Raw genomic sequence first — 57,065 nt, forward strand, 5'->3', positions numbered from 1 at the left:
CGCCGCCAGCGTTCGTCCTGAGCCAGGATCAAACTCTCCAAACAATGCTTGAAAAGAAATCACTCTGGCCGACACCCCCCGGCTAAGGAAGGATGCCGTCAAAGGAATCCGTCACCGACACCACGAGGATGCCGCTATGACGGGGTCATGCATGATTCATGCACTGGCTTTTAGCACACTGTTGAGTTCTCAAGAAACGGACGCGACCACCATCACCCGAAACCCTCTGAAGAAGGTCCCACGCTCCGGGGCGTTTCACCGTTTGTTTTTCTTTTGTCTTGCTGGTCTTAATTCTTCCCGACCGGCTCTTCCGTGTCAAATCCGCCCCACCGGGACTTAATTTGACCCGAAACCCGCCGACCGACAGGAATTCGACCACCCCGTTTCCGGGGCAACCCCTCTAACTTACCCGAACCCCCAGCCCGACGCAAAACCACCGAACCAAGAAGATCGAAAAGCACGAGGAGTCGCCGGCAACCAGCCCGCACACACAAGACAACCACCGAAGTGATCGAAGAGGAGTGCGCCGAACCGCGCCGACACCACAAGATTACCAGGGCCTGCCGACGACTTGGCCCGGCTAAGCTCCAACGCAGCCGGCCGGGGACCTATTCCCGCAGGTCATCCACCGGATGGAAGTTCCGCACGGATCGAACGGCGTGAGGCCCGGCTTCATTCCCGTCACGACTCGCCCGCCCGGACAAGGGTAGGGGCCGGGGCGTGCTACGACTGATCCACCTTGCACAGCCTTTTCACCTGGAGAAGGGGTAGGAACGGGACGTGACTCGACAGGGGTTCCCTCGCGCCCTGATCGTGCTGGTCTGTACCGCTGCCGCGGTGATAACGCTCGCCGGCGTCCAGGCGGTGGGCTCGATCGTCGGCCCGGTCGTCCTGGCGCTGACCCTCGTCATCGCCGTCTCTCCGGTACGCGGCTGGCTGGCCCGCCACAACTCTCCCGTATGGCTGCAGGTGGCCGTCCCGCTCGCCGTGGTGCTGCTGGTCCTGCTCGGCATGGTCGCGGTGCTCAGCCTCGCCGCCGCGCAACTCGCGATCCTGGCTCCCACGTACGCGAACCAGTTCAACGCGATGGTGGCCGACCTCCAGCACTGGGCGGCGGGCCTCGGTTACGGGAGTGAACAGCTCAACAAAGCGCTGTCGTCGCTCGATTTCGGCAAGTTGATCGGCGTCGCCCAGAGCGTGTTGAGCAGCCTTCTGGGAGTGTTGTCGAGCCTGTTCCTGATCGTCGTGCTGCTGCTGGCCATGAGTCTCGACGCTCCCGTGTTCGCCCGGATCGTGGACGCCGCCTCGGCCGAACGGCCCGCCCTCGCCCGCGCGCTCAAGACCTTCACGAACAGGACGCGCCGCTACCTGATCGTCTCCACCGTCTTCGGCCTCATCTGCTCGGTCCTGGACGTGATCGCGCTGTACGTGCTGGGCGTGCCGCTCCCGCTGCTGTGGGGGGTGCTCGCCCTCATCACGAACTACATCCCGAACATCGGGTTCATCCTGGGCCTCATCCCACCAGCGCTGCTCGGGCTGCTGGAGGGCGGGCCCAAGACGATGCTGCTGGTGATCGTGGCGTACATCGCGATCAACGTGGTGATCCAGTCGTTCATCCAGCCGAAGTTCCTGGGTGACGCCGTGGGATTGTCCACCACGGCCACGTTCCTCTCGCTGATCGTCTGGGCGTGGGTGCTCGGTCCGCTCGGGGCGCTGCTGGCGATCCCGCTGAGCCTGCTCGTCCGTGCCCTGCTCGTCGACAGCGATCCGGACGGCTCCTGGGCCGCCGCGCTCATCTCCGGGCGGTTACCTGAACGCTCTCCGGCGTCCCACCCCGACCCGCGGCCGGAACAGCCCGACCCCCGGTGAGGCCATCCGCCCATCCCCTGCTCGGCCGTTCGGCTTCAGCCTCCGCAGCCGTCCGACACATTCCGGACGCAGTCATGGTCAGGGTCGTCGGACGGGCGCCGACACGGAGCGTCTGCGGGCTGCGCCGCCGTGCTCCGGCTTAGGGTCTGATCATGCGGCGATGGGACGACGACGAGCGCCTCACCGGAATCGCGGACGCCTCGGCGATGGAGCCACAGGTGTCCGCTTTGCTCGACGCGATGGCACGGGACGGTTGGGTGACGGAGGAACCCGAGGCGCATCTGCTCCCCCACCTGCGCCGTGCGTGCGGGTCGGAGTGGCTCCTGACCGGTGAGCGCCTGCTCGACGACGGCGTGTACGAGGTGACGGTCTCGCTGGCCGGCGACAGGGAGGGCGTCCACGTGCAGCGCGACGTGATCCGGCTGCTGTCGGCGATCGCCGAGACCGTCTTCTTCGTACGGCATGCCTCACCGGGCGTGTTCGAGTGCGTGACCGGAATGCTCGACGGTGACCCGCCCGGCTTCAAGAGCCATGGCCATATGGTCCGCCTCATCGTGACCTGAGACCGGCGGGACCCCCGTCTCAGGCGGCGGGGACGGTCTTCTTCTCCTCCGGCACCGGCATCGGCGTGGTCTCCGCGTACCTGCGCCGCCATGGGATGGCCGCGATCAGCACCGGGAACAGCACCAGCGAGCTGATCGCCCAGGGGGCGTGCAACTCGCCCCACTTGGACCCGTGGAACTGGGTGAGCACGATGTAGCCGATCGCGGCCCACAACGTGCTGCCGAGGATCGCCGGCCAGGCCCAGCGGGTGGGCCGGGCGACCAGGAACGGCATGAACCACAGCAGATACTGGGCGCCGAGGCGCGGCGTGAAGATCATGAAAGACAGCAGGATCGCGATCGTGACGTCGACCGGGTCGGCCTTGCGCCACCAGACGAGGCAGGCGACGATCGCGGCGTAGATGAGGTATTGGCCGATCCTGGCCGGGAGCGGGTCGAGGTTCCAGTTGCCGCCGCTGACCAGGGCGGTCCAGCCCCAGTCCCCCGTGATCGGACGGACGTCGCTGGGCCGCAGCCCGATGGTGTTGAGCACCTCGGGCAGCTGCCGCCACTCCGTCCAGCCGCCGATCGGGAGCGTCAGCAGGAAGAACACCGGCGAGACACCGGTCGCGACCAGCGAGACCAGGCGGCTGCGCAGCCCGGGCAGGAACATCAGCAGGGCCGGCACGAGGATCACCGGCCAACTCTTCGCGCAGAGCGCGAGCCCCATGAGCAGACCCGCCCATACGGCCCGGCCCGTCGCCGCGCGGTCCTCCTTCGACGGGTGGACGATGCGCCGCACGATCTCGCCCGGCGAAATCCAGGGCAGCGGCAGGTCGCGGTTCGCGAACCGCATGCGGGCCCACGGCAGGGGCTCGGGCCGCCGCCACTCGCCCGGACCGCGCGCCACGACGTACGCCGCGACCCCGAAGACCAGGGAGACCGGCTCGACCTGGCCGTGCACGGAGGCGACGAGGATCGCGAGGGGGTTGCAGGCGTACTGGAAGGCGCGCAGTTTCTCGGTCCGCGCCCCGGCCAGCTTGCCGACCAGCGGGATCAGCACGACATCGGCGACGACGGTGACGATGCGGCCGGCGTACTCCCATGGGATGCCCAGCCACAGCAGCAGGCCGTACATGTACGGGATCGTCGGGAGGAAGTGCCATCCGCCGTTGCTCTCGAGCACCGGATCGCGGTGGTCGAGGATCGCCACGCCGGCGGGCTGGAAGCTGTTGACGTAGTCGACCGGCTGCCACTGGGTGTCCCTGGCCGACAAGACCATGATCAGCACGCGTACGGCGATGCCGAGCGTGAGCGTGACGGCCAGGGACGGCCGCCAGCCCTTCCATTGGGCGACGAGCGCGAGCAGGACGCCGGCGACGAGGACGATGCTGGTGGGGATCGCGTATTCCATGACGATGCCAAGCCTGCCTGACGAATGGCAAAACAGGCGACTCGATCCTGGATTCGGCCATCCAGCCGTCGCGATCCGTCACGATTAGGGGTATTGTGACCACGGAGCGTTACATCCAGGAGACTTCATGAAAATTCGCCTGTGGATCACTCTTGCCGTGGCCGTGATCGTCGGGATGCTGATCGGCCTGCTCGCCCCCACGCACGGGGGCGACCGGCACGGCGGGTAGGGGGGTCGTCCCCGCCGGACCGGCCGCCTGCTCATGGGCGCCCGACTCGCATCGGTCCGCGCTCACATCGCGTGCGGGCGGCGAGGGATCCGGTCCGGCGGGCCGTGCCCGGATCCCTCTGGCCGTCGACAGGTGGACGGGTCAGAAGCCCGCGGTGATCCTGGTGAAGTCCCAGTCGTTCTGCGCGATGCCGCTGCAGTTCGACACCACGCCGCCGCCCGCGCAGCCGCGGTCGCGGTTGACCGCCCAGAAGGCGAGCCGGCCCAGGCCCTTGGACTTGGCCCAGTCGCGGATCTGGGTCCAGGTGGCCACGGAGGTGAGCTCCTGCTGGTCGGACAGGCCGTTCATGCCCGAGATGCCCATGTGCGCGTACGCCTGGGCGTCGGTCCAGCCCCACGCCGCCTTGAGCGCGTTCTTCAGGCCCTCGGCCGCGTTGACCGTGTTCTGGTACATGTTCGCGCCGCCGCCGAAGTCGAACGGCATGATCGTGTAGTTGTCGATGTTCACGCCCAGCGCCTTCGACTGGTTGATCAGCCGGGTGCCGTAGTAGGTCGGGCCTGTCGTGCTGGTGCCGAAGGTGACGACGACCTTGACGTTCGGGTTGTTCTGCTTGACGATCTTCAAACCGCCGAGGATACGGTCCTGGACGGCCTCGTTCTCGAACTCGTCGGTGTTCTCGATGTCGAAGTCGACCGCGGCCGGGTTGTAGGCGTTGACGACCTGCTGGACGGCCGAGGCGAAGGCGGACGAGCTGGAGCAGTTGGGACCGAGCTTGTTGCCCTGCCAGCCGCCGAAGGAGATCTGGACGTTGCCGCCCGCGGCCTTGATCTGCGAGATCGCGGTGGCGTCGGCGCTGCCCGACAGCGGGCGGGAGCCGTCCCACGCCGGGGTGCAGCCGCCGCCGGAGAGCATGAAGGCCATCGTGAACTGCCTGACCCCGGTGGCGTTCATGACCGTGGCCGGGTTCGGCGGGTTGCCCCAGCCCTCATACAGGTACGGCGCGCCGGGGAGCTTGCCACCGCTCGTGGGGCAGCCCGTGGTGGTGCCGGTCACCGACCCGCTCGCCGCGGACTCGCCGTTCGAGTTGTACGCCTTGACGGTGTACGTGTGGGTGGTGCAGGTGCCGAGGCCGGAGATCGTGGCGCTGGTGCCGCTGCCGGTCGCCTTGACCGAGGTGCCCTCGTAGACGCGGTAGCCGGTCACCGTGCCGCTCGACGCCGACCACGACAGCGAGATCGACGAGTTCGTGGTGCCGGTGACGGCCGGGTTGCCCGGCTTGCCCGGGGCGCCGGACGGAGGCGTCGGCGACGGGCTCGGGTTGCCTCCGCCGCTGACCTGCTTCCAGAGCGCCGGGACGATCGGCGGCTCCCAGCCGGTCAGGGACGTGTGCGCCTGGATGCACTCGTAGTCGACGCCGTTGTAGGTCACCCGGGCGCCGATGGCGTACCAGGTGTTCGGGGCCCATGCCGGGTAGGCCAGCATGACCACGCTGTTCGGGGCCGCCGAGGCGGACGCGGCCGTTCCCGCGACCAGTCCGGCGACGGCCAGGAGGAGGGAGGCAAGCAGGGCGAGGGCTGCCCTGGCGCGCCGGCCCGTACCGAAGCGAAGCTGCATTCTTCCTCGCAAGGGTTGGGGGGTGGGTGGGGGGGATCACTTCAGGGCGTCGAGATACGCCCTGTGGGAGCGGGAGAACTCGGAGCCGTTGTACTTGTCCCAGTTGACGGACCAGGCCATGAGGCCGCGCAGGCCGGGGAAGACGCCGTGCGGCCGGTAGGAACCGCAGCCCGTCCCCTTCGCCAGGCAGCCGAAGGCGCTCTGCACCTCGGCCGTGCTCGTGTAGCCGTTGCCGGCGTACGGCGCGGCCGGCAGGCCGATCGCGACCTGGTCGGGACGCAGCGGCGGGAAGGTCGCGCCACCGGCCACGGGGAAGCCGGTGAGCAGCATGTCGGTCATGGCGGCGTGGAAGTCGGCCACGCCCATCGTGTGGTACTGGTTGTCGAGGCCCATGATCGGCCCGGAGTTGTAGTCCTGGACGTGCAGCAGCGTGAGGTCGTCACGCAGCGCGTGGATCACGGGCAGGTACGCCCCGGAGCGGGCGTCGGCCGTCCCGTTCTGACCCGGGCCGTAGAACTGGTAGCCGAGCTGGACGAAGAACGTCTCGGGGGCCATGGTGAGCGTGAACTTCGCGCCATACCTGGCCTTGAGCGTCTTGATCGCGGAGATGAGGTTCACGACCACCGGGGTGGTCGGGTTGCGGAAGTCGGTGTCGCCGGGGTTCAGCGACAGCGAGTGGCCCTCGAAGTCGATGTCGAGGCCGTCCAGGCCGTACCTGTCGATGATCGCGGCGACGGACTGGACGAACTTGTCCCGGGCGGCGGTGGTGGTGAGCTGGACGATCCCGTTCTGGCCGCCGATCGAGATCAGCACCTTCTTGCCGGCCGCCTGTTTGGCGCGGATGGCCGCGACGAAGTCGGCGTCGCTCTCGACGCTCGGGCATTCCGTCGCCGGGCAGCGGGTGAACCGGATGTCGCCGGAGGTGGGCGAGGTCGGCTCGCCGAAGGCCAGGTCGATGATGTCCCACGCGTCGGGGACGTCGGCCATCCGCACGTAGCCGGAGCCGTTGGCGAACGAGGCGTGCAGGTAGCCGGCCAGCACCCGCTTCCCGCCCGGCGGCGGCGGGCTCGGTGAGGTCGACGGTGACGGGGACGGGGACGGGGAGGGTGACGGGGACGGGCTGATGGAGGGGGATGGGGAGGGCGAGGCCGGGGTGCCGGGACCGTCGAGGACGACGTCGTCGGCGTAGTAGGCGCCCTGGCCGTACCAGCCGTTGACGTAGATCGTCACACTCGTCGTGGACGACCCCGTGGTGAACGACGTCGACAGCTGCGACCACGACGATCCCGGCGACCCCCACGTCTGGGCGTTCACCCCCGTGCCGGTCGCCCCGAGGAACACGTAGTTGCCCTGGACCCACGCCGACAGCGCGTACGTCGTGGACGGCTTGACGCTGATCGTCTGCTGGCACCGCGCGTAGTCACTGCCCGCCGGTGTCGCCGACAACGCCTTCGACCCGCCGTGCACCGGACTCGGCACCACCTGCGCCGAGGACGCGCACGTCCACCCCGACAGACCCGACTCGAACCCCGGATTGGCCGTGATGTCAGCGGCACGGGCCGGGCCGGTGAACGTCGCCGTGAGCAGGCCGGCGAAGGCGAGGGACGCCGCCGCGCCCAGGCCGATGAGCTTGTTCATGTGCCTCACCCCGTGTACGAAGCGAAGATCTTGGAGAACTCGTAGGGCGACTGGGGGATGTTGGTGCAGGAGTAGAGCGCGCCGGTGCAGGCGTTGCGGTCGCGGGTCGTCTCCCAGAAGGCCAGCAGGCCGAGGTGCTTGTCCTTGGCGAAGGCGACGAGCTGGCGGGCGTCGTCCTGGTTGTAGATCCGGCCGTCGTCGTTCTGCCCGAGCATCGGCGTGACCCCGACCATCCGCCACACCTGGGCGTCGGACAGGCTGGGATACAGGCTCTTGAGCTGCGCGAAGGTGCTGTTCGCCGCCTGGATCGCCGCGTCGCCGTAGTCGACGGACTGGTAGTAGTCCATGGCCATGACGTTGACGGCATCGAGCCTGACCCCGGCGTCGCGGGCGGACCGCACCACGTTGAGGCCGTCGGCGGTCAGGCCGCTCGGCAGCACGGGCAGCGTCAGGGAGATCTTCAGGTCGGGGTGGGCCTGCTGAAGCCGGGCGAGCGCCTGCGACCGGCGGGCGATGGACGCGGGCTCGGCCGCCGCAGAACCCTCGATGTCGAGGTCGATGTATTTCAGGTCGTAGGCGGTGACGACCGCGTCGTATTCGCCGACCAGCGCGTTCACGTCCGTGCACGCCTGAGCGAGTTCGATGCCGGTCGCGCCGCCGAAGGACACCTTGACGTCACCGCCGCCTGCCCGGATCGCGTCGATCTGGTCCTTGGCCCACTGCTGCCGTGGGTCGTACGCGTTGAACCACATCGCCTTGCAGCCCGACGCGGTGACGAACGCGAGCGTGAAGCTCTTCAGGCCGGAGGCCGAGGCCATCGCGCTCAGGCTCGGGGTGGGCCAGGCGCCCATGTCCACGTACGGCGCGGTGCGCAGGGCACCGGGCGCGGGCGGCGGCGAACTCGGAGACGCGCTCGGAGACGCGCTGGGGGACGTGCTCGGTGAGGGGGACGGCGAGGTCGTCGCGCCGTCGCACGGGCCGCCGTTCAGGCGGCAGTTCGCCGGTTTGCCGGGTCCGCTGTTTACCCAGCCGAACGTCGTCGAGGCGCCGGCGGCCAGGCCGCCGTTGTACTCACGGTTCTTGAACGTGTAGTGGTCGCCGGAACGCGTCATCAGCGCGTCCCAGTAGGACCCGACCGTCGAGCCTGCGGGAAGGTCGAACTCGACCGTCCATCCGGAGATCGCGGCGGTCCCGGTGTTGGTGAGGGTGTAGCGGCCCTGGTAGCCGGAGCCCCAGTCGGAGTCGGCCGAGAAGACGGCCTTGACCGTGGCGGCCTCGGCGGGCAGCGCGACGAGAGCGAGCGCGAGTGCGGCCATCGCGGCGAGCGCACGCCAGACGTACCTGGTTTGCATGGACACAACCTCTGTGGGGGGTGAACGGGGAGGTCATGGGAATCCGTACGGCCGGCGCCTGACGGAGGCGGCCGATCGGAACAGCACCGGCCGTACGGCACTCAAGGGCGTCTGGTGACGGGACGCGAGAGGAAGACGCTAGGGGTGAGGAAGGGCCATTTTCGGCTCCCGAGCTCGTTCTTTTAGGAAAGTTTCCTAAGAGTTGTACGGATCGTAGCTTCGCGGTCGCTGGTTCACAAGACCCAATTCGACAGCGTTCCTAACGAACCTTGTCATCGCCGGTGGAGGCGCGGGACCGGGTTATGCGCGCGTTAAGGGCCGACTGCTCGTCCGTTAAGGCGAGCACGACTGAGGTGAGCACGACTGAGATGAGCACGGCTGAGGCGAGCACGCTGTGACCGCCGTGCGCCACCGGCCCACGACGGGCGAAGCGAGGTCAGCGCAGGATCGCACCCTCGCGGACGGCGTGCCGGCCGTCGCTCTGCACGTTGACGAAGTCGACGAGGCCGACCAGCTTCTCCAGGTCGAACCCGGCCTCGACGCGATCGTCGTCGGCGGGGAGGTAGACCGAGAGCGGATAGTGGCGGCCCGTGGCCGCACCGAGCGCGTCGAGTTGCGCGCGGAACTCGGCCAGCAGGGCCGTCAGGTTCCGCCTGTCGTCGACGCCGGTGTGATTGCCCAGGTGCCCCTCGCCGCCGGGCCACTCCCAGTCGATGTCGATGCCGTCGAAGACGCCCGCCGCGCTGCCCGGGCCACCCCTGCCCTCGACGCCCGGCAGGTCGCCCCTGATGTAGGCGTCGAGGCAGGACTTCACGAACCTCTGCCGGGTGGCGGCGGTCCGCGCGACGTCCGAGAAGTACTTGGAGTAGGTCCAGCCGCCGATCGAGATCAATGCCTTCAGGCCGGGGTGTCGGGCCTTGAGCTTCTTCAGCTGGTTGAAGTTGCCGGCGAGCGAGGCGTCCGGGGGGTCGGCCACGCCGTCCAGCGACTCGGCGGCCGTGAAACCGCGCTGGTAGTCGGCCCAGGCGTCGCCCGCGCCGTCGCCCTGGTCGGGGTCGTTCGGGTCGGGCGCGAGCGGCCGGGTGACCCCGGTGAGACAGGTCAGCGAGCCGGGGTCGATGTTCGCGAAGGCGTAGAGGACGTGGGTCAGCCTGCCCGCCAGCCCGCTGGTGTCGAGGTCGCGCACGGTGGACGTGGCGCCGTACGCGCCGCGCTGGGGGACGTAGCCCACTCTGATGCGGCCAGGCGAGGGGGACGGCGACGGCGTGACGGTCACGGTGACCGTCACCTCGGGCACGGGAGCGGCGGCCCGCGCGGGAACGGCCTGCACCGGTGCTGCTTGCGCCGGTGCTGCCTGTGCGGGGGCGGCTGCCTGCGCGGGAGCGACCGCGGCCCGCGCCGGTGCGACGGCGGCCCGCCGCACCACGACACGTGACCTGGCCTGCGTCTGGCTGACGGCCGTGGCGCCGGTCTCGGTGGCGCGGGCCGGGCCGTACCAGGCGACGAACAGCGAGGACAGCACGGCGCTCAGGACCACGACGGCGAAGGTGCCACGCGTGATCGCTCCCATGGTGGGCTCCGAACAAGGACGAGCCTCCGCTACGGGACGCGGAGGAGAGAAGAGGAATGTCGCGGGAGCGTAGTGGCGGCGCCGCCGGACGGACAAGGAGCGCAGGCTTAAGCCCGGATTATGCGCGGCTCATGTCGCAGGCGGGCACGTTCCAGTGGCGCCATCTGCGGTAATCCATGATGCCCCGCTTCTTTGCAAGTTTCACCCCCGCCGCCGTTCGCGGCAAGGCGGCCGGTGCCCTGCCGGCGACCCTGCCGGCACGGTGCCGACCGCCCTGCCAGCACGGTGCCAGCTCGGTGCCAGCTCGGTGCCAGCTCGGTGCCAGCTCCGTGCCAGCGCGGGCGGCGACCGTCGGAGCATGACGTACGCGATTGAGGCCCACGGCCTCGTGAAGAGATACGGCGACAAGGCCGCGCTGGCCGGGATCGACCTCGCCGCGCCGCCGGGCTCGGTGCTCGGCGTGCTCGGTCCCAACGGCGCGGGCAAGACCACCGCGGTCCGCATCCTCGCCACGCTCGTCTCCCCCGACGGCGGCCGGGCGGCGGTCGGCGGGCACGACGTAGTGAAGGCGCCGGCCGAGGTGCGGAAGCTGATCGGGCTGACCGGTCAGTACGCGTCGGTGGACGAGAAGCTGACCGGACGGCAGAACCTGGTGATGATCGGGCGGCTCCTCGGCATGAGCCGGGCCGAGGCCCGGGGCAGGGCGGCGGCGCTGCTCGCGGAGTTCGCGCTGGAGGACGCCGCAGACCGGGCGGCGGGTTCCTACTCGGGCGGCATGCGGCGGCGGCTCGACCTGGCCGTCAGCCTGGTCGGCCGGCCGTCGATCGTCTTCATGGACGAGCCGACGACCGGGCTCGATCCGCGCGCCAGGGCGGACCTGTGGCGGATCGTGCGCGAGCAGGTGGCGGGCGGGGCGACCGTGCTGCTCACGACGCAGTACCTGGAGGAGGCCGACCAGCTCGCCGACGAGATCGTGCTCATCGATCACGGCCTGGTGGCCGCGCGGGGCACGCCCCGCGAGCTGAAGGCCAGGGCGGGCGACCGGCGGCTGGAGATACGGCCGGAGCACGACGCGGAGAAGGCGGAACTGATCCTCGCCGAGGTCACCGGGCTGACTCCGCACCGCGGGGAGAACGGGCTGCTCAGCGTGCCGCTGCTGGACTCGGCGGTGAGCCCGGCCGTGTTCCGGCAGCTGGAGGAGGCCGGTGTCTCCCTCGCCGAGCACGCCGTCCGCAGGCCCACGCTCGACGAGGCGTTCCTCGCCCTTACAGACACCACGACCTCAGGGAGGACGCGATGACCGCCATAACGTCCACGAGCGGGCGCCGGGGCGTGCTCGCGCAGGGCATGACCCTCGCCTGGCGGAGCCTGGTGCCGCTGGGGAACGAGCCCGGTCGGCTCGTCCAGTTCCTGCTTCAGCCGATCTTCATGGTCGTGGTCTTCGTCCTGATGTTCGGGGCCATGTCGGGCGACCCCGAGCACGCCGCGCGCTATCTGATGCCCGGTGTGCTCGTGCAGGTGGCCCTCATCTCGACGAACACCACGGGCATGAACCTCGCCGAGGACATCGTGAACGGCGTGTTCGACCGGTTCCGGAGCATGCCGATCGCCCGCTCCGCCCCGCTGATCGGGCGGGTGACCGCGGACGCGCTGACGACCGCGGTCACCATCGCGGTGGCCCTGCTCGCCGGGATCGCGGCCGGGTTCCGGATCACGGCCTCGCCCCTGGACGCGCTGGCCGGCCTGGCCCTCCTGCTGCTGTTCACGCTGGCGCTGAGCTGGGTGTCGGCCTGGCTCGGGCTGAAGGCCAAGTCCGTCGCCTCGATGCAGGGCACGGCGACCGCCGTCCTGCTGCCGCTGACGTTCGGCAGCAGCGCGTTCATCCCCCCGGCCAACCTGCCGGGCGTGCTGCGCTGGTGGTCGTCGGTCAACCCGGTCTCGCACCTGGCCGACGCCGTCCGAGCGCTGCTCACCGGTGCTCCCGTGGGGGCGCACGTCTGGGTCACGCTGGCATGGGCCGCCGCCGTCACCGCGTGTTTCATCCCGCTCGCCGTGCGCGCCTACACCCGGAGGATCCGGTGAACGCCCCGATGAACGGCTCGCTCGCGCTCCCCCCGCCTCAATGGGCCGGTGCGCTCCCGGACGGCCGGGACGTGTGGACACCTCTGCGCGACGGCGTACGGCTCGCCGCGACCGTCTGGCTGCCCGAGCCCGGCGGGCGGTATCCCGTCCTGCTGGCCCGGACCCCGTACGGCAGGGGGCCCTACGGCCCGGGCCTGCGGCTCGACGTCGCCCGGCTGCTGTCGGCGGGCTACGCGGTCATGGTGCAGGACGTGCGCGGCACCGGCGAGTCGGAGGGCGACCTGCGGTTCCTCACGGGGGAGGCCGCCGACGGGCACGACACGGTGACCTGGGCCGCGCGCCAGCCGTGGTGCGACGGGCAGGTCGGCATGTTCGGCGACTCCTATCTCGGGATCGCCCAGCTTCTCGCCGCGAGCGAGCGGCCGGACGGGCTGCGGGCCGTGGCGCCCTCCGTCTTCCCCGCCGGGCTGCACGACGTGGTGTACGCCGGCGGCGTCCCCAGGCTGGGCATCGTCCTCCCGGTCCTGACGACCGTGCTCGCGCCCCTGCACCTGGCACGCCGCGCACGGCTCGGCCTGGCGGAACAGGGTCGTCCGCCCGCCCCGGCGGCCCGGCTCGGCGAGATGCTCCGGCGCCTGCCCGTCGAGGACCAGCCGGAGATCAACGGCCTCTTCCCCTTCTACGCCGACTGGCTCGCGCATCCCGACCCGTCCCACGAGCTGTGGCGGGACGCCGACCTGAAGGCGCGCTACGACAGGGTCGAGGTGCCGGTGCTGCTGTCGACCGGGTGGTACGACTACTTCCGCGACAGCACCATCAGCGCCTACCGGGCTCTGCCCGACAGGGCCCGCCTCGTCGTCGGTCCGTGGACTCACGCGTTCCGCGAGCGGACGCTGGCCGGGCGCGACCACGGCGAGGACGCGAGCGGGGAGGCCGTCGACTGGACGGGCCTCCACCTCGACTGGTTCGGCCACTGGATGCGCGGGACGCCGCTGAGGGACGACGCGAGGGTCCGGGTGTTCGTCACCGGCGCCTGCGCGTGGCGGGCGATGGCCGACTGGCCGCCGCAGGAGAGCGAGGCCGTCCGCTACCACCTGGGTGACGGCGGCACGCTCGGGCCCGAGGCGGCCCGCACGCTCGTGCCCGAGGCAACGCTGCGCGCCTGCTTCCTGTCCGACCCCGGCGATCCCGTCCCGACCATGGGCGGCGACGTGATCGAGTTCCTCCCGCCGGGGCCGGGCCCCGTGGACCAGCGGCCGCTCGCCGGCCGGGCCGACGTGCTGCGCTATACGACCGGACCGCTGCCGGCGCCGCTGGAGGTCATGGGGGCCGCCGAACTGGTGGTGACCGCCGAGTCCGACACGAGGTGTTTCACCGTCACGGGCAAACTTGTGGATGTGCGCCCGGACGGCCGGGAGGAGATCCTCGTGGACGGCGTCACTCGCGTCTCGGACGGTGTCGCCCGCGTCGCGGGCGACGGCGCGCAGCCGGAGAGGGCGCGCGTCCTCCTCGGCAATCTGGCCCACGTCTTCGGGGCGGGACACCGGGTGCGGGTGGAGGTCGCGGGGTCGAACTTCCCCAAGTACGCCCGGCAGTCCGGCGCGGCGCGGGTCACGATCAGCGCGCCGTCCTACCTGCTGCTTCCGGTGGCGGGCAGGCCGAGGTCCTCGTGCGGCGACGTTCGGCCGCGCTCGTAGGCGGCGGGGAAGCCGGGGCCCGCCGCCTCGCGCGCCGACTCCAGCGCCTCGGCGGCCTCGGCGTCCGCCCGCCAGCCCGCATGAGCCGCGTCGGCCGCGCCGAAGAGCGCCGCAGAACGCGTCGCGTCGCCCCCGGCCAGGGCGATCATGGCCAGCCCGGCCAGCACGGTCGCGAGGACGGGCGGGTCGGGGGTGGCGCCGAGGGTGCGCAACGCCTCGTGGTGACGCGCGAGCGCGCCGCCGAGGTCGCCCTTGGCCAGAAGCGCCCTGCCGTACTCGGCGTACGCCGACGCGAGTTGCTGCGGGACGGCGGGGTGGGCCTCCAGCACGGCCAGGACCTCCTCGTACGCCGCCACCGCGCCGTCGAGGTCGCCCCTGCTCCGCGCCACCTTCGCCTCGCCCATGCTCACCTGCACGAGCGCGTACGGCGAGACGCCGGCGGACACGTGGGAACGGGCGGCCGCCACGTCCGCCGCCGCGCCCTCGGCGTCGCCCGCCTGAAGGCGCAGCTCGGCCAGGCGGGTCAGCGTGGAGATCGTGTCGTCCTGGCTGACCCATCCGGCGGTCAGCCCGGCGATCTCGTCGATCAGGTCCGCCGTCGGCGCACCCCGGCGGGCGCGGAGTGTGGCCAGCGTGAGCAGGGCCTCGCTGAGCCCCCAGCGCTCTCCCAGCGCCCGGAACCTGCGCACCGCCTCCTCGACGTCCTGTTCGCTGTCGCCCGGCAGGCCGAGCGACCCGCCCCTGATCATCAGCGCCGAGCCGGCCAGCCAGGGATCGTCGGAGCCGGCGTACGCGTCGAGCATCCCGGCCGCCTCCTCCCTGCGTCCGGCCATCGCCGTGACGACCGCCCGCAGGATCGGCAGCATCGGATGCACCGGGCCCTCGCGCAGGGCCGTCTCGACGAGGTCGGCGAGTTCCCGGCGGATCTCCTCCAGCCGGTCGGGTTCCATCCAGATCGTGCCGAGCCGGGTGACCGTAACCGCGAACCGGCATCCGGTGTAGGCGCGCACCAGTCCGGCGGGCGGGCCCTCGGGGACGAGGTCGAGGACCTGCCCGGCCCAGACGGCCGCCTGGCCGCGATGCCCGCGCAGCCACCAATACCAGCTCAGCGTGCCGCACAGGCGCAGCGCGGTCTCCGTCTCCCGGGAGTCGACGGCCCAGCGCAGGGCGGCGTTCAGGTTGTCCTGCTCGGCGGTCAGCCTGTCCATCCACTCCAGCTGCCCGGCTCCGCGCAGGCACGGCTCGGCCTCCTCGGCGAGCCGCAGGAAGTGCGCCGCGTGCCGGCGCCGGTAGCGGTCGAGCTCACCGTTGGCCGTCAGTCGCCTCAGCGCGTACGCGCGGATCGTCTCCAGCATCCGGAACCGGCCGTCGCCCGGCGCCTCCAGCAGGGACTTGTCGACCAGGGACGGCAGCACCGCCACCACGTCGAGGCCGTCGCCCCCGCAGACCAGCTCCGCGTCGTCCAGCGTGGCACCGCCGGCGAACACCGCGAGCCGCTCCGCCAGCGTCCTCTCCTCGGGCGCGAGCAGGTCCCAGCTCCACTCGACCACCGCGCTCAGCGTCCGGTGTCGCGGCAGGGCCGTACGGCTCCCGCCGGTCAGCAGGCGGAACCGGTCGTCGAGGCGGGCCGCGAGCCGCTCGGGGCCGAGCGCCCTGATCCGCGCCGCGGCGAGTTCGATGGCGAGCGGCATCCCGTCGAGGCGGCGGCAGATCGTGACGACGTGCGGGGTCGTGTGCTCGTCGAGGGCGAAGCCGGGGCTCACCGCGCGGGCGCGGTCCACCAGGAGGCGTACGGCGGGGTACTCGCCCGCCTCGCCTGAGGTGACGCCCTCCGGGGGCAGGCCGAGGGGCGGAATCGGGGCGAGCGTCTCCCCCGGCACACCGAGCGGCTCGCGGCTGGTCGCCAGCACGCGCACTCCCGGGCAGCGGCGCAGTATCAACTCGGTCAGGCCCGCCGCGGCGTCGATCACGTGCTCGCAGTTGTCGAGGACGAGCAGCAGCTCACGCCCGGCGAGGGAGGCGACCAGGCGCTCGTCCGGATCCGGCGGGTCCTGCCGCCAGTCCCCGCCCACCCGCGGCTCGGCGTCGGCGCCGAGCGCTTCGAGCACGCAGCGCACGACGTCCGCGGGGTCCGTCAGGGGGGCCAGCTCGGCGAGCCACGCGCCCTCACCGTTCCCGCCCGCTTCGGAGGTGCTCTCCCCGGCGACGCCCTCTCGGACGACGCCGTTGCCGGCGGCGCGCAGGGCGGTCTCGACCGCCAGGCGCGTCTTGCCCGCCCCGCCCGGCCCGACGACCGTGACCAGCCGGGATTCGCGCAGCAGGGCCGCGAGGTGCGTGACCTCCTCCTCACGGCCCACGAACGTCGTCGGCGGCGCCCACAAGCTGCCCGCACGCCGGCCTGTGCCGCCGACAGTGCCGGGGGTGGTGGGAGTGGTGGGAGTGCGGGTCGGCCGCTCATGCGCCGCCGGGGTCTCCTGCCCGCGCAGCACGTCGAGATGGGCGGCTCGCAGCTCCGGGCCCGGATCGACGCCGAGTTCGTCCGCGAGCGCCCTTCGGACCCGCTCGTAGAGGGCCAGCGCCGCCGCCTGCCTGCCCGAGCGGGCGAGCGCGCGCATCGCCAGGGCGGACAGCCGCTCGCGCAGCGGATGGGCGGCCACCTCGGCCGACAGGTCCACCTCACGTCCGAGTGCGAGGTACGCGGCGGCGCGGGCCTCGACCACGGCCAGCCGCCGCTCCTCCAGCCGGGCCGCCGCGGCCACCAGGTAGGGCACCGCGCGCAGGTCGGCCAGGGCGGGCCCGCGCCACAACGCCAGCGCCTCGTCCAGCTCCGCGCACGCGTCGTGCAGCTCCGCGTTGGAGTCCTCGGCGTCCGTCATCCGGTCCGGCAGCGTGCCCGTCGCGTACGGCAGGGTCAGTGCGGTGAACACGTGGGCGTCGACCTGCGCCGGCTCGACGTCGAGCACGTACCCGCCGTCGCGCCACACCACCGCGCCGGGCCGCCCGAGCGCCGCGCGCAGGCGTTTCACCAGCGTCTGCAGCGCGTTCGCGGCGTTGGCCGGTGGGTCGTCCTCCCACAGCGCGTCCACGAGCCGGTCGGCCGGAACGAGGCGGCCGGGCCGCAGGGCCAGCACGGCCAGCAGCGCGCGCACGCGCGCGCCCGCGACGGCGACCTGAGCCCCGCCGTCGTCGAGAACCTCGAGCGCGCCGAGGAGACGAACCCGCACGCCGGTCAATCCTGCCAGGCACCCCGGGGGCCCGCGGCGCCCGCCCGTCCCGCCAACCCTCAGATGGCGCCCACGAGGGTGACGACGCCCGCCCCCACCAGGGCGAACGCCCACATCCTGTCGAGGTTGAACCAGGCCCGGCGCAGGACGGCCACGCCGAGGAACTCGTACACCACGACGGCGACGACGGTCGCCGTCAGGAACATCGCGAGCGTGTGCACACCGGCGACGAGCATGCCGCCCGACAGGGCGTGCCCGTGGTGACTCGCCGGCATGCGGGTCAGCACGGGCAGCAGCATCAGTCCCGCGCCGTGCACCGACGACATCAGGAACGACCAGGCGGCCAGTTGCGGCAGCGACAGCCGCATGCCCACCCAGCGGAAGTGCCGCCGGGCGAGCAGGTGCCACAGGCCGAACCCGACGAGCACGACGCCCGCCCCGATCGACAGGGCCGTGGCCGTCACGATCGACCCGGTCGCCGACACGGCGAGCACCACGAGGGCCACCGACGCGAGGTGGCCCAGCGCGATGACCGGCAGCGACTGCAGCAGCAGGTCGCGGCTGCGCTCCTGCAACCCGCGGGCGACGGCGAACAGCCAGCCCATCGCGGGGTTGATCCCGTGAAAGGCGCCGAGCAGGATGACCGCGGTCAGCGTCACGGGTAGCAGTAGGAGTCGGAGGACGCGTCGCCGCCCTGCAGCCTGACCTGGTGCGGGCGCAGCCCGCGGAAGTCGTCGCCGTGCGGGAAGAACCGCTCGTCCAGCGTGAACGACCCGGTGTCGATCTTCGCCATCCAGGCGCCCACGCCGTCGGGGTAGAACTGGTCGTCCCAGGCGCCGTACAGCGAGTTGGTGACGTAGACCCGGCGGCCGTCGCGGCTCACCTCGACCATCTGCGGGCCGCCCGCGAGCCGCTCGTCCGGCGCCGCGGGGTGGGCGGCCCGGTCGACGATGCCGCCGAGGCGGACCGAGCCGATCTCGACCGGCTTGAACGGGTCGGACACGTCGAACTGCTTGAGCTCGCCGGTGCCCCAGCACGACACGTACAGGCGCTGGTCGTCCACCGACAGGTCGATGTCGGTGATCAGCGGCGGCACCGCGCCGAACGGCTTGAGCACGTCGGGCAGGTCGTCGGGCGAGGCGGGCTCGGCCGGGATGGTGATCACCTTCTGCGCCGCCCAGCGGGAGCCGTCCCCGTGCCCGACATCCCTGTGCCAGAGCCACACGGAGGCCGACAGGTCCTCGACGCTGACGACGACCCCGGCGAAGCCGTACGTCTTGGTCGGGTCGTGGGCCGGGCGCAACTCCAGCGTCATCTGGTGCTGGTCGCCGAGGTCCACCTCCTGGACGTGCCGGCGCTTGCGCAGGTCCCAGAAGTGCAGCTTGTGGCCGTACTTGCGGCCGAGCAGCAGCTCGCCGACGACACCGTCCTCGATCATGGAGGGCGTGCCCCACTCGGAGGTGATCATCACGTCGTGGTTGATGTGCCACCAGAAGTCGTACGCCAGGTACTGCGGGCCGCGGTCCACCTCCCACCGGCCGAGCACGTCGAACGAGTTGTGGTCGAGGATCGCGATGCCGCCGGGCCCGTCGTCGCCGTAGCCGCCGAGCGCGCTGACGTACAGCCCCTCCGGACCGCAGTGCACGGTGTGCGGGCGGGAGTAGCCGGCCCGCTTGCCCAGCTCCTCGGCCTCGACGACCTTCACGAGCTCCGGGCTGACCCGGTCCTTGGTGTCGTAGACGTAGATCCGCGACGACCGCAGGCCGGGGACGATCAGGTAGCGCCGCTCGACGTGCGGGTGCGGCGCGTACGGGCACAGCGCGCTGCTGCAGGCGTTCCAGCCGAAGTGGTGCAGCTCGTCCCCCGTGTACGGCAGGTCGGTCCAGCCGACCACGGTCCCGTACGACGGGGAGCCGGGGTCGGTGTCGAGCACGGCGAGCGCGTCGGGCCGCTCGGCCGACCGGTCGAAGGCGGCCACGTAGGCCAGCTTCTCCGGCGGCGCCTCGGCGGCGTCCCTGGGCGAGGGATAGAAGGTGGGGTCAGGCTTCCACAACGTCATGCTCCCCAGGATTCTCCCGTGTTCCCTACCAAGTCAATAGGAATCTACCGACTGTGACCGACGCCTGGATAGGGCTATAACAGGACATGCAGTTTCGTGACGGGAGCGGGCATGTTCTTCGGGATCACCAACATCTGGACCTACATCGCGGGATCGTTCCTGATCATCCTGCTGCCCGGGCCGAACTCGTTGTTCGTGCTGTCCACCGCCGCCCAGCGCGGCGTACGGCAGGGCTATCGGGCGGCGGCCGGGGTCTTCGCCGGCGACTCGGTCCTCATGTTCCTGTCGGCCGCGGGGGTCGCGTCGCTGCTGAAGTCCACGCCCGTCCTGTTCTCGATCGTGAAGTACTCGGGCGCGATCTATCTGGCGTGGATCGGCTTCGGCATGCTGCGCGGCGCCTGGCGCTCCCTGCGGGCCTCCCGGGGCGCGACTCCGGAACAGGTCACGGAGGCGACACAGGAGCAGGGTGCGAAGGCGACACAGGAACAGGTCGCGAAGGCGGCGCAGGAGGCCGTCCCGGCGCCGGTGGGCAACCCGTTCCGTAAGGCGTTCACGATCAGCCTGCTCAACCCCAAGGCCATCTTGTTCTTCGTGGCGTTCTTCGTGCAGTTCGTGGACCCGTCGTACGGCGCGCCCGCGCTGTCGTTCCTGATCCTGGCGCTGATCGTGCAGGTCTTCAGCGTGACCTACCTGACCACGCTCATCTTCGGCGGCACGTTCCTCGCGGCCCACTTCCGGCGCCGCCGCAAGCTGGCCGCCGGGCTCACCACGGGGGTCGGCGCGCTCTTCCTCGGCTTCGGCGCCAAGCTGGCCACCGCGACACTGAGCTGACGCCCCTCCCCGCCGGCCGTGCTCATTCTCCGTGCAGGTCGGCGAGGGCGTTCTCGAAGGCGTCCATCGCCCGCTGGATCCAGTCGTATCCGGCCGACGGCAGCCAGGCCATGACCCGGGCGACCCCGGCCTTCTCGCACTGCTCAAGCGCGTCGGGGTCGGCCGGCGCGGACAGCATCACGACCCTGACGTCCCTGCCCTCCTCCTCCGCCCGCCGGAACAGCTCGGGGACGCGCTCCAGGATCCCGGGGCCGTAGTTGGGCAGCCACGCGTCCCCGTAGGCGAGCACGCGGTCGAAGACGCGCGGCCCGACACCGCCCACCAGGATCGGCGGGTAGGGCTTCTGTGCCGGCTTGGGCCACGACCAGACCGGGTCGAAGGATACGAAGTCGCCGTGGAACTCGGCCTCGTCACGGGTCCAGATCTCCTGCATCGCCCGCACCCGTTCCCGCATGACGGCGAAGCGGCGGGCCGGGTCGACGCCGTGGTGGCGCAGCTCCTCGCGGTTCCATCCGGCGCCGACGCCGAACTCGAACCGCCCGCCGGTCAGGTTGTCCACGCTCGCCACCGTCTTCGCCAGGCCGAGGGGCTCATGCTCCGGTACGAGGCAGATGCCGGTGCCCACGCGCAGCCGGGTCGTCGCCGCGCCCGCCGCCATCGAGGCGACGAACGGGTCGTAGGTGTGCCAGTAGCGCCGGGGCAGTGCGCCGCCCCATTCGTCCTTCGGCGTCTGACCGCCGGGCGGCACCGGGATGTGCGTGTGCTCGGTGAACAGCAGCGCCGCATGGCCGCGCTGCTCGACGAGCCGGGCCAAGGCATCAGGACGAACCGCATCATCCGTTGCGAAGTAGCCGAAACCTGAGTCCATGCCGTCAACGTAACCCGCGTCCACCGCCCTCCGGGGAAAGCGCCCAGCGACCCCCGGTAAAGCGCTGATCAGGGGTTTTCCATCCACCAGGACGCCCGCGAGAGGTATGCCGTACCGTTATGAAGCGCGGGGGCGGTTCGCGCATTCGGCCCCCGCAGGCCTGACGGTCAGGTACGGTAAGCCACCGACGAGGCCGCCCAACCCGGGCGTTTCCATCCGCTATGTCCGGGTAGGCGCGTTGCCCAACTACAGCGTCGGTCCCCCCGCCGGCCCGTTGGAGTCACCATGAACCACACGTCCTTCGCATTGCCACGGCTCACCGCGCTGATCAAGCAGGCGGTGCCCCGGCTCCTCGAAGGCGTGGTGGCTCCCCTCGTGGTCTTCTACACGGCCCTCGCGGTGCTCGGCCTGCGCGGCGCGCTGATGGCCGCGGTGTCCTGGGTCTACCTGGGCGTCCTGTGGCGGATCATCCGGCGTCAGCCCGTGCCGGGGACGATGATCATGGCGACGATCGCGATCACCTTCCGCACCGTGATCGGCCTGTGGACCGGCAGCCCCGTCCTCTACTTCATCCAGCCGGAGCTCGGCACGATCTGCATCAGCATGGTGCTCCTGGCGTCGGTGCGGATGCGCCGCCCGCTGGTCCAGCGGCTCACACTCGACTACATCCACCTGCCGTCGTTCGTGCTGCGGCACGAGCGCGTCCGCACCTTCTTCGCCCGGATCACCCTGCTGTGGGCGTTCGTGCTCCTGGTCAACTCGGCCATGAGCATCTGGCTGCTGCTGCACGAGTCGATCGGCGACTACCTGATCATCCGCACCGCCGCCGTCGCCGCCGTCACCGGCCTGGCCTTCGTGGCGTCCATCTGGGCGTTCCGCCGGGTCCTGCGGCGGCTGCACACCGAGGCCCCGGCGATCACCCGTTAGCCCTCCAGCCTGTGCGTGCGCACCGCCTCGTCGCCGCGGCTGTGCCAGGCGTGGAACGCCAGCGCCGTGACCTTCCATCCCTCGGCCTGCCGTACGAGCCCGAGCCGGTAGACGCCCCACACCTCGAACATGCCGCCGCCCAGCGCGGCGTCGAGCAGGTTGTAGGAGTACCCCTTGGTGGTCACGTGCGCCTCGGCGCCGTCCACCGTCACGGCGAAGTTGCTCACGCTGTGGAAGCTCTGCTTGCGGGCGTGCAGGCCGGTGCGCCACCCGTCCACGAGGGCCTCGGCGCTCACCCGGGCGGGCTCCCCGCCGTTGAGACTCGTGAAGTCGGCGTCCACCTCGTCGTCGAACAGCTCCAGGCACACCGGCCAGTTCTTGGCGTCCACGGTGTCGAAGACGGCCGTGACGACGTCCACGATCTCGGCCCGGTCCACCAGTGCGGCGATCTCATCCATGGGCACCATCCTGCCCTACGTGATCTGTGATAGGGACGGTTCCCATGGGTACCGCACTGGTCACGGGCGCCTCACGAGGTCTGGGCGCCGTCATCGCCGAACGGCTCGCCGCGGATGGCTGGCACGTCGCCGTCAACTACGCCAACGACACGGCCGGGGCCTCCGCCGTCGCCGGCCGCATCACCGCCGCCGGCGGCTCGGCCCGCCTGGCCCGGTTCGACGTCACCGACGAGGAGTCCGTACGGGAGGGCGTGGCCGCGATCGGGCAGGTCGACGTGGTCGTCAACAACGCCACCGGCCCCCAGCCGCTGATGCCGGTGGAGAAGCAGACCTGGGAGGACCATCTCGGCCAGCTCCGCTTCTTCGTCAAGGCCCCGCTGCTGATCCTTCAGGCCGTGCTGCCCGGCATGCGCGAGGCCGGTTCCGGCCGGATCGTCAACGTGGGCAGTGAGGTCGCCGACCTCGGCAACCCGGAGTTCGGGCACTACGTCGCCGCCAAGGCCGCGATGCACGGGCTCACCCGGTCGTGGGCCCGGGAGCTGGGACCGTACGGGATCACGGTGAACACCGTCGAGCCGGGCTGGATCCCGGTGGAACGGCACGCGGACGTCCCCCCGGAGGACTACACCGGCTACCTGCGCGACGTCCCGCTGGGGCACATGGGCGTGCCGGCGGACGTGGCCGAGACGGTGGCGTTCCTCGCCTCCCCCGGTGCCCGGTTCGTCACCGGCCAGCGGCTCGCCGTCAACGGCGGCAAGACGATGAGCTGACCCCGCCTACGCCGCTTAACGTAAAGAATCATGTGATTCACGAGCGGTTTCGGCAAAAAATCGGTTAATGTCCGTTCATGTCCGGCGCGTATTTTCCCCGAATCCAGACCGTCACGGGCGCCGTCCCCGTCTCCGAGATCGACGGGCCGGTGCTGCCGTACGAGCACCTGCGCACCGACACCCGCTGGGGGATCGGCGTGGACTCCGATCCCCATCGGTGGCTGGACGAGGAGCGATACGTGCTGGCCGAGGTCAAGCACCTCGGCAGGGAACAGGCGCTGGGCCTCGTCGTGGAGCACAGCTGCATCGGGATGGCGCGCGACCCCGCGGCGCTCGCCCGGATCTCGATGGCCGCGCGGGTCCCGATCGTGGCCGCCACCGGGTTCGCCGCGCAGCCGTTCACGGGTGAGACCATCACCCGGTTCAGCGTGGAGGACCTGACCGCCGACCTGCTGCACGAGATCGGCGCCGGACTCGACGGGACGGGCGCGCGGCCGGGCGTCATCGTCGCCGCCTCGTGGGACGAGACGCCCACTCCCGCCGAGGAACGGGCCGTCACCGCCGCCGCCCGCGCCTCGCTGCGCACCGACCTCCCGGTGGCGACGGGCGGCCTGGAGCTGCTGGAACTCCTGCTCTCGCAGAACGTCCCCGCCCGGCGTCTCAGCGCCCGCGCCGGCGACCCGCTGGTCCAGCGCAAGATCGCCGAGACCGGAGCGTACGTGAGCGTGGACGACGCCGAGGACGTCCTCACCCTGCTCGACTCCGGGCACGCCGAGCGCGTCCTGCTCAGCAGCGGCGTACGGCTGCGGGAGCACCTGTCCGGCTACGGCGGGCAGGGCTACGGCCGGCTGTTCTCCGCCGTCCTCCCGGCCCTGCGGGAGGCCGGCGTGGACGGCGACACCCTGCGTCTCATCACCCACGAGAACCCGCTCCGCTGGCTCACCGCCTGACGCGTCCGCGGGGATGGCACGATGTACGGCTGTGGTGACGATCGCCGACTGCCGACGCGTCCAGACCGGCTGGTTCCTGCTCCAGGCCCGGGCCCTGGGCGGCGAGGTGTGGACGGACGGCCCGCTGACCTGGATCGACGGGCCGGACGGCCAGAACCTCATGTTCCCGGGGGAGATGACGACCGCGGCCGTCGTCCGCGGCGTCGAGCGGGCCCGTGACCGGGGACGGCCCATCGTGGGCGCCTGGCTCGATCCGGCCGTCGACCCGGCGCCACTAGCGGAGGCGGGCTTCGAGCGCGGGTGGGCGCCCTGGTGGATGACGGCCGACTTGTCCCGGCCGATCGGCCGCCCTGATCCCGGGATCGAGCTGCAGGAGGACACCGCCGACTACCAGGAGACGGATCCCGCCTACCGCGAGCTGCTGGCGCTGACCCGGCTGCGGCCGGCCCGCGCCTGGTACGCCGCCGCCTACACCCGCTCCCGCCGGTTCGCGGGCCGGGCCTGGTCGTTCCTCGACGGCGACCTGGCCGGGATCTTCGACATGGAGGTCTGGCAGCCCTTCCGGCGGCGCGGGTTCGGCACCGGCCTGCTGCACGCGGTGTGCGAGGCCGCCCGCGCGGCCGGGGCGCGGCACGCCGTGCTGAACGCGACCCCCGAGGGCGAGCGGCTCTACAGCGCGTGTGGCTTCACCCGCGTCGGCGACGACATCACCTGGTGGCTCCACCTGAGCGACTAGATCGGACGTCGCATCTCGGGAGCCCGGCCGGCTACAGCTAGGAGTCGAAGCCGACGCCGAAGGCGTCGAGGGTGCGCAGCCAGGCGTTGCGGCGGCCCTCGTGCTCGTCGGCCCGGGCGATGGCCCAGCGGGTGAGCTGGATGACGCCCGACCGCACCGGCTCCGGTGGGAAGGGCATGGGCTTCTGCCGCACCATGCGCAGGTCCGTACGCTCGGTCACCCGGCCCTGCAGCAGGTCGAGCATCACGTTGGCCCCGAACCGGGTGGCGCCCACGCCGAGGCCGGTGTATCCGGCGGCGTAGGCGAGGCGTGAGCCGTACGCGGTGCCGAAGAAGGCGCTGAACCGGCTGCAGGTGTCGATGACCCCGCCCCATTTGTGTGTGAAGCGCAGGCCGTGGAGCTGAGGGAACGTCTCGAAGAAGTGCGTGGCGAGCTTCTCGAAGGTGGCGTCGCGCTGGTCGTACTCCGGCTTGACCAGGCCGCCGTTGTGATAGACGGCGTCGTAGCCGCCCCACAGGATCCGGTTGTCGTCGGTCAGCCGGTAGTAGTGGAACTGGTTGGCCGAGTCGCCGATGCCCTGGCGGCTCAGCCAGCCGACCTCCGCCAGCAGGTGGTCCGGCACCGGCTCGGTCATCAGCACGTAGTCGTACACCGGCACGAGGAAGTGCCTGAGCCTGCGCAGCAGCGGAGGGAAGGCGCCGGTGCCGAGCGCCACCCGCCCGGCCCTGACCCGCCCCTTCGGCGCCTCCAGTTCGAGCGCGACGCCGTCGTCGTGCAGGGAGCGCACCGGCGTGTGCTCGAAGACGCGCACGCCGAGCCGCACGCAGACGTCGCGCAGCCCCCACGCCAGCCGCGCCGGGTCGACCATCGCGACGCCCTGCCGGTCCCACACGCCGCCGAGGTAGGTCGGGGAGTCCACCTCGGCCCGCACCTGCTCGCGGTCGAGCCGCTCCAGCCGCAGGCCGAGCGAGGCCGCCCCGCTCACCTCCTCGTCGAGCCCGGCGAGCTGCCACTCCTCGGTGGCCACCCGCAGCTCGCCGGTCCGCTCGAAGGAGCAGTCGACGCCATACCGGGCGAGGGTCGCCTCAATCTCGTCGAGGTTCTCCCGGCCGAGCCGTTCCAGCGTCGCGATCTCCGCGGGCCAGCGGTCCTGCCCGTTGCCGAGCCCGTGGGTCAGGCTCGCGGCACAGAACCCGCCGTTGCGGCCGGAGGCGGCCCACCCGATCGCGCGGCCCTCCAGGAGGACCACGTCGAGCGAGGGGTCGCGCTCCTTGGCCATCAGTGCGGTCCACAGGCCGGTGAAGCCGCCGCCGACCACCGCCAGATCCGCCGTGACGTCACCCGTCAGCGGGGGCAGCGGCTCGGGCGCGATCGGCCGGTCCAGCCAGTACGGCTTGCGCTCCGCGTCGGCGAGCGCCTTCGACGGAACCACGGATTCCACTTCCCTTACGCGTTGGCGCGGCGGCGGGCCACCAGGGCGTTGGCCACGGCGATCAGCACCCCGGCCGCGAAGATCAGCGTGCCCATGACGTTCACCTGCGGCGGGACGCCCACGCGGGTGGCGCCCCAGATCCACAGCGGGAACGTCACCGTGCCGCCGGAGTTGAAGTTGGTGATGACGAAGTCGTCGATCGACAGCGCGAAGGCCAGCATCGAGCCCGCCAGCACGCCAGGAAAGATCATCGGCAGCGTGACCAGGCGGAACGTCGACCACGGGCTCGCGCCGAGGTCGCGGGCGGCCTCCTCGAGCGAGGAGTCGAGCGTCATCACCCGGGCCCGCACGGTCACGGCCACGAACGAGATCGAGAACATGACGTGCGAGATCACGATCGTCCAGAACCCGAGCGGCACGGCGAGCGTGACGAACAGCGACAGCAGCGACGCGCCCATCACGATCTCGGCGCAGGAGATCGCCGCGAACATCACCAGGTTCATCGCCCCGGCCCCGCGGAAGCGGTAGCGGCCGAGCGCCAGCCCGATCAGCGACCCGAGCACCCCGGCGACCAGCATCGTCAGCACGGCGATGACCAGCGAGTTCACCAGCGCCCTGGTGAGGTCGTCGATCTCGAACAGCTTGCCGTACCACTTGAGCGTGAAGCCCTGCCAGGTCGTGTTGAACCGGCCGTGGGTGTCGTTGAAGCCGAACAGGATCATGACGGCGATCGGCAGCACGAGCCACGCGATCACGAGCCAGGTGTAGATCTGCAGGCCGCGGCCCCGCAGCAGGCCACCCTTCATCGGGCCGCCACCTCCAGCACGTCCTCGGTGCCGAGCGCCTTGGCGTACGCGAAGATGCCCACCAGCAGCAGGGCCATCAGCGTGAACGACAGCGCCGAGGCGGTCGGGTAGTCCTGGTTGATCAGGAACTGGTTCTGGATGACGTTGCCGATCATCGTGTTGCTGGTGCCGCCGAGCACGGACGCGTTGACGTAGTCGGACGTGGCCGGGACGAACGTCATCAGCACGCCGGCGAACACCCCCGGCAGCGACAGCGGCAGCACGACGCGCAGGAAGGTCTGCAGCTTGCTCGCGTACAGGTCCTGCGCGGCCTCCAGGACGCGCGGGTCGATCCGCTCCAGCGCCACGTACATCGGCAGGATCATGAACGGCAGGAAGTTGTACGCCAGGCCGCCGATCACCGCCGCGCTCGTGGCCAGGATGTGGAAGTCCTGCGGCACCAGGCCGATCGACTTGAGCGGTCCGAGCAGCATGCCGTTGTCGGACAGGAAGAACTGCCAGGAGATGGTGCGCAGCACGAACGACACCAGGAAGGGCAGCAGCAGCAGGAACAGGTAGACCGACTTGCGGGTGCCGCCCTTGAAGGCGATCCAGTACGCCACGGGGAACCCGATGACGATCTGGATCAGCGTCGAGAACAGGCCGTACACCAGGGACCGGACGATCTGGTCGTGGTAGGTGCTGATCCCGTCGACGTAGCTGTGCCAGTTGAACGTGAACGCGTAGCCGTTGACCACGTCGCCCGACTGCAGCGACAGCGACAGCATGACGACCGTCGGGATGACGAAGAAGATCGCCAGCCAGAGCGTGCCGGGGAAGAGCAGCAGGTACGGCGTCAGCGAAGCCCTGAGCCTGCTCATGCCGTCGTGATCGCCTGGAAGATGGACTCGAACTTCTTCTGCTCCTGCGGCGTCTTGAAGTTCTTGTAGCTCCGGAGCTTGGCGTAGTCCTCGGCACTGGGGAACACCAGCGGGCTGGTCGACACCTGCTCCAGGAGCTTCTTGTCGGCACCCGTGGCCTTGGTGGCGTCGGCGGCGATGACGTCCTTGGCAGCCGGGACCGGGGTGACGTAGTTGATGTACTCCGCGAGGTGCCCCGCCACGTTCACGTCGTAGAAGAAGTCCATCAGCATGATCGCGTCGACCGGGTTCGTCGCGGTCTTCGGGATCATCATGTTGTCCGTCCAGATGGTCGCGCCCTCCTGCGGGATCACGAACTTGAGGTCCGTGCCGTCGGAGACGTTCTTCTGGAAGACGTCGCCCGACCACGCCATCGTGAGCCAGATGTCGCCCTTGGCCAGCGGGTCGATGTACGCCTGGTCGTAGTACTTGCGCACGATGCCGGCGTCGCGCTGCTCCTGGAGCTTGGCCGCGGCCTTCTGCCAGTCCGCCTCGGTCGAGGTGTCCGGGTCGATGCCGAGCGCGAACAGGCCGAAGTTGGCGATCTCCTGGGAGTCGGACATCATGCCGACCTTGCCCTTGTACTTGGGGTTCCAGAGGTCGGCCATGCTGGTCGGCGGGGTGTCGACGTACTTGGGGTTGTAGGCGATGCCGGTCATGCCGGAGGCCCACGGGATGCTGTAGACGTTGCCGGGGTCGAACGACTCGTTCTTGTACCGCTCCCCCGCGTTGGCCGTGAAGTTCGGCAGCTTGGCGTGGTCGAGCGGAACGAGGTAGCCGAGCTGGACGAGCTGGGTGAAGTGCAGGCCGTTGGTGACGACCATCAGGTCGTAGTCGATCGACTGCCCGGCCGCGAGCTGCGGCTGGATCTTGGCGAACCAACTCGGGTTGTCCTGGATGACCTCCTTGTAGGTCACCGTGATCCCGGTCTGCTGGGTGAACTGCTTGAGCTCGGGCTGCTTGGGATCCATGTAGAGCGGCCAGTTGGCGAAGTCCACGTGGCCGTTCTTGGTCTTGCCCGACCAGTACTTCTCCACCTCGGACTGGGCCTGGGCGGAGGAGGACGGCCTGGCCGCGCCCTTGCCCTGCACGCCGCAGGCCGCGAGGGCGAGCCCGGCGGCCGACAGGCCCGCGAGCCGGAAGGCGTCGCGCCTGCCGAGCCGGCGCTGGGTCATGCCGCGGAGGAGGGCGGGGTCCTGCCTGTATGGGTCGTTCATGGGGTTCGTGCTCCGGGTTCGCTGTACCGGGTTCGCTGTACCGGGATTCGGGGATTCGTCGCGGGGTTCGACGGGGGAAGGAAGTCGACGCGGGGTTTACCGCAGCGCGTAGGAGTGCCAGGGCTGCCAGGAGAGCCAGACCGTGTCGCCTCGCTCGGCCGTGATCGTGCTGTCGTGTGCGTTCTGCTCGAAGACCGTGATCTCGGCGCCGTCGCCGAGCACCACGACGTAGCTGTTGTAAGTGCCGAGGTAGACGACCTCGGCGACCGTCCCCCGCACCACGCTGAGGTCGCCTTCCGGCTGATCCTTCGCGATCTTGATCTTCTCGGGCCGGACCGTGAGGTCGACCGTGGCGCCGGCCGCGAGCGCGCCGTCGGCGGGGACGAGGATCCGGTCGCTCGCGCCGAGCGCGAGCACGGCAGTGTCGCCGGTGACCTGCTGGACGGTCCCGCTCAGCAGGTTGGAGGTGCCGATGAAACCGGCCACGAACTTGCTGGCGGGCCGCTCGTAGATCTCGCGGGGGTCCGCGAGCTGCTCCACGAGGCCGTCGTTCATGACCGCGATGCGGTCGCTCATCGTCAGCGCCTCGCTCTGGTCGTGCGTCACGTAGACGAACGTGAGGCCGACCTCGCGCTGGATGCGCTTGAGCTCGATCTGCATGGCCTGGCGGAGCTTGAGGTCGAGCGCGCCGAGCGGCTCGTCGAGCAGGAGCGCGCGGGGCCGGTTGACCAGGGCGCGGGCGAGCGCGACGCGCTGCTGCTGGCCTCCCGACATCTCCTTCGGCCGGCGCTTCTCGCGGCCGACCAGGTCCACGACCTCCAGGATCTCGCCGACGCGGCGCTTGATCTCCGCGTCGGGGACCTTCTTGCGCTTGAGCCCGAACGCGACGTTGTCCCAGACGTTCATGTGCGGGAACAGCGCGTAGGACTGGAACACCATGTTGATGTCACGCTTGTTCGGCGGGACGTTCGTGACGTCCTCCCCGTGGAGCCTGACGACCCCCTGTGTGGGGTCCTCGAACCCGGCGATCATTCGCATGCTGGTGGTCTTGCCGCAGCCTGAGGGGCCGAGGAGGGAGAAGAACTCTCCCTCCGCGATAGCCAGGCTCACGCCCTTGACCGCCTGTACGACCTCGCCGTGCGAGACGTACTCCTTGACCACATTGTCGAGTTCGATGGCGGGCACGTCTCCTGATACGGGGGCAGCCGCGACGGCTGCCCCCGGGCCCGCCTGGATCTCTGTCATTCCAGGCTTATCCCTCTTTTTCGATAGGTGTCCGGCCGCAGTCGGACGTACCTATTCGCCGATGTAGTGCATGACGTGCTTGACGCGGGTGTAGTCGTGCAGGCCGAAGACGGACAGGTCCTTGCCGTAGCCCGAGTGCTTGAAGCCGCCGTGCGGCATCTCGGACACGAACGGGATGTGGGTGTTGACCCAGACGATGCCGAAGTCGAGCCGCTTGGACATCCGCATCGCGCGGCCGTGGTCGGAGGTCCACACCGAGCCGGACAGGCCGTAGCGGACGCCGTTGGCCTTGGCCAGCGCGTCGGCCTCGTCGGTGAACGTCTGGACGGTCATGACGGGCCCGAAGATCTCGTCCTGGACCATCTCGTCGTCCTGCTTCAGCCCGTCCACGACGGTCGGGGCGAAGAAGAAGCCCTTGTCGCCGACGCGGGCGCCGCCGGTGAGGACCTTCGCGTGCTCGGGGACCCGCTCGAAGAAGCCCTCGACCCGGGCGAGCTGGTTGGCGTTGTTCAGCGGCCCGAAGTAGGCGTCCTCCTCGTCGTGGCCGCCCAGCTTGGTGGCGGCGGCGGCCTCGGCCAGCGCCGCGGCGAACTCGTCGTGGATGCTCTCCTGCACGAGCACGCGGCAGGCGGCGGTGCAGTCCTGGCCGGCGTTGTAGAGGCCCGCCCCGGCGATCGCCTCGGCGACGGCCTTGATGTCCTTGACGTCCTCGAAGATCACGACCGGGGCCTTGCCGCCCAGCTCCAGGTGGACGCGCTTGAGGTCGTCGGCGGCGGTCCTGGCGACCGACATGCCCGCGCCGACCGAGCCGGTGATCGCGACCATGCTCGCGGCCGGGTGGCCGACGACCAGTGAGCCGGTCTCCCGGTCGCCGGTCACGACGTTGAAGACGCCGGCCGGCAGGACGTCACCGAGGATCTCGGCCAGCTTCAGCGTGGAGACCGGGGTGGTGTCGGACGGCTTGAGCACGATCGTGTTGCCGGCCGCGAGAGCGGGGGCGATCTTCCACACCGCCATCATCATCGGGTAGTTCCACGGCGTGACCTGGCCGATGACGCCGATCGGCTCGTGCCGGATCATCGAGGTGTGGTCGGCGAGGAACTCGCCTGCGGTGGGGCCCTCCAGGGTGCGGGCCGCACCGGCGAAGAACCGGAAGTGGTCGGCGGCGACCGGGGTCTCGTCCTCGGCCATGCGGGCGCGGGGCTTGCCGGTGTTACGGCACTCGGCCTCGTTGATCTCGTCAGCGCGGGCCTCGATCGCGTCGGCGACCTTCAGCAGCAGCGTCGCGCGCTCGCCCGGCGTCGTCTGGCCCCACGTCTCGAAGGCGGCCGTCGCGGCGGCGTACGCGGCGTCGACGTCCTCCTGACCCGACACCGGTGCCTGGGCGTAGACCTCCCCCGTCGTAGGGTCTACGACGTCGGAGAAACGGCCGCTCGCGGCGTCGACGAACTTCCCGTTCACGAAGTTCTGAAGACGGGTGGTCACCGTTGACCTCCTGGTGGTGGCTGAGTTGTCGCGACTCTGGCAGAGGAAAGAGCCTACGACAAGGGATTTCGTCGCTAAGATACCAAATTGCTACGGAATCGCTTGACGAGAGCGATGGAGCTGACAACATGTCAGACCACAAGCGCAACATGTCAAACACGATGCTGTAACACCAGGTCGCTACGGCGATCGAAGCCCGCCAAGAGAGGACACCCCCCGAGGATGACGACTCCGCCTAAGGCTCGCGCGGCTGCCGCGAAGGGTGGGCCGGTGGTGCTCGACGAGATCTCCAAGCAGATCATCGAGCAGCTTCAGATGGACGGGCGAAAGCCGTACGCCGCCATCGGTAAGGCGGTGGGGCTGTCGGAGGCCGCGGTGCGTCAGCGCGTGCAGCGCCTTCTCGACCTCGGCGTCATGCAGATCGTCGCCGTCACCGACCCGCTCACCCTGGGCTTCCCCCGCCAGGCCATGATCGGCATCAAGTGCGAGGGCGACCTGGAGCGGGTCGCCGACGAACTGTCGCAGATCCCCGAGATCGACTACGTGGTGCTCACGGCCGGCTCGGTCGACATCATGGTCGAGGTGGTCTGCGAGGGCGACACCCATCTGCTCGAGATCCTGGGGAAGATCCGGGCGATCTCCAGCGTGCGCGCGACCGAGACGTTCGTCTACCTCAAGCTGCACAAGCAGACCTACTCCTGGGGCACCCACTGACCTCCTGAGGCACCCTCTGACGGAGGCTCCGGCGCCGGCCTTTCCGCGGCCGGAGCGTGTGCCGCCTGAGGAAGCCGGATGCGGCGGCGGCCGGGGGCGGCGGTGAGGGTGACGCCGTCGAGCACCCGCCGACCGCCCGGCGTGCGAACGAGGTCGCGGGCGAGCAGCGCGTCACTCACCGGCGGGTCCCCCGGTCTCCAGCAGACGGCCCCCGGACAACTCCAGCCACCGGTCCACCCCGACCTCCGAGAGGAACCGCTCGTCGTGGCTGACCACCACGAACGCCCCCTCGTACGCGCCGAGCGCGCTCTCCAACTGCCCCACGCTGACCAGGTCGAGGTTGTTGGTGGGCTCGTCGAGCAGCAGGAGCTGGGGCGCCGGTTCGGCGCACAAGACGCAGGCCAGCGTGGCGCGCAGCCGTTCGCCGCCCGACAGCACGCCCACCGGCAGGTGCGCACGCGCGCCCCGGAACAGGAAGCGGGCGAGCAGGTTCATCCGCTCCGCCTCCGGCATGCCGGGGGCGAACGCGGCCAGGTTCTCCGCCACGGTGCGATCCACATCGAGCAGGTCGAGCCGCTGCGACAGGTAGGCGACCCGGCCGTCGGCCCGCCTGGTCGTGCCGGCGTCCGGCTCCAGTTCGCCGCCGATCAGGCGCAGCAGGGTGGACTTTCCCGCGCCGTTGGGGCCGGTCAGCGCGATGCGCTCGGGGCCGCGGATCGCCAGGTCGACGCCCGGCTCGGCGAACAGGCCACGGGCCTGCAGGCCCTCGCCGAGGAAGACCGTTCGCCCGGCGGGCACGTTGGTCCCCGGCAGCTCCAGCGCGATCTTCTGGTCGTCGCGCAGCGCCCGGCCGGCCTCGTCGAGCCTGGCCTTGGCGTCGCTGACGCGGGCGGCGTGCATCTGGCCCGCCCGCCCCGCCGACTCCTGGGCGCCCCGCTTCATGTTCCCGGCGAAGATCCGCGCCAGCCCGGCGTTCTTGAGATTGCGGGCGGCGTTGCCCGCGCGGCGCTCGGCCCGCTCGCGAGCCTGCTGCATCTCCCGCTTCTCGCGCTTGAGCTCCTGCTCGGCGCTGCGCACGGTCCGCTCGGCGGCCTCCTGCTCACCGCGTACGGCCGCCTCGTACGCGGTGAAACCGCCGCCGTAGAAGCGGACCTCCCCCCGATCGAGTTCGGCGATGCGGTCCATGCGGTCGAGCAGGGCCCGATCGTGGCTGACCACCAGCAGGCAGCCGTTCCAGTCGCCGAGCACGTCGTAGAGCCTGCGGCGCGCGCCGAGGTCGAGGTTGTTCGTCGGCTCGTCCAGCAGCAGGACGTCGGGCCGCTTGAGGAGCTGGGCGGCCAGGCCGAGCGAGACGACCTGGCCGCCGCTCAGCGTACGCAGGGTGCGGCCGAACGCGAGGTCGCCGAGCCCGAGCCGGTCGAGCTGGGCACGGGTGCGTTCCTCGATGTCCCAGTCGTTGCCGATCGTGGCGAAGTGCTCCTCGGCGGCGTCGCCCGCCTCGATGGCGTCGAGCGCGGCGATCACCGGGGCGATCCCGAGGACCTCGGCCACGGTCAGGTCGCCGGTGAGAGGCAGGCTCTGCGGCAGGTAGCCGAGCACGCCGCTGACGGACACGCTCCCGCCGCGGGGCCGGTACTCGCCGGCGATCAGCTTGAGCAGCGTGCTCTTGCCCGCACCGTTCGGAGCGACAAGGCCCGTGCGGCCACCGCCCACGGTGAAGGACAGGTCACTGAAGACGGGCGTGTCGTCAGGCCAGGAGAAGGACAGGCTGGAACAGATGATGAGCGCATCGGACATGCGAGAGACCTCGTACGTGATCCGGGCGTGCCGGAGCCGCCCGGGCAAGGGGACAGGGATGGGGGAACGACGACGAGGGCCACATCGGCGGCGGTCATACGCGCCTGCCGGGGCCGGTCAACCTCCGGTATCACCCGGAGATGTCGTCCTCACCTACCACGGTCTGGTCTCCTAGCCTGGGATCACGAGCGCCCGACACCATAGCAGCTCGACGCCGCCGTCCGTCAACTCAAGGCGTTCGCCGAAGGTCGGCCGATCCGGGCGACGGCGCGTACGGGAGACCCGTCGGCGGCGTGGAGGCGCAGCGGCAGCAGGGAGACCTCGATCGGACGGCCGGCGGCCTGGGCCTCCAGGAGCGGGCCGAGATTGCGCAGGTTCTCCGCGATGACGGCGTGCGCCCCGCACAACACGCGATGCGCCGGCAGATCGGCGGGAGCCGGGGTGGGGTCGACGCTGAGCGCGTCGACGCCCACGGTCCGCACGCCCGAGGCGACGATCCGGCGGGCGGTCTCCGCCTCCAAGTAGGGATGGGACAGGTAGCCGGGCGTGTCCCAGTGCTCGTCCCAGCCCGTCGCGACCAGCAGGACGGTCCCCGGGCCCAGCCGCGCGGCCACCGTGCCGAGCATCGCGGGGGTGATCGGCGCGCGCGGGGGCAGGCCCCGGACATCGAGGACCGCCGCCGGGCCGAGGAACCGCTCCAGCGGCAGGGCGTCGAGCGTGGGCAGCGCGTCGTCGATGTGATACGGCGCGTCCACGTGCGTGCCGGACTGCGACCCGAGGTGCAGGCCAAGGACGTTCACGCCCTCGGCCGCCACCGTGAGGGCGGGAGCGATCTCCACCTCCGGGTCCCCGGGGTAGACGGGCATGCCGTTCACGACGGGCACCGACAGGTCGACGATCATGTGCTTCTCCCGGCCTTTCCGAGCGCGAGCAGGCCGATCAGATCGTAGGCCACACGGGGGACACGGGTCGGCGTCAGCGCGTCCGCGAGATCCCGTACAGATCCGTCCGCCGGTCGCGGTGGACGTCGTTGCGCGGGCCGGTGGCCTTGTCCCTGGCCGCGGCCAGGTCGCAGTCGGCCACCAGCACGGCGGGCCCGTCCCTGAGCACGGGCCCCGCCAGCGGGTAACCGTCCGGCCCGATGACCGAGGTGCCGCACACCCAGCCCACTCCGCGCTCGGCGGCGCAGCGGTCGGCCACCGCGACGAACATGCGGTTGGCGGCGGCGGCCACCTGGGCGTGGGCGACCAGCACCGAGCGCTCCCCGGCCGGGACGGGCGAGACCGGCCAGTTGGTGGAGACGGCGAGCAGGTCGGCCCCGGCCAGGCCCACCGCCCGCACCCACTCGGGGAACTCCAGGTCGTAGCAGACCATCATGGCGATCCGGCCGAGCGCGGTGTCCACCACGGGAGCGGCGGCGTCGCCGGGCGCGAACACGTCCTGCTCGTCGTGCCACAGGTGGGCCTTGCGGTAGACGGCCCTGGTCCCGGTGGGGTCGACCATGACCTGGCTGTTGCGCACGACGCCCTCCGCCAGCTCGCAGAACCCGCCCACGATGACCAGGTCGTGGTCCTCGGCCAGCCGGCCCCATGCCGTGACGGTCGGGCCGTCGGCGGGCTCGGCCAGGTCCCTGGCCTCCTCGGCGCCGGTGAAGACGTATCCGCTGTTGACCAGCTCGGGCAGCACGACCAGGCGGGCCCCGGCCGCGGCGGCCTCGGCGACGGCCTCCGCGGCGGCGGCGCGGTTCGCCTCCGGCTCGCCGACGCGCAGCGGAAGCTGCGCCACGGCGACCCGGGTCAGGGCCCCACCATCGTGGGGCCGGGCGCTCGGACCCATACGTTCCTCCAGGTGAGGGGGAGATCGCTCGAGTGTGCCCGACTCCCCTGCATCAGGACAATCAGTGCCATCTCGGGAAATAGGCTGGCCGTCGTGGACGCGCACAACACCGTGGAGGACCTGCTGCGCTCCCCCGCGCTGCAGCTGAGGGTGCTGGCGGGCGAGCGCGGCCTCGGCAGATCGGTCTCCTGGGCCCACGTCAGCGAGCTGGAGGACCCCACGCCCTGGCTTCTCGGGGCCGAGGTCATCATGACGACCGGCATCGGCGTGCCGAAGAGCGCGGGCGCCCAGCGCGCGTACCTGGAGCGGCTCGACGACGCGGGGGTGGCCGCGCTCGCGCTCAGCGCGGGGCTGCACGTCCCCCCGTTGCGCCGTGCCTTCCTCGACGCGGCCGAGGAGCGGGGGTTCCCCGTGCTGGAGGTGCCGCTGGCCGTGCCGTTCATCGCGATCGCGCAGGAGGTCGCGGCGGCCGTGCAGGAGGACGCCAGGCAGCGGCTGGGAGCGCAGCTCCAGGTGTTCGGCGCGCTGCGCTGGCTCGCGTCCGAGAGCCTGGACACGGCCGGGCTGTTCCGGCGGCTCGAACGCCTGTCGGGCTACGAGATCTACCTGAGCACGCCGCAGGGCCGCCCACTGCTGCCCGGCGTGCCGGCGCCCCCGCCGTCCGTGCGGCTGCCCGCCTCGGCGGACGCCCCGCCGACGATCCCCGGCGGGTTCGCGCTCCCGGTGCCCGCGCCCGGCGGACCGGCCGGGTTCCTGGTCGCCTTCGAACGGGAGGGGGCCCGCCCGGCGGGGCTCGCCGTGGTCCAGCACATCGCGACCGTCGCCGCCCTGCGGGTGGCCATGGTGCGCAGCGAACGCGAGACGCTGCGCCGCCAGGGCGCGGAGACGCTGGCCGAGCTGCTGCAGGACGTGCTCGACCCGGAGACCGCCCGGCGCAGGCTCGCCCTGATGGGCCTGCCGCCCGACCGCGACATCGCGCTGCTCGTGGTGCGCGACGTCCCCGACGACGCCGTCCTGCAGGCCCTCGGCGAGCACCCGCACCTCATGCTCCGCCGCCACCGGGACCTCTACGTGCTGACGGCGGCGGCCGTCGCCACCGCGGAGCTGGAGGCGGTGCCCGGCATCGCGGCCGGCGTCAGCCGCCCCCTGCCGCCCGGGTCGTCGCTGCGCGTCGCCCAGCGCGAGGCGCTGTGGGCGGCCTCCCGCGCCGCCGAGGCGGGCAGGCCGCTGGTCGCCTACGGCGAGGACACCACGGGCCGGTGGCTGCCCGACGACGTGGGCGTGCTGGCCGCCCTGGTCGAGCACGTGCTCGGCGACGTCCTGCGGTACGACGCCGAGCACGGATCGGACCTGATCGCGTCGGTGCGGACGTGGATGGAGCGCGACCGCCGCGTCGACGACGCCGCGCGGGCCCTGCACGTGCACCCCAACACGCTGTCGTACCGGCTGCGCCGCTTCGGCGCGCTGACCGGGCGCGACCTGTCGGCGACCGGCGACTTCGCCGAGGTGTGGCTCGCCATCCGCGCCGCCGGACAGCTCGGCCGGGTCTGAACGCCCGGCGGGGTCAGCGGATGCCGACGTAGAAGCGCGTCTGGTCGCTGCGGTGGAGGGCGTAGTACGCCTCGAACCTGGTGTTGTCCTCCAGCCACGCGACCGACTCGATGCCGAGCAGCGGCGTCGAGGTGGACACCTCAAGCAGGGCCGCGTCCTCCCGGTTGGGGAAGACCGCCTCGATCCAGCGGTCGGCCGCGGCGGGCTCGATGCCGTATCGGCGGCGCAGCACGTCGTACAGCGACTGGTTCTCCAGGATGGCGCGTTCTAGACCGGGGACGAGCCGGGCGGGCAGGGCGGTGTCGACGAGCAGCCACGGCTGGCCGTCGACCCGGCGGAGCCTGCGCAGCCGGACGACCTGCTCCCCCAGCGGTATGCGCAGGAGCGCGGCCTCCCGCTCGTCGGCCTCGCCGAGCGCCTGGCGGACGGTCTGCGTGGTCACCCGGCGCCCCGACTCCCGCAGGTCGTCGGCGGACCCGGACATCGACCCGACGAACCTCAGCTCGGTCTTGCGGGGCGCGACGAAGGCTCCCTTGCCCTTTACCTTGTAGATCAGCCGTTGCTGGACCAGCTCGCGCAGCGCCTCCCTGACGACCGTGCGGGAGACCGCGAACAGGTCGCTCAGCTCGGCCTCGGACGGCAGCGGCTGGTCGGGCCCGCGCACGCCGCTCTCGATCTCCGCGCGCAACGCCCGCATGAGCTGCATCCACAGCGGTTCCGCCCCGTCGCGGTCAAGGGGGGGATAGGTCATCGTCACGGGAACCTCCTCGGCGGCACCGCAGCAGAATGCCCCACTCGGACCTGTAACTACAAGTGGGCCCGGCTGTTACCAAGATTATCCGGCACCGGCGGTTCGAGGTGACCCAAAACAGACTCTTGACAGGCCCGTAACGCCCACTTAGTTTGCTTGTCACTACAGACCTGTAATGACAGGTCGATCGGGCGAAGCCTTCACGCCGACTCTCCCCCCTCGCGAACCCGCTCTGTCTGGAGACACCATGCACATGCGTCCCACACGCCGGCCCTGGCGCGCCGCCTCCGCCGCGGCGGCGATCTCCGCTCTCGCCGTACTGGCCGCGGGCTGCGGCTCCGGCGGCTCCGGTGGCGCCACCGCGGACGCCGCCGGCGGGACCGCGGGCGGCGGCGGTGACAAGCCCTTCATCGCGCTGAGCAACGGCTTCATCGGCAACGGCTGGCGGCAGACGATGATCGCCAAGTTCGAGGCCGCCGCCGAGCAGGCCAAGACCGACGGGCTGATCGGCAAGTACAAGGTCGTGAACGCGCCGGGCGAGAACTCGGCGACCGAGCAGGTCGCCCAGATCAAGAGCCTGCTGCTGCAGAAGCCCGACGCGCTGCTCATCGACCCCGCCTCGCCCACCGCGCTGCAGCCGGTGATCCAGCAGGCCTGTACGGCCGGCGTGAAGGTCGTGGTTTTCGACTCCGCCATCGACGCGCCCTGCGCGCACGTGCTGCAGAACAGCTTCGTCGACTGGGCGACGTACGCCGCCAAGCCGCTGCTGGAGGGCATCGGCGGCAAGGGCTCGGTCATCGTGAGCCGCGGCGTGGTCGGCTCCCAGCCCGAGGCCGAGATGCTCGACACCACCAAGAAGATCCTCGCGGACTACCCCGGGGTGAAGACCGTGGCGACCGTCACCGGCATGTGCGACGGCGCCACCGCGCAGAAGGCCGTGCTCGGCGTGCTGTCCAGCGTGCCGAAGGTGGACGGCGTCATCGGCTGCGGCGACGGCTACGGCGTGGCCCAGGCGTTCGCCACGGCGGGCAAGCCCGTGCCCGCGGTCGACTTCGAGACCAACGGCCGCGCGCTGGGCTACTGGCGGGACAACAAGATCGACAACGGCTCGGTCGCCGTCATGTCCGACCCCGGCCAGTCGGTCGCCGCGCTCTGGGAGGCCCTGGACCTGCTCGGCGGCAAGGACGTGCCCAAGCAGATGACCTTCCCGATCGTCCTGATCGAGCAGAAGGACCGCGACGCCTGGGCCTCGGTGCTCAAGCCCGACGAGTACGCCGCCTGGCCGTGGACCCAGGAGCTCTTCCGCCAGCAGGTGGAGGCCGTGAAGACCGGCGGCAAGCCGGTCCAGCCGCCGATCCCGTCGGCCGCGAGCTGATCCGGCTTCACATCGACCACGGCACGGAGGAGACGGAGGAGACCGGGCATGCACGTCGACAATCTCCCGGCCGGCGGCACGGCGCCGCCGGAGACGGACACCGGACCGGCCGCCCGGCCGCCCGTCGTCACCGCCAGGGGCGTGACCAAGGTGTACGGGCGCACCCGGGCCCTGACAGGCGTGGACCTGGAGGTCCGCGCGGGCGAGGTGCTCGGGCTGGTCGGTCACAACGGCGCGGGCAAGAGCACGCTCATGCGCGTGCTCGCCGGGCTGGAGGCCTGCGACACGGGCACGGTCCTCGTGCACGGGAGGAAGGCGTCCGCCGAGGACTTCCGGTCGGTGCGGATGGCCTACCAGGAGACGTCGCTGTGCCCCGACCTCACCGTGGCGGAGAACATGTGGGTGTCCTCGCGGCACTGCCTGCCCCGCCTGCGGTGGCGGCGGGCGGCGAGCGACGCGGTGCGCCGCCGCCTCGACGAGATGTTCCCCGGCCACGGCGTCTCCCCGCGTGACCGGGTGGAGGACCTGTCGCTGGCCCGGCGCCAGATGGTGGAGATCGCCCGGGCCTGCCTGGTGGACCGGCTCGACCTGCTGATCCTCGACGAGCCCACCGAGTCGCTCGGTCCGGACGCCGCCCGGTCGCTGTACGCCTACGTGCGCAGGCTGACCGAGACCGGCACCGCCGTGCTGCTCATCTCGCACCGCATCCGCGAGGTCCTCTCGGTGGCCGACCGGGTGGCCGTGCTGCGCGACGGCGCGGTCACCGCGGAACAGCCTGCCGCCGGGCTCGGCGAGCCGGACGTCCTCGAGCTGATGGGAGCCCACGTCGCCGTTCCTGCCGGGACCGGCACGCGGACGGCCGCCGGCGGGGCCGCCGCGCGGGAGACGGTGGCCGAGCTGCGCGGCGCCACCGCGCCCGGCCTGCGCGAGGTCACCCTGCGGGTCGGCAAGGGCGAGGTCGTGGGCCTCGCCGGGCTGGCCGGCCAGGGCCAGCAGGAGGTGCTCGAACGCCTGTGGCGGCCGGTCCGGCGCGACACCACGGTGAACGTGACGCGGGCGTACGTGCCGGGCGACCGGCAGCGGTCGGGCGTCCTGCCCCTGTGGAGCGTGGGCGACAACCTGATCGTGACCGCGCTGCGCGGCATCGCCCGCAAGGGGCTGCGCCGTCCGGCCGAGGAGCGCGCGGTGGTCGGCGACTGGGTGAAGCGCCTTGCCATCAGGGGCGGCGCGGAGGCCGGGATCACCGAGCTGAGCGGCGGAAACCAGCAGAAGGTCATCGTCGCCCGCGCGTTCGCCTCCCCCGCCGGGCTCGTGCTGCTCGACGACCCGTTCCGCGGCGTGGACGTGCACACCAAGACCGATCTGTACCGCCTCATCAGGGAGGAGGCGGCGAAGGGCCGGAGCATCGTCTGGTACTCCAGCGAGAACGCCGAGATGGCCCACTGCGACCGGGTCTACGTCTTCCGGGCCGGCCGGATCGTGGCCGAACTGACCGGCGAGGAGATCTCCGAGGAACGCATCATCGCCGTCTCCTTCAACGAGGACGGAGGGAACGACTGATGGCCCAGCTTCTCGCCCCGGCGCTGCCCGACCGCGCGCGGATGCGCCGCTCGGCCCCGGCCGCGGTCAGCGCCGTCGCCCTGATCGCGATGCTCTGCGTCTGTTCGTCGCTCCAGCCGGGCGTGCTGACCGTGGAGGGCCTCACGCTGGTCCTGTCCGCGACCGTGCCGCTGGTGATCGCCGCGCAGGCGCAGATGACGCTCATGGCCGTCGGCGACATCGACCTCGGGATCGGCAACTTCGTCGGCCTGGTCACGGTGGTCTCCGCCACCCTGCTGGTGTCGTCCCCCCTCGTCGGCGCGCTCGTCCTGATCGGGCTGGTCGCGGCGTACGCCGTGCTCGGCCTGCTCATCCACCTGCGCGAGGTGCCGGCGCTGATCGCGACCCTCGGCGCCTCGTTCGTCTGGCTCGGGCTCGGCCTGTTCCTGCTGCCGACGCCGGGCGGCACGACCCCCGGGTGGCTGGCGTCGTTCGGCGCGTGGCAGCCCGCGGGCTTCCCGGCGCCGCTGCTGCCGATCCTGGTCGTCGCGCTGGCGGTCTACCTGCTCAGCGCGCGCAGCGCCGCAGGCGTGCGGATGCGCGGTCTGGGCAGCAACCCGGTCGCACTGCGGCGGGCCGGCCTGCGGCCGCTCACCTCACGCGTCATCGCCTACGCGACGGCGGGCGCGCTCGGCGTGCTGTCCGGCCTCGTCCTGGCCTCCCAGACCGGCGGCGGAGACGTGTCGTCGGCCTCCAGCTACACGCTCATGACCGTGGCCGCGGTGATCCTCGGCGGCGGCTCCTTCTCCGGCGGCAACGCCGTGCCGTGGGGCGCCGCGATCGGCGGGGTGACGCTGGGGCTGGTCAGCGTGGTTCTCAGCCTGCTCGATGTGCGGTCCGACATGCAGTCGGCCGTGCAAGGCGTGATCGTCCTGGCCGTGCTCGCCGGCCGCGTCGTCGTGGGGAAGGTGCTGCGATGAACATCCGCGTGACTCGCCAATGGAACGGCCCCTGGATTTGGGGCTTCGCCGCCGCCGCGCTCGTGTGGCTGGTGATCCTGGTCATCTCGGGCCAGGGTGGCGGGCAGACCGTCTCCCTCGCCCTGTCGCTCGCGCCGTACCTCGTCATCGTCGGGCTCGGGCAGATGCTGGTCATCAGCGCGGGCCCCGGCAACATCGACGTGTCGGTGGGGTCGGTCATCTCTCTCGCCGGGTTCGTCTCGGTGGCGGCGGCCTCCGCGACCGGCTCCGCGGCCGTGGGGATCCTCGCGGGGATCGGCGTCGGCGTTCTGGTCGCGGCGGTCAGCGCCGTGGCCATCCTCGGCCTGTCCGTCCCCCCGATCATCGCCACGCTGGCCGCGGGGCTCGTCGCATCGTCGATCACGCTGTCGATGGCCAACGGCTTCACCGCGGTGCCCGACCCCGGCCTGCGCTCGGCGCTCAACCTGCGCCCGGCCGGCGTCCCGCTCCTCGCGCTGGCGATCGCGGTGCTGACCGTGCTCGTCGTCGCGCTGCTGCGCCGTACGGTCTACGGCCGGTCGCTGATCGCGGTGGGCCAGAGCCGCCGGGCCGCCGAGCGGGCCGGCATCCCGATCGCCCGGATCATCGGGTCGACCTACCTGCTGAGCGGGGCGCTGGCCGGGCTGACCGGCGCGCTGCTCGCCGCCTACATCGCGCCCTCGGCCGATCTCGGCACCCGCTACCTGCTCGACTCCGTGGCCGTCGTGGTCATCGGCGGCACCCTCATCTCCGGCGGCCGGGCCGTCCCGGTGGGCGTGTGGGGCGCGGCTCTCTTCTTCATCCTGCTCGACGGACTGGTCAACCTCGTCGGCTGGAGCACCGCGGCGCAGAACCTGCTCAAGGGCGGCCTGGTGCTCTTCGTCCTCTTCCTCGCCGGCGGGGGCGACCGTACGGCATCTCTGTTCAGACGGCGATCGCGCACCGCGACCGCCACCACCACTAGCACAGGAGACGACACTGATGGCTGACACCGACGGCCTGCTCGACGCCCGCGACTTCGGGACGTCCGCCGGGCCCGCGGCGAGCGGCTTCCACGTCAAGGGCGCGCACGGGCAGGACTGGGGCCTGCGCAACCGTCTGTCGCGCATCTTCCGGCCGGACACCGGGCGCACGGTCATGCTGGCGTTCGACCACGGCTACTTCGTCGGCCCGATGGCCGGCCTCGAGCGCCTCGACACCCGGATCGCCCCGCTCGTCCCGGACGCTGACGCGATCATGATGACCCGCGGTGCGCTGCGCACCAGCATCCCCGCGACCACCGACGCCGGCATCGTGCTGCGCGCCAGCGGCGGCCCGAGCATCCTGCGAGAGCTGTCCGACGAGCACATCGCGCTCGACATGGAGGACGCGCTGCGCCTCAACGCCGCGGCCGTGGCCATCCAGGTGTTCGTCGGCGGCGAGCACGAGTCGCGGTCGGTGGCCAACCTGGCCGCCCTCGTGGACGCCGGTCAGCGGCACGGCGTCGCCGTGCTCGGCGTCACCGCCGTCGGCAAGGACATGGTCCGCGACGCCCGCTACTTCCGCCTCGCCACCCGGATCAGCGCCGAGATGGGCGCCCACATCGTCAAGACGTACTACGTCGATGAGGGCTTCGAGACCGTCACCGCGAGCTGCCCGGTGCCGATCATCGTCGCGGGCGGCAAGAAGCTGCCCGAGATCGACGCCCTGACGATGGCCTACCGGTCGATCCAGGAGGGCGCAGCCGGCGTCGACATGGGCCGCAACATCTTCCAGAGCGACAGCCCCGCCGGCATGCTCGCCGCGGTCCGCGCGGTCGTGCACGACGGGCTCAAGCCCGAGGAGGCGTACGAGATCTACAAGGAGAAGGCGGGCGGCTCCGCAGCCTAGTCCGATCCTTCTCCGGCGCGGGTCCGCCCGCGGACCCGCGCCCGTCACCCTCCGGGAGCCACCCATGTCGCAACACGTCCCCTCCGGTGAGAACGACATCGTCGATCTCGCCGTCATCGGAGCCGGTGTCAACGGGCTCGCCGTCGCCCGGGACGCCGCCGCCCGCGGCCTGCGCGTCGTCGTCGTCGACCGCGCCGATGTGGGCTCGGGCACGTCGAGCACCTCCAGCCGGCTGATCCACGGCGGCCTCAAGTATCTCGAGCGCTACGACTTCACGCTCGTGCACGAATCCATCCGGGAGCGGCACCTGCTGTTCCGCACCGCTCCCCACCTCATCCGCGACTACCCGATGCTGATCCCCTTCTACAAGGGGAACACCCGGCCGGGAGCGCTGATCCGGCTCGGCCTGCTGGCGTTCGACACGATGGCTCTGGGCCGGGGACGCGGGCTCAGCCGGGGCGTGCCGGTCCGCTCGGTGGCCCGCCGGTGGCCCACGCTGTCGCGCGAGGGCCTGCGCGGGGCGGCGCTGTTCCACGACGCGCAGGTGCCGTGGGCGGAGCGGCTCTGCGTCGAACTGCTCCTCGACGCCCGTCACCTGGGCGCGCGGGTCCTCACCTACACCTCCGTCACCGGCCTGATCGTCGAAGGCGACCGGGTGGCCGGCCTGCGCACCGAGGACGTGCGGACCGGGGCACGTGGCGAGATCCGGGCGGCCGTCACCGTCAACGCCGCGGGGCCGTGGATCGACCGGATCCTCGACGGCCAGGTCGAGAGCCGGCGGCTCAACGGCGGCACCAAGGGCAGCCACATCGTCCTCGACCCGTTCCCCGGAGCCCCCGACACCTGCATCTTCTTCGAGGCGGCGGCCGACGGCCGGCCCATCTTCGTCTTCCCCTGGCAGGGCCGCTACGTGCTCGGCAGCACCGACCTCACCTACGACGGCGACCTGGACGAGGTCGTCGCCAGTGACGCCGAGATCGACTACCTGCTCGCCGAGACCAACCGGATCTTCCCCCAGGCGAACCTCACGCCCGCCGACGTGCTGTGGAGCGTCGCCGGGATCCGGCCCCTGCCGTACACGGCCGGGGTGTCGGACAACGCCAAGATCAGCCGTGGGCACACCGTGCTCAACCACGCGCCCGCCTACCGGGGTCTGCTGACGGTCATCGGCGGCAAGCTCACGACCCACCGGGCGCTCGCGGAGGACGTGACCGACGAGGCGCTGCGCGTGCTCGGCAAGCGGCCCCGCCCGTGCGTCACCCGGACCCGGCCGTTCCCCGGCGCGGACACCTCGGACTGGCCGGAGTTCGTGCGCGACTTCCTGCGTGAGTCGCCGCTGGACGGCGCGTCCTCCCGCCGGCTGCTGCAGCTGTACGGCGTGCGCGCCCGCCGGGTGCTCGACCTCGCCGCGGAGGACCCCTCGCTCGCCGAGGTCATCGACAAGGAGACCGGCGCCCTGGCCGCCGAGGTCGTCATGGCCGTACGCGAGGAGGGCGCGGTCACGCTGGCCGACGTCATGCTGCGGCGTATCCTTGTCGGGCTCAACGGCGACATGGGCCTTTCCAGCGCCGCGACCTGCGCGGACGTCGCCGTACGACACCTGGGCTGGGACGAGGGGCGGGCCCGCGCCGAGGTCGCCGCCTACGAGAGCGAACTGCGGCGCCACCGTCCCCGGGCACTGAACGTGGCGGCGGGCGGGGGCGCGGGCGGAGGCAGGGGCAGCGACGGGAGGACAGCATGACGAACCTGGCCACGTGTTACATCGGGGTCGACGTCGGCCTGACCGCGTCGAAGGCCGCGGCGTTCGACGCCGAGGGGCGCGAGGTGGGGGTGGTGCACGCCCGCACCCCGCGGACCAGCGTGACCGCCCACCGGCACGACGTGGACATGACCGGGCTGGCCGACACCGTCGTGTCGCTGCTCGGCGACCTCGCGGGCAAGCTCGCCGCCGACGGGTACGCGCCGGCCGGCATCGGCGTGGCCGCCCACGGCAACGGGCTCTACCCGGTCGACGCGTCGCTGCGGCCCGTCGGGCCCGCCATCGCGTCGTCGGACAGCCGGGCCCAGCACATCGTGGACGCGATCGAGCCGGAGGCCGCCCGCCGCCTGGCCGCCGAGACCGGCTCCATCCCCTGGGCGGCCCAGCCGTCCGTGCTCCTGCGCTGGATGCACGACGCCGAGCCCGAGGCGTACGCCGCGACCCGGTGGGCGCTGTCGTGCAAGGACTGGGTGACCTCGCAGCTCACCGGTGTGCCCAGCGCCGACTACAGCGACGCGAGCGCGTTCGGCATGGTGGCGCTGGACACCCGCGAGTACACCCCCACGGCGCTCGAACTGGTGGGGCTTCCGGCCGGCGACCTCGACCGCTTCCCGCCGCTGCGGGAGTCCGGGCAGGTCGTGGCCGGGCTCAGCGCCCGAGTCGCGGAGCTGACCGGGCTGCCGGAGGGGCTGCCCGTGATCGCGGGCTGCATGGACTGCGTGGCCGCCACCCTGGGCGCGGGCGGCCGGGCGCCGGGCGACGTGACGATCATCGTGGGCACCTGGGCCATCAATGGGGTCGTCGTCCCCGCCGCCACCCCCGCCCCCGAGGTCACGCTCAGCGCGCTGATGCCCGACGCGGGGACGATGCTCGCCATGGAGGTCGCCCCCACGTCGGCCGCCAACCTCGACTGGCTGAGCAGCGCGTCGGTGCCGCACCGGGCGAGCACCGGCGTCCCTGCCGCGGACCTGCTGGCCGAGGCCGCGACGGTGACGCCGGGCGCGGACGGGCTGCTGTTCCTGCCGTTCGTCAACGGCGCCCCCGAGCATCCGGCGGCCTCGGGGACCTTCCTCGGCATCTCCGCCGTACACCGTCGCGGGCATCTCACCCGTGCGGTCATCGAGGGGGTCGCCCAGTATCACCGGGTGCAGCTCGATCGGGTCCTGGCCAGCGGGGCCGACGTGGGCGACCGTCCCTGGCGGCTTGCCGGTGGCGGCGCTCGATCGGAGGTCTGGGCGCAGATCTTCGCCGACGTGCTCGGCCGTCCCGTCCGCCGGCAGCTCACCAGCGAACTCGGCGCACGCGGGGTCGCCTCGCTGCTGCCCGCCGCGCTCGGGCACAGCGACGTGCCGTGGTCGGTCAGCGACACCGACGACCTGTGCGTCCGCCCCGGCCCCGCCCGCGAGGCGTACGTCCGGCAGGCGGAGGTGTTCGACCGGTGCCTGGCCGGGATGTCCGCCGCGTGGTCGGAGGTCGAGCGGTATCGGACGGCGGGGTTCGAACCGGCTGCCACGTCGGACGGCCGCTGACAGGCCACGGCGGCACAGCGCTGTCCCGGCGCCGTCCCGAGGAGCGGGCGGCCGTGTCATCGGCCGCCCGCGACCCGCGCCGGTCAAAGCTTCGGCTTGGCCGCCTTGTACAGCCACGCGTCGAACAGGTCGTCCAGGTTCTGGCCGGACAGCCGTTCCGCCAGGGCGATGAGGTCCCCGGTGGTGACGGTGGAGTGCCGGTTCTCCTTCGTCCACGTGCGCAGCAGCGTGAAGAACGTCTCGTCGCCGATCTTCCTGCGCAGCGCGTGCACGGTCATGGCGCCGCGGACGTAGATCGCGTTCCAGTCGAACATGCCGCTGCGGCCCGGGTCACCGGTCTTGAGCTTCCAGAAGGCGCTGCCGGCCTTGTGCTTGTAGTGCTCGGCGAAGGTCTTCTCTGCGGAGGGACCGCCGTGCTGCTCCTGATACAGCCACTCGGCGTACGACGCAAAGCCCTCGTTCAGCCAGATGTCCTTCCAGCTGCGCAGGCCGACGCTGTCGCCGAACCACTGGTGGGCCAGCTCGTGCACGATCGTCGGCTCGTCCGCCATGCCCGCGTCGTACACCGGTCGGCCCTGCGTCTCCAGCGCGTAGTAGACGCCGAGCCGGTCGGCGATGCCGCCGGTCGAGGAGAACGGGTAGTCGCCGAAGATCTTCGACTCCCATGTGATCGCCTTGGCGGTGGTGCCGTGCAGGTGCTTGAACTCCTTGGCCAGGGAGGGGTCGTACGCCGTGATGTTGGGCATGCCGTCGACGACGCCCTGGGTGACCTTGAACTTCCCGATCGCGACCATGGCGAGGTAGGGCGCCATGGGCCGGCGCATCTCCCACGTGGAGGTCCTGTAGCCGCCCCGCGGGCCGGCGACGCCGGAGTTCTTCGGCTCGCCGTTGGCCAGGACCGTCAGCCCCTCGGGCGCGGTGATCTCGAAGGTGTAGGTGGCCTTGTCCCGCGGGTTGTCGTTGACCGGGAACCAGCTACGGGCGCCGTCCGGCTCGGCCAGCACGACGGCGCCGTCCTTGGTGTCGATCCAGCCGGTGACGCCGAGCGCCCTGTCCTTGATCGCCTTTGGCCGCCCGGCGTAGGACACCTCGACGGTGAACGTCTTCCCGGACGGCAGCCCGTGCCGGGGCGTGACGACGAGCTCCTGGCCCTTCCGGGCGTACGAGGCCCGCTCGCCGTTCACCTCCACCTTGCCGATCTTCGGCCCGGAGAAGTCGAGGTCGAACCGGGACAGGTTCTCGGTCGCCGTCGCCGTGATCGTCGTCGTGGCGCCGAGGTGACGGGTCTTCGGCGTGAACCGCAGCCGGATCGTGTAGTGGCCGACGTCGTATCCGCCGTTGCCCGCCTGGGGGAAGTACGGGTCGCCGAGACCGGCCGAGCCGGGGACGTAGGCGCCGGAGCCGGTGCTCGCGTGGGCCGGCACGGCCGGCAGGGGGACGATCAAGGTGAGACCGGTGGCGACGAACGCCGCCAGGGGGGATGATCTGCGCAGCATGATCCCTATCGTGGTGCATTGCTCCACAAAAATTGCGATTTACGAGCTTTGCGGATCGCGTCAGGGGCAGCGCTCCAGCACGCTCGCCATCTCGGCCAGGAATCCGTCCACCTCGTGGACCGCATAGCCGGGCCGGAACACGACGGTGGCGAACGTGGCCTTCCTGACCTGCTCGGCCGTCAACGGCTCGGCCGCCGTCCCGCGCAGCGTCGCCACCACCCGGTCGAGGAACGCGTCGACCTCCTCCTCGCGGTAGCCCATTCCGAGCCGCCCCGGGCGGAAGGCCACGCGCTCCACCCGGGCCGCCTGCGTCTCCAGCCAGGACTCCCCGGGGGCGGCGGCCTTCGCGGGGGCCGTGTCCGATCGCGCCCGCTCCTCGGTACGCGTACGGGGGGCCGAAGCCGCCACGGCCCGGGCGGCGGGCTCGGGCTCTTCGACGACGGGCGTCCTGACGGCGGGCCCTTCGACGGCGGCGTTCTTGGCTGCGTGCCTTTCGGCGACGGCGTTCTCGGCTGCGGGCCTTTCGGCGGCGGACGGCGGCGACACGGCCGGTGCGCGCGGGGCGGCCGGGGCGGTCGCGGTGTCCTGGCCCGCCCTCGCCTCGACCGCCACGATGAACGCGTCGAGCGCGAAGTCCACCGCCGTCTCGTTGTAACCCCCGAGCTTGACGGCGAACTTCGCGTTCCTGATCTCGTCGGCGGTCACCGGCGGCCCGTCGAGCGGGCCGAGCCCGAGCGTCCGCTCGATCCTGCGCACGAAGTCGTCGACCTGGTCGGGGTCATAGCCCACGCGCACGGCCATGACGCGGGGAAAGCGGTTCACACCACACCTCCCTGCCCGTTGCTGACGCCCGTCCATTTTGACGGGAGTCCCAACAGAAAGGCGAGACCCAAAGATCGACCGATGTTCGTACGCCGGGAGGAACATCCCGATAAGCTCAAAAAACTATGCGGATCGCCAGCCTCTCCTTCCGGTATGGACGGCGCGACCCCTGGATCCTGTCCGACGCCGGCCTGGTCCTCGACGCGGGGGACGTGGTCGAGGTCACCGGGCCCAACGGCACCGGCAAGTCGACCCTCCTGCGACTGGTCGCCGGACTGCTCAGGCCCGTACGCGGTAGCGTCGAGGACCGCCCCAGGGTCGTCGGGTACGCCCCCGAGCGGTTCCCCGCGGACCAGCCGTTCACCGTGGCGTCCTACCTGCGGCACATGGCGGCGGTCCGGAGGGTGAGCACGGACGCGATCGGCAGGTGGAGCGAGCGGCTCGGCATGGACCACCTGCTCGGGCAGCGCCTGCCCGATCTGTCCAAGGGCAGCGCCCATAAGGTGGGGCTCGCACAGGCGCTGCTCGCCGAGCCGGGGCTGCTCGTGCTCGACGAGCCCTTCGCCGGTCTCGACGCCGCCACCCGCGCCGAACTCCCCCGGATCATCGGGGACGTCAGCGCGCGTGGAGGGATCGTGGTGGTGAGCGACCACCAGGGTGATCTGCGCGCCTTTCCCGGTCTGCGCCGCTGCGAGGTCCGCGACCGGGTCGTACGGGAACTCGAACCGGTCGAGGAGGCCGGCGAGACGGCCCTGACCGTGCTGGAGGTGGCGGTGGACGCGTCGAGGGCCTCGGACCTGGCCGACCGCCTGCGCGCCGAGGGCTGCACGGTGCATATCACGGGGCGCATCACGGCCCGCGTCGCCCGGGAGACCGCCGGATGACACCCGTCATGGCGCTGGCGAGGTTCCGCCTGGCCGGTTACGTCGCCTCGCACCGGGCTCTCCAACCGCTGCTCGCGCTGCTGGCGCTGCTCGCGGTCCTCTACGCCGGCGCCATCCCCGCCGGTCAGGAGATCGGCGCCACCGCGGACTCGGCGGCCATGCTCGTTCCGGTGCTCGCCTGGGCCGCGCGTGGCCTGCTCGACACGGAACCCGACGAGCAGCGCAGCGTCGCCCTGTCCGCACTGGGGCCGAGGGAGCTGATGAGCGGCCTCCTGGCGGCGTTCGCGTCGCTGCTCGTCCTGGCCTCGCTCGCCGAGGCCGTGCTGCTCTTCCGCCTCGCCGGCTCCCCCACCCTCACCGTGCTCCTGGTCGGGGTGTGGCTGCACCTGCTGTCCGCGACGGCGGGACTCGTGCTCGGGGCGCTGACGAGCCGCCCGATCCTGCCCTCTCCTGCGGTCTCCACGATCGCCCTGATCCTCGGCTACCTGTCCATGCTGGTGCTCAGCATGGCCGGGGCCCGCTGGCTCACCGTGCCGGTCATGGCCTGGATGCGGGACGCCCACCACGGTGTGCTGCTGTCCGGGCTGCCCCTGATCACGGTGCAGTCGCTGCTGTGGCCCGCGATCGGCCTGGCGGCCTACACGTGGCTGCGCCGCACGCGGCCCTAGGTCACTACCGGTTCTTGGGGCGCCGCGGCGAGCTGCCCGCACGCCCCGTCGATCTCCCGCCCCCGGGTGTCCCGTACGGTGACGGCGACGCCGTGGAACTCCAGGCGGCGAACGAACGCCCGCTCGTCCTCGGGACGTGAAGCGGTCCACTTCGAGCCGGGCGTGGGGTTGAGCGGGATCAGGTTGACGTGCACGAGCTTGCCCTTGAGCAGGCGGCCGAGCAGGTCGGCCCGCCACTCCTGGTCGTTGATGTCCTTGATCAGGGCGTACTCGATGGACACGCGCCGCTTGGTCTTGGCCGCGTAGCTCCAGGCCGCGTCGAGCACCTCGGCGACCTTCCACCGGGTGTTGATCGGCACGAGCGTGTCCCTGAGCTCGTCGTCCGGCGCGTGCAGGGAGACGGCGAGCGTCACCGGCAGGCCCTCGTCGGCGAGCTTGCCGATCGCCGGCACCAGGCCGACCGTCGACACCGTGACGCCGCGCGCCGAGATGCCCAGGCCCTCCGGCGCGGGGTCGACCAGGCGGCGGACGGCGCCGATGACGGCCTTATAGTTGGCCATCGGCTCGCCCATGCCCATGAAGACCACGTTGGTCACCCGCCCGGGACCGCCCGGGACCTCGCCGCCGGCCAGCGCCCGCGCGCCCGCGACGACCTGCTCGACGATCTCGGCGGTGGACATGTTGCGGGTGAGCCCGGCCTGGCCCGTGGCGCAGAACGGGCAGTTCATGCCGCACCCGGCCTGGGAGGAGACGCACATCGTGACGCGGTCGGGGTAACGCATCAGGACCGACTCGACCAGCGAGCCGTCGAACAGCTTCCACAGCGTCTTACGCGTCATGCCGCCGTCACAGGTGATCTCACGTACGGAGGTCAGCAGCGGGGGCATGAGCTGCTCGACCAGCCGCTCGCGCAGCGCGCCCGGCAGATCGGTCATCTGCTCGGGAGAGCCGGTCAGCCGGGTGAAGTAGTGGCGGGAGAGCTGGTCGGCGCGGAACGGCTTCTCCCCCAGCTCCGCCACCGCCGCCCTGCGTTCGGCCATGGTCAGGTCGGCGAGGTGGCGCTGCGGCTTGGCCCTGCGGGGCGCCACGAAGGTCAGCTGCCCGGTCTTCGGCTGCTCGCTCACGCAAAACCCTTTCCATCATCCGCGGCCGTGGTCTTAACGACTGGCGCAACCGGCTTTACATTCTGTCTGGCGGTCGAATCCCGGAGGCGTACGAGAGGTGAGGTGTGGACACCACTGTCGTGCTCACCAGCACCAACCCCTACGGGAGCCGCACACTGACGATCGAAGCCGACCGGACCTCCTCCGTAGCTTACCTTCGTGGCGCGAAGGGGATCGTCCACGGAGCGGTCTGGGTGGCCAACCACGTCCCCGCGCCCGCCGAGGCCGATGCCGGCCGGGCCGACGCCGGGCTGCCGCCGGTGATGCCCGAGGCGCACACCGCGCATCCCTCCGGCCGGCCGCCCCTGGACGCGGAGTCGCTGTCGGTGCTGTGGTTCGAGGAGGGCGACGGCGTCGCCCTGTACGAGAACGACACGCTCCTGGCGGTCATTCCGGCGTGGGCCGACATGGAGCGCGGCATGCCCGGGTACGCGCGGGACGCCGTCGGGGAGTCGCCTTTCGCCTGGCCGCTCGGCGAGGCGCTGGAGGGCCTGTCCCCCCGGGTGGCGAAGGCCCGCGCGTACTGGCAGTGGCGGCAGGCGGAGGGCAGCTGGGCCACCTACCAGCAGTTCGTGCTCGGCCACCTGGACAGCAGGCTGGGGACGCCCGGCCGTTACTGGGACGTCGGCGGCGACCGGTTCCCCCTGGTGGGCGTCAGCGAGCGCCCGCCCACGTTCACGCGGGACTACACGGTGCTGTCCACGGTCGGCATGAGCTGCCAGCGGATGCCCGCCGCGGAGATGTACGACACGGCGTGCCGGGTGGAACTGGCGCTGGCGACCAGGCAGGATCCGAGGGGCGCCGCACGGCTGTTCGCCTGGCTCGGGCAGTATCCGTGGCGCTCGGTGACATGGCTGGGGCACGGGCACACGGCCCGCTGGTTCCAGAACCCGGTCACGTTCCCGTTGGACGGCGGGCACCAGGGGGTGCTCATGCTGATGGACCCGCCCGGGCTACCGGACATGTCGGGATTCATGTTTGGCGGTGACGCCGTACGGTGGCTGTGGCTGCTTCCGCTCACCGAGTCCGAACTCCGCCTCGTGGCCGATCACGGCCATCGCGCGATCAGCGAACGGCTGGCGATGACCAGCCGGATCTGACGCTCGCGAGTGCCGGGCGTCAGGCGACCGGGACCAGGAGCGTGAGCAGCAGCCACACGGGGACGAGCGTGAACAGCAGCGAGTCGAGGCGGTCCATCGCCCCGCCGTGCCCCGGCAGCAACGTGCCCATGTCCTTGATGCCGATGTCACGCTTGATCACCGACTCGACGAGGTCGCCGAGCGTCGCGCACACGACTCCCGCCAGGCCGACGACGGCGCCTTCCCAGTACTCGCCCTGGAGCAGGAAGTGGACCAGTAACGCGCCGCCCACGACGCAGGCGAGGGTGGAGCCGGCGAAGCCCTCCCAGGTCTTCTTCGGGCTGATGTGCGGCGACATCCGGTGCTTGCCGAAGAAGATCCCGGCGAAATATCCCCCGATGTCGCTGCACACGGTGACCACGACGAAGACGATCACGCGGTCCGGCCCGTCCTCGGGAGCCAGCAGCAACGGCACGAACCCCGCGAGCAGCGCCGGGTAGACGGAGACGAACACCGCGGCGGTCGCGTCCCTGACGAAGCCTTCGGCGCCCTGGAACATGCGCCAGGCCAGCAGCACCATCACGGTCACGGCGAACGCGCCGACCAGGAACGACGTGCCGCCCCAGAAGGGCCCGAGCACCATGGCCGCCATGCCGGCCAGCAGGGGCGGCAGCGGCACCCGGATGCCGAATCCGCAGAACGCCTTGACGATCTCGTGTATGCCGACGCCGATGGCCACGAGGACCACGACGAGGAAGGCGACCTTGACAAAGTAGAGCGAGCCGATGACCACCGCGCCGAGCGCGACGCCGACCCCCACCGCTGCCGGGAGGTTGCGGCCCGTGCGGCCCGAGGGCTTCTCGGCGGCATCGCCGGACGTGCCGCCCGGGGCGCCGGTGCCCGCCGGGTCCGCGAGACCGTTCGGCGCGGCAGCCCGGCCGGCATCGGGAGCGGAATCGGCGGCGGAATCGGTGCCGGGGCCGGTGACGCCGCTCTGTCCGGCGTCACGGCCCGTGCCGGCGCCGCCGAGGCCGTTCGGCGCGGACGCCTGACCGGCGCCGGTGCGACTCCCCGTCTCGGGGCCGTGTCCGGCGCCGGAGGGGCCCGCCGGGCCCCCCGCCGGGTTCCGGTCGCCGGCGGCAGCAGTTCCGTCCACAGCGTCCCAACTCTCTATATGCGCGTGATCCTTGCGCCGCTCCGCTCGCGCGGTGCGGCACAAGGATCACGGTCGTGCCGTACGGCCCGCTTTCCGGGCCGCGACGTCAGACCTCGAGCAGCTCGGCTTCCTTGTGCTTCAGCAGCTCGTCGATCTTCGCGACGTGCTTCTGGGTGAGGTCGTCGAGCTCCTTGACCGCACGATGGACCTCGTCCTCGCCGGCCTCGCCGTCCTTGACGAGCTTGTCGAGGGTCTCCTTGGCATGCCGGCGGATGTTCCGTACGGACACCCGGCCGTGCTCCGCCTTGTTGCGGGCGACCTTGATGTACTCCTTGCGGCGCTCCTCCGACAGCTCGGGGAACACCACGCGGATCACGGTGCCGTCGTTGCTCGGGTTGACGCCGAGGTCGCTGTCGCGGATGGCCCTCTCGACCGCGGTCAGCGAGCCCTTGTCGTAGGGCTGCACGAGCACCATGCGCGCCTCGGGGACGTGGAACGACGCGAGCTGCTGGATCGGCGTCGGCGACCCGTAGTAGTCAACCGTGATTTTGTTGAACATCGAGGGCGTCACACGGCCGGTGCGGATGCTCGCGAAGTCGTCCTTGGCGACCGTCACCGCCTTGTCCATCTTCTCCTCGGCCTCGAGGAGGGTTTCGTCGATCACTGCGGCTCCCTACTTCCCTGCCGGACTCACCAGCGTGCCGATCTTCTCACCACGGACCGCCCGGAGGATGTTGCCCTCGCCCATGAGATCGAAGACCACGATGGGCAGGCCGTTGTCCATGCACAGGCTGATCGCGGTGGCGTCCATGACCCCGAGGCCCCGCGTCAGCACCTCACCGTAATCAAGCTGGTCGAATCGGACCGCGTCGGGGTTCTTGCGCGGGTCCGAGTCGTACACGCCGTCGACCTGGGTGCCCTTGAGCAACGCCTCGGCGCCGATCTCCAGCGCGCGCTGTGCGGCGCAGGTGTCGGTCGAGAAGAACGGCGAGCCGAGCCCCGCGCCGAAGATGACCACGCGGCCCTTCTCCAGGTGGCGGATCGCGCGGCGCGGCAGGAAGGGCTCGGCCACCTGCTGCATCGTGATCGCGGTCTGCACACGGGTGTCGATGCCGCGCTTCTCCAGGAAGTCCTGCAGGGCGAGACAGTTGATGACGGTCCCGAGCATGCCCATGTAGTCGGCTCGGGCGCGGTCCATGCCGCCCTGCGACAGGGCGGCGCCGCGGAACATGTTGCCGCCGCCGACGACGACCGCCACCTGCACGCCCTCACGGACCGCTTCGGCGACCGAGTCCGCCAGCTGGGCGACGACGCGCGGGTCGATCCCGAGGGACTCCCCGCCCGCGAACGCCTCACCCGACAGCTTCAGCATCACCCGCTTCCAGCGCAGCGGCCCGTCGTACGACGAAGCCGCCGGCGTGGCGGGTCTGGTGTTCTCCTGCACGGCGGCGGCCTCCTCGGATGTAGCGCGGGTCGAAAAGCTCCTGGCAGTAAGCCTAAGCCTGGCCGACCTTGTAGCGGGTGAAGGCCAGGACCTTGACGCCGGCCTCGTCCGCGAACTTCGCGATCGTCTTCTTGTTGTCCTTCACGAACGCCTGCTCCAGCAGGGTGAAGTCCTTGTACCAGCCGTTGACCCGGCCATCGACGATCTTCGGGATGGCGGCCTCGGGCTTGCCCTCCTCGCGGGTCATCTGCTCGAACAGCGACCGCTCCTTCTCGATGACCTCGGCGGGCACCTCGGCAGGGCTGAGGTACTTCGGCGCCATCGCGGCGGTGTGCTGGGCGATGTCCTTGGCGACCTCGGCGTTCGGCGTGTCGAGCTGCACGAGCACGCCCACGGCCGGCGGGAGCTGCGGGTCGGTCTTGTGCATGTAGGAGGTGATGAAGCCACCCTCCAGCACCGCGAACCGGCGGATCTCGATCTTCTCGCCGAGCGCCGCGTTGGCCTCGTCGAGCAGCTCCTTGACGGTCTTGCCGTTCAGCTCGGACTCGAGCAGGGTCGGCACGTCGGCGGGCTTGGTCGCGACGATGTGCGCGACGATGTCGGCGGCGAGCTCCTGGAAACGCTCGTTCTTGGCGACGAAGTCGGTCTCGCAGTTGATCTCAAGCAGCGCCGCGAGGGAGTCGCCCTCGTGCTTGACGGCGACCAGGCCGTTCGACGCGGT

The 57,065-nt window shown here is 71.3% G+C and carries 49 protein-coding genes (1 of these 49 running past the window's edge); 22 read left to right on the forward strand and 27 right to left on the reverse strand.

The annotated features are described in order from the left end of the window. The first annotated feature begins 780 nt into the window (after positions 1–780). Complete coding sequence (locus QSK36_RS22635) at positions 781–1,869, forward strand: AI-2E family transporter (RefSeq protein WP_285783800.1); 1,089 nt, start codon at positions 781–783, stop codon at positions 1,867–1,869. 152 nt (positions 1,870–2,021) lie between these two features. Continuing rightward, positions 2,022–2,432, forward strand: coding sequence for a hypothetical protein (locus QSK36_RS22640; protein WP_182901315.1), 411 nt, complete (start codon positions 2,022–2,024; stop codon positions 2,430–2,432). A 19-nt stretch (positions 2,433–2,451) separates the two neighbouring features. On the opposite strand, the gene QSK36_RS22645 is transcribed toward QSK36_RS22640, so the two are convergent. The 5 genes from QSK36_RS22645 to QSK36_RS22665 all read right to left on the reverse strand — a co-directional run bounded on the left by QSK36_RS22645 (position 2,452) and on the right by QSK36_RS22665 (position 10,228). Then, positions 2,452–3,825: a hypothetical protein gene (locus QSK36_RS22645; protein WP_285783801.1), complete on the reverse strand. Its 1,374-nt coding sequence runs from the start codon at positions 3,823–3,825 to the stop codon at positions 2,452–2,454. A 370-nt stretch (positions 3,826–4,195) separates the two neighbouring features. After that, complete coding sequence (locus QSK36_RS22650) at positions 4,196–5,668, reverse strand: carbohydrate-binding protein (RefSeq protein WP_183535580.1); 1,473 nt, start codon at positions 5,666–5,668, stop codon at positions 4,196–4,198. 36 nt (positions 5,669–5,704) lie between these two features. After that, positions 5,705–7,306 (reverse strand): chitinase, encoded by a 1,602-nt coding sequence (locus QSK36_RS22655; protein WP_285783802.1) that lies wholly within the window; start codon positions 7,304–7,306, stop codon positions 5,705–5,707. A 5-nt stretch (positions 7,307–7,311) separates the two neighbouring features. After that, the gene (locus tag QSK36_RS22660; protein WP_183535576.1) at positions 7,312–8,658 is read right to left on the reverse strand and encodes a cellulose binding domain-containing protein; all 1,347 of its coding nucleotides are present in this window, start codon (positions 8,656–8,658) and stop codon (positions 7,312–7,314) included. A gap of 436 nt (positions 8,659–9,094) precedes the next feature. Further along, positions 9,095–10,228, reverse strand: a complete 1,134-nt coding sequence (locus QSK36_RS22665) for a glycoside hydrolase family 18 protein (RefSeq protein WP_285783803.1) — start codon at positions 10,226–10,228, stop codon at positions 9,095–9,097. 358 nt (positions 10,229–10,586) lie between these two features. Here QSK36_RS22665 and QSK36_RS22670 point away from each other — a divergent pair, with 358 nt between their 5' ends. From QSK36_RS22670 to QSK36_RS22680, 3 genes are read left to right on the forward strand one after another with little or no spacing between them, the layout of a single operon-like run. Continuing rightward, the gene (locus QSK36_RS22670; protein WP_285783804.1) at positions 10,587–11,528 is read left to right on the forward strand and encodes an ATP-binding cassette domain-containing protein; all 942 of its coding nucleotides are present in this window, start codon (positions 10,587–10,589) and stop codon (positions 11,526–11,528) included. Beyond that, complete coding sequence (locus QSK36_RS22675; protein ID WP_285783805.1) at positions 11,525–12,310, forward strand: ABC transporter permease; 786 nt, start codon at positions 11,525–11,527, stop codon at positions 12,308–12,310. The genes QSK36_RS22670 and QSK36_RS22675 overlap by 4 nt, the downstream gene beginning before the upstream one ends. Further along, positions 12,307–14,007 (forward strand): CocE/NonD family hydrolase, encoded by a 1,701-nt coding sequence (locus QSK36_RS22680; protein ID WP_285783806.1) that lies wholly within the window; start codon positions 12,307–12,309, stop codon positions 14,005–14,007. The genes QSK36_RS22675 and QSK36_RS22680 overlap by 4 nt, the downstream gene beginning before the upstream one ends. Here the strand turns inward: QSK36_RS22680 and QSK36_RS22685 are convergent. The 3 genes from QSK36_RS22685 to QSK36_RS22695 are packed head-to-tail and all read right to left on the reverse strand — an operon-like array spanning position 13,941 to position 19,290. After that, positions 13,941–17,231: an AfsR/SARP family transcriptional regulator gene (locus QSK36_RS22685; RefSeq protein WP_285783807.1), complete on the reverse strand. Its 3,291-nt coding sequence runs from the start codon at positions 17,229–17,231 to the stop codon at positions 13,941–13,943. The two genes, QSK36_RS22680 and QSK36_RS22685, sit on opposite strands and share 67 nt — an antisense overlap. Before the next feature lie 59 nt (positions 17,232–17,290). Then, complete coding sequence (locus tag QSK36_RS22690) at positions 17,291–17,890, reverse strand: hypothetical protein (RefSeq protein ID WP_139580199.1); 600 nt, start codon at positions 17,888–17,890, stop codon at positions 17,291–17,293. Further along, positions 17,887–19,290 (reverse strand): selenium-binding protein SBP56-related protein, encoded by a 1,404-nt coding sequence (locus tag QSK36_RS22695; RefSeq protein ID WP_183535566.1) that lies wholly within the window; start codon positions 19,288–19,290, stop codon positions 17,887–17,889. The genes QSK36_RS22690 and QSK36_RS22695 overlap by 4 nt, the downstream gene beginning before the upstream one ends. 111 nt (positions 19,291–19,401) lie before the next feature. Here QSK36_RS22695 and leuE point away from each other — a divergent pair, with 111 nt between their 5' ends. Beyond that, complete coding sequence (gene leuE / locus QSK36_RS22700) at positions 19,402–20,121, forward strand: leucine efflux protein LeuE (protein WP_285783808.1); 720 nt, start codon at positions 19,402–19,404, stop codon at positions 20,119–20,121. Between the two features lie 22 nt (positions 20,122–20,143). Here leuE and QSK36_RS22705 read toward each other — a convergent pair whose 3' ends face one another. After that, positions 20,144–20,989: an LLM class F420-dependent oxidoreductase gene (locus tag QSK36_RS22705; protein WP_285783809.1), complete on the reverse strand. Its 846-nt coding sequence runs from the start codon at positions 20,987–20,989 to the stop codon at positions 20,144–20,146. Positions 20,990–21,274: 285 nt separating this feature from the next. Between QSK36_RS22705 and QSK36_RS22710 the strand changes: the two genes are divergently transcribed. After that, positions 21,275–21,916: a VC0807 family protein gene (locus QSK36_RS22710; RefSeq protein WP_183535560.1), complete on the forward strand. Its 642-nt coding sequence runs from the start codon at positions 21,275–21,277 to the stop codon at positions 21,914–21,916. Here QSK36_RS22710 and QSK36_RS22715 read toward each other — a convergent pair. Continuing rightward, entirely contained in the window at positions 21,913–22,374 is a 462-nt protein-coding gene (locus QSK36_RS22715) for a nuclear transport factor 2 family protein (protein ID WP_161628191.1), read from the reverse strand. The two genes, QSK36_RS22710 and QSK36_RS22715, sit on opposite strands and share 4 nt — an antisense overlap. A 44-nt stretch (positions 22,375–22,418) precedes the next feature. Here QSK36_RS22715 and QSK36_RS22720 point away from each other — a divergent pair, with 44 nt between their 5' ends. The 3 genes from QSK36_RS22720 to QSK36_RS22730 all read left to right on the forward strand — a co-directional run bounded on the left by QSK36_RS22720 (position 22,419) and on the right by QSK36_RS22730 (position 24,830). Then, a complete protein-coding gene (locus QSK36_RS22720) occupies positions 22,419–23,144 on the forward strand; it encodes an SDR family oxidoreductase (RefSeq protein WP_285783810.1) in 726 nt (241 codons plus the stop codon). A 77-nt stretch (positions 23,145–23,221) separates the two neighbouring features. Then, entirely contained in the window at positions 23,222–24,094 is an 873-nt protein-coding gene (locus QSK36_RS22725; protein ID WP_183535558.1) for a phosphotriesterase family protein, read from the forward strand. A gap of 31 nt (positions 24,095–24,125) precedes the next feature. Beyond that, positions 24,126–24,830 carry a GNAT family N-acetyltransferase gene (locus QSK36_RS22730; protein WP_285783811.1) on the forward strand — a complete coding sequence of 235 codons (705 nt, stop codon included), beginning with the start codon at positions 24,126–24,128 and terminating at the stop codon, positions 24,828–24,830. A gap of 37 nt (positions 24,831–24,867) precedes the next feature. On the opposite strand, the gene QSK36_RS22735 is transcribed toward QSK36_RS22730, so the two are convergent. From QSK36_RS22735 to QSK36_RS22760, 6 genes are all read right to left on the reverse strand, one after another. After that, a complete protein-coding gene (locus QSK36_RS22735; protein WP_183535556.1) occupies positions 24,868–26,262 on the reverse strand; it encodes an NAD(P)/FAD-dependent oxidoreductase in 1,395 nt (464 codons plus the stop codon). A 14-nt stretch (positions 26,263–26,276) separates the two neighbouring features. Continuing rightward, on the reverse strand, positions 26,277–27,068 hold the full coding sequence (locus QSK36_RS22740; protein WP_285783812.1) for an ABC transporter permease: 792 nt from the start codon (positions 27,066–27,068) through the stop codon (positions 26,277–26,279). Then, entirely contained in the window at positions 27,065–27,928 is an 864-nt protein-coding gene (locus tag QSK36_RS22745) for an ABC transporter permease (RefSeq protein ID WP_285783813.1), read from the reverse strand. The genes QSK36_RS22740 and QSK36_RS22745 overlap by 4 nt, the downstream gene beginning before the upstream one ends. After that, positions 27,925–29,184 carry a polyamine ABC transporter substrate-binding protein gene (locus tag QSK36_RS22750; protein WP_285783814.1) on the reverse strand — a complete coding sequence of 420 codons (1,260 nt, stop codon included), beginning with the start codon at positions 29,182–29,184 and terminating at the stop codon, positions 27,925–27,927. Before QSK36_RS22750 ends, QSK36_RS22745 begins: the two co-directional genes overlap by 4 nt. 96 nt (positions 29,185–29,280) lie before the next feature. Then, a complete protein-coding gene (locus tag QSK36_RS22755; RefSeq protein ID WP_285783815.1) occupies positions 29,281–30,429 on the reverse strand; it encodes an ABC transporter ATP-binding protein in 1,149 nt (382 codons plus the stop codon). A 51-nt stretch (positions 30,430–30,480) separates the two neighbouring features. Then, positions 30,481–31,914 carry a gamma-aminobutyraldehyde dehydrogenase gene (locus QSK36_RS22760; protein WP_183535549.1) on the reverse strand — a complete coding sequence of 478 codons (1,434 nt, stop codon included), beginning with the start codon at positions 31,912–31,914 and terminating at the stop codon, positions 30,481–30,483. Positions 31,915–32,136: 222 nt separating this feature from the next. Here QSK36_RS22760 and QSK36_RS22765 point away from each other — a divergent pair, with 222 nt between their 5' ends. Further along, complete coding sequence (locus QSK36_RS22765; RefSeq protein WP_139580184.1) at positions 32,137–32,628, forward strand: Lrp/AsnC family transcriptional regulator; 492 nt, start codon at positions 32,137–32,139, stop codon at positions 32,626–32,628. A 171-nt stretch (positions 32,629–32,799) separates the two neighbouring features. Here QSK36_RS22765 and QSK36_RS22770 read toward each other — a convergent pair whose 3' ends face one another. The 3 genes from QSK36_RS22770 to QSK36_RS22780 form a co-directional block, all read right to left on the reverse strand. Further along, entirely contained in the window at positions 32,800–34,425 is a 1,626-nt protein-coding gene (locus tag QSK36_RS22770; protein WP_285783816.1) for an ABC-F family ATP-binding cassette domain-containing protein, read from the reverse strand. 224 nt (positions 34,426–34,649) lie between these two features. Then, positions 34,650–35,327, reverse strand: a complete 678-nt coding sequence (locus QSK36_RS22775) for a cyclase family protein (RefSeq protein WP_183535545.1) — start codon at positions 35,325–35,327, stop codon at positions 34,650–34,652. A 73-nt stretch (positions 35,328–35,400) separates the two neighbouring features. Continuing rightward, positions 35,401–36,261, reverse strand: a complete 861-nt coding sequence (locus tag QSK36_RS22780; protein ID WP_285783817.1) for a nitrilase-related carbon-nitrogen hydrolase — start codon at positions 36,259–36,261, stop codon at positions 35,401–35,403. 93 nt (positions 36,262–36,354) lie between these two features. Here QSK36_RS22780 and QSK36_RS22785 point away from each other — a divergent pair, with 93 nt between their 5' ends. Beyond that, entirely contained in the window at positions 36,355–37,812 is a 1,458-nt protein-coding gene (locus QSK36_RS22785) for a PucR family transcriptional regulator (RefSeq protein WP_285783818.1), read from the forward strand. A 13-nt stretch (positions 37,813–37,825) separates the two neighbouring features. Here the strand turns inward: QSK36_RS22785 and QSK36_RS22790 are convergent, their stop codons facing one another. Further along, on the reverse strand, positions 37,826–38,563 hold the full coding sequence (locus QSK36_RS22790) for a GntR family transcriptional regulator (protein WP_183535975.1): 738 nt from the start codon (positions 38,561–38,563) through the stop codon (positions 37,826–37,828). A 253-nt stretch (positions 38,564–38,816) separates the two neighbouring features. Between QSK36_RS22790 and QSK36_RS22795 the strand changes: the two genes are divergently transcribed. The 7 genes from QSK36_RS22795 to QSK36_RS22825 all read left to right on the forward strand — a co-directional run bounded on the left by QSK36_RS22795 (position 38,817) and on the right by QSK36_RS22825 (position 47,632). Further along, positions 38,817–39,938, forward strand: coding sequence for an ABC transporter substrate-binding protein (locus QSK36_RS22795; RefSeq protein WP_285783819.1), 1,122 nt, complete (start codon positions 38,817–38,819; stop codon positions 39,936–39,938). Between the two features lie 48 nt (positions 39,939–39,986). Beyond that, entirely contained in the window at positions 39,987–41,498 is a 1,512-nt protein-coding gene (locus QSK36_RS22800) for a sugar ABC transporter ATP-binding protein (protein ID WP_285783820.1), read from the forward strand. Then, positions 41,498–42,457 carry an ABC transporter permease gene (locus tag QSK36_RS22805; RefSeq protein ID WP_183535537.1) on the forward strand — a complete coding sequence of 320 codons (960 nt, stop codon included), beginning with the start codon at positions 41,498–41,500 and terminating at the stop codon, positions 42,455–42,457. The genes QSK36_RS22800 and QSK36_RS22805 overlap by 1 nt, the downstream gene beginning before the upstream one ends. Next, complete coding sequence (locus QSK36_RS22810; RefSeq protein WP_182901283.1) at positions 42,454–43,464, forward strand: ABC transporter permease; 1,011 nt, start codon at positions 42,454–42,456, stop codon at positions 43,462–43,464. Before QSK36_RS22805 ends, QSK36_RS22810 begins: the two co-directional genes overlap by 4 nt. After that, positions 43,457–44,344, forward strand: coding sequence for a 3-hydroxy-5-phosphonooxypentane-2,4-dione thiolase (lsrF, locus tag QSK36_RS22815; RefSeq protein WP_183535535.1), 888 nt, complete (start codon positions 43,457–43,459; stop codon positions 44,342–44,344). Before QSK36_RS22810 ends, lsrF begins: the two co-directional genes overlap by 8 nt. A gap of 64 nt (positions 44,345–44,408) precedes the next feature. Then, positions 44,409–46,085 carry a glycerol-3-phosphate dehydrogenase/oxidase gene (locus tag QSK36_RS22820; protein WP_285783821.1) on the forward strand — a complete coding sequence of 559 codons (1,677 nt, stop codon included), beginning with the start codon at positions 44,409–44,411 and terminating at the stop codon, positions 46,083–46,085. Further along, positions 46,082–47,632: an FGGY-family carbohydrate kinase gene (locus tag QSK36_RS22825; RefSeq protein WP_285783822.1), complete on the forward strand. Its 1,551-nt coding sequence runs from the start codon at positions 46,082–46,084 to the stop codon at positions 47,630–47,632. Before QSK36_RS22820 ends, QSK36_RS22825 begins: the two co-directional genes overlap by 4 nt. 83 nt (positions 47,633–47,715) lie before the next feature. Here QSK36_RS22825 and QSK36_RS22830 read toward each other — a convergent pair whose 3' ends face one another. Beyond that, positions 47,716–49,128, reverse strand: coding sequence for a M1 family metallopeptidase (locus QSK36_RS22830; protein ID WP_285783823.1), 1,413 nt, complete (start codon positions 49,126–49,128; stop codon positions 47,716–47,718). A gap of 60 nt (positions 49,129–49,188) precedes the next feature. Next, positions 49,189–49,950: a DivIVA domain-containing protein gene (locus QSK36_RS22835; RefSeq protein WP_285783824.1), complete on the reverse strand. Its 762-nt coding sequence runs from the start codon at positions 49,948–49,950 to the stop codon at positions 49,189–49,191. 125 nt (positions 49,951–50,075) lie between these two features. On the opposite strand from QSK36_RS22835, the gene QSK36_RS22840 reads away from it, so the two are divergent. Together QSK36_RS22840 and QSK36_RS22845 are read left to right on the forward strand one after the other, a co-directional pair. Beyond that, positions 50,076–50,834 (forward strand): ABC transporter ATP-binding protein, encoded by a 759-nt coding sequence (locus QSK36_RS22840; protein WP_183535528.1) that lies wholly within the window; start codon positions 50,076–50,078, stop codon positions 50,832–50,834. Then, on the forward strand, positions 50,831–51,502 hold the full coding sequence (locus QSK36_RS22845; protein ID WP_183535527.1) for a hypothetical protein: 672 nt from the start codon (positions 50,831–50,833) through the stop codon (positions 51,500–51,502). The genes QSK36_RS22840 and QSK36_RS22845 overlap by 4 nt, the downstream gene beginning before the upstream one ends. On the opposite strand, the gene rlmN is transcribed toward QSK36_RS22845, so the two are convergent. Beyond that, positions 51,499–52,626: a dual-specificity RNA methyltransferase RlmN gene (rlmN, locus tag QSK36_RS22850; protein WP_183535526.1), complete on the reverse strand. Its 1,128-nt coding sequence runs from the start codon at positions 52,624–52,626 to the stop codon at positions 51,499–51,501. The two genes, QSK36_RS22845 and rlmN, sit on opposite strands and share 4 nt — an antisense overlap. Positions 52,627–52,730: 104 nt before the next feature. Here rlmN and QSK36_RS22855 point away from each other — a divergent pair, with 104 nt between their 5' ends. Continuing rightward, a complete protein-coding gene (locus tag QSK36_RS22855; protein ID WP_285783825.1) occupies positions 52,731–53,765 on the forward strand; it encodes a suppressor of fused domain protein in 1,035 nt (344 codons plus the stop codon). 19 nt (positions 53,766–53,784) lie between these two features. On the opposite strand, the gene QSK36_RS22860 is transcribed toward QSK36_RS22855, so the two are convergent. The 4 genes from QSK36_RS22860 to tsf all read right to left on the reverse strand — a co-directional run. Continuing rightward, a complete protein-coding gene (locus QSK36_RS22860; RefSeq protein ID WP_285783826.1) occupies positions 53,785–54,900 on the reverse strand; it encodes a phosphatidate cytidylyltransferase in 1,116 nt (371 codons plus the stop codon). A gap of 106 nt (positions 54,901–55,006) precedes the next feature. Beyond that, positions 55,007–55,564, reverse strand: a complete 558-nt coding sequence (gene frr / locus QSK36_RS22865; protein WP_183535522.1) for a ribosome recycling factor — start codon at positions 55,562–55,564, stop codon at positions 55,007–55,009. A gap of 9 nt (positions 55,565–55,573) precedes the next feature. Continuing rightward, the gene (pyrH, locus tag QSK36_RS22870; RefSeq protein WP_030511713.1) at positions 55,574–56,344 is read right to left on the reverse strand and encodes a UMP kinase; all 771 of its coding nucleotides are present in this window, start codon (positions 56,342–56,344) and stop codon (positions 55,574–55,576) included. Between the two features lie 52 nt (positions 56,345–56,396). Further along, on the reverse strand, positions 56,397–57,065 hold the 3' portion of the coding sequence (gene tsf / locus QSK36_RS22875; protein ID WP_183535521.1) for a translation elongation factor Ts. Its footprint extends 165 nt past the window's final position; 669 of the gene's 834 nt are visible here — the last part of the coding sequence; its start codon lies off the right edge, out of view; the stop codon is at positions 56,397–56,399.

The organism is Microbispora sp. NBRC 16548 (assembly GCF_030268985.1).
Classification (GTDB): Bacteria; Actinomycetota; Actinomycetes; order Streptosporangiales; family Streptosporangiaceae; genus Microbispora; species Microbispora catharanthi.

Excerpts from the sequence above, each read along its gene's own strand:
- QSK36_RS22640 (WP_182901315.1), top strand. The coding sequence starts at position 2,022 with ATGCGGCGATGGGACGACGACGAGCGCCTCACCGGAATCGCGGACGCC.
- QSK36_RS22645 (WP_285783801.1), bottom strand. The coding sequence starts at position 3,825 with ATGGAATACGCGATCCCCACCAGCATCGTCCTCGTCGCCGGCGTCCTG.
- QSK36_RS22650 (WP_183535580.1), bottom strand. The coding sequence starts at position 5,668 with ATGCAGCTTCGCTTCGGTACGGGCCGGCGCGCCAGGGCAGCCCTCGCC.
- QSK36_RS22655 (WP_285783802.1), bottom strand. The coding sequence starts at position 7,306 with ATGAACAAGCTCATCGGCCTGGGCGCGGCGGCGTCCCTCGCCTTCGCC.
- QSK36_RS22660 (WP_183535576.1), bottom strand. The coding sequence starts at position 8,658 with ATGCAAACCAGGTACGTCTGGCGTGCGCTCGCCGCGATGGCCGCACTC.
- QSK36_RS22665 (WP_285783803.1), bottom strand. The coding sequence starts at position 10,228 with ATGGGAGCGATCACGCGTGGCACCTTCGCCGTCGTGGTCCTGAGCGCC.
- QSK36_RS22670 (WP_285783804.1), top strand. The coding sequence starts at position 10,587 with ATGACGTACGCGATTGAGGCCCACGGCCTCGTGAAGAGATACGGCGAC.
- QSK36_RS22675 (WP_285783805.1), top strand. The coding sequence starts at position 11,525 with ATGACCGCCATAACGTCCACGAGCGGGCGCCGGGGCGTGCTCGCGCAG.
- QSK36_RS22695 (WP_183535566.1), bottom strand. The coding sequence starts at position 19,290 with ATGACGTTGTGGAAGCCTGACCCCACCTTCTATCCCTCGCCCAGGGAC.
- leuE (WP_285783808.1), top strand. The coding sequence starts at position 19,402 with ATGTTCTTCGGGATCACCAACATCTGGACCTACATCGCGGGATCGTTC.
- QSK36_RS22705 (WP_285783809.1), bottom strand. The coding sequence starts at position 20,989 with ATGGACTCAGGTTTCGGCTACTTCGCAACGGATGATGCGGTTCGTCCT.
- QSK36_RS22710 (WP_183535560.1), top strand. The coding sequence starts at position 21,275 with ATGAACCACACGTCCTTCGCATTGCCACGGCTCACCGCGCTGATCAAG.
- QSK36_RS22715 (WP_161628191.1), bottom strand. The coding sequence starts at position 22,374 with ATGGATGAGATCGCCGCACTGGTGGACCGGGCCGAGATCGTGGACGTC.
- QSK36_RS22720 (WP_285783810.1), top strand. The coding sequence starts at position 22,419 with ATGGGTACCGCACTGGTCACGGGCGCCTCACGAGGTCTGGGCGCCGTC.
- QSK36_RS22725 (WP_183535558.1), top strand. The coding sequence starts at position 23,222 with ATGTCCGGCGCGTATTTTCCCCGAATCCAGACCGTCACGGGCGCCGTC.
- QSK36_RS22740 (WP_285783812.1), bottom strand. The coding sequence starts at position 27,068 with ATGAAGGGTGGCCTGCTGCGGGGCCGCGGCCTGCAGATCTACACCTGG.
- QSK36_RS22745 (WP_285783813.1), bottom strand. The coding sequence starts at position 27,928 with ATGAGCAGGCTCAGGGCTTCGCTGACGCCGTACCTGCTGCTCTTCCCC.
- QSK36_RS22750 (WP_285783814.1), bottom strand. The coding sequence starts at position 29,184 with ATGAACGACCCATACAGGCAGGACCCCGCCCTCCTCCGCGGCATGACC.
- QSK36_RS22755 (WP_285783815.1), bottom strand. The coding sequence starts at position 30,429 with ATGACAGAGATCCAGGCGGGCCCGGGGGCAGCCGTCGCGGCTGCCCCC.
- QSK36_RS22765 (WP_139580184.1), top strand. The coding sequence starts at position 32,137 with ATGACGACTCCGCCTAAGGCTCGCGCGGCTGCCGCGAAGGGTGGGCCG.
- QSK36_RS22770 (WP_285783816.1), bottom strand. The coding sequence starts at position 34,425 with ATGTCCGATGCGCTCATCATCTGTTCCAGCCTGTCCTTCTCCTGGCCT.
- QSK36_RS22775 (WP_183535545.1), bottom strand. The coding sequence starts at position 35,327 with ATGATCGTCGACCTGTCGGTGCCCGTCGTGAACGGCATGCCCGTCTAC.
- QSK36_RS22780 (WP_285783817.1), bottom strand. The coding sequence starts at position 36,261 with ATGGGTCCGAGCGCCCGGCCCCACGATGGTGGGGCCCTGACCCGGGTC.
- QSK36_RS22790 (WP_183535975.1), bottom strand. The coding sequence starts at position 38,563 with ATGACCTATCCCCCCCTTGACCGCGACGGGGCGGAACCGCTGTGGATG.
- QSK36_RS22795 (WP_285783819.1), top strand. The coding sequence starts at position 38,817 with ATGCGTCCCACACGCCGGCCCTGGCGCGCCGCCTCCGCCGCGGCGGCG.
- QSK36_RS22800 (WP_285783820.1), top strand. The coding sequence starts at position 39,987 with ATGCACGTCGACAATCTCCCGGCCGGCGGCACGGCGCCGCCGGAGACG.
- QSK36_RS22805 (WP_183535537.1), top strand. The coding sequence starts at position 41,498 with ATGGCCCAGCTTCTCGCCCCGGCGCTGCCCGACCGCGCGCGGATGCGC.
- QSK36_RS22810 (WP_182901283.1), top strand. The coding sequence starts at position 42,454 with ATGAACATCCGCGTGACTCGCCAATGGAACGGCCCCTGGATTTGGGGC.
- lsrF (WP_183535535.1), top strand. The coding sequence starts at position 43,457 with ATGGCTGACACCGACGGCCTGCTCGACGCCCGCGACTTCGGGACGTCC.
- QSK36_RS22820 (WP_285783821.1), top strand. The coding sequence starts at position 44,409 with ATGTCGCAACACGTCCCCTCCGGTGAGAACGACATCGTCGATCTCGCC.
- QSK36_RS22825 (WP_285783822.1), top strand. The coding sequence starts at position 46,082 with ATGACGAACCTGGCCACGTGTTACATCGGGGTCGACGTCGGCCTGACC.
- QSK36_RS22830 (WP_285783823.1), bottom strand. The coding sequence starts at position 49,128 with ATGCTGCGCAGATCATCCCCCCTGGCGGCGTTCGTCGCCACCGGTCTC.
- QSK36_RS22840 (WP_183535528.1), top strand. The coding sequence starts at position 50,076 with ATGCGGATCGCCAGCCTCTCCTTCCGGTATGGACGGCGCGACCCCTGG.
- QSK36_RS22845 (WP_183535527.1), top strand. The coding sequence starts at position 50,831 with ATGACACCCGTCATGGCGCTGGCGAGGTTCCGCCTGGCCGGTTACGTC.